Genomic DNA, 57,520 nt, shown 5'->3' with positions numbered 1-57,520 from the left:
ATGAGATTTCCCATAGCGCAAGCTAGTAAGAACCCTGAAAGATGATCAGGTTGATAGGTCAGAGGTGGAAGCGCGGTGACGTGTGGAGCTGACTGATACTAATCGTTCGAGGACTTAACCATTTATTATTTGATTGACTCGTGTTTACCAACAACTTCTTCTACATTATCTAGTTTTGAGGGAATGAAACCTCAACCAAATAGTCTGGCAGCAATGGCGAGAAGGTCACACCCGTTCCCATACCGAACACGGAAGTTAAGCTTCTCAGCGCCGATGGTAGTTGGGGCAGGCGCCCCTGTGAGAGTAGGACGCTGCCAGGCTATGCAGCCCCAATTGGGGCTATTATTTTGCGGAAATTTATTGTTGGCCCGTTGGTCAAGCGGTTAAGACACCGCCCTTTCACGGCGGTAACACGGGTTCGAATCCCGTACGGGTCACCATATGGAGGATTAGCTCAGCTGGGAGAGCATCTGCCTTACAAGCAGAGGGTCGGCGGTTCGATCCCGTCATCCTCCACCATAAGTGAATATTACATTTGGCGGTGTAGCTCAGCTGGCTAGAGCGTTCGGTTCATACCCGAAAGGTCGGGGGTTCGACTCCCTTCGCCGCTACCAAATGAATTTTAGGGATTGTTTTTTTGATAATGGAGGAATACCCAAGTCTGGCTGAAGGGATCGGTCTTGAAAACCGACAGGCGGGTCATACCGCGCGGGGGTTCGAATCCCTCTTCCTCCTCCATATATTTTTTTGTACAGTCCATGTAAACTATGAGCATGGACAAAACATAGTATTTTTTATTGTCGCGGGGTGGAGCAGTTCGGTAGCTCGTCGGGCTCATAACCCGAAGGTCGCAGGTTCAAATCCTGTCCCCGCAATATAGTCTAGTAGTTTAGTTGGTTTGAATGCCTGCCTGTCACGCAGAAGGTCGCGGGTTCGAGTCCATTTAGGCCCATAAGCTTTCCTGTCAACATCCGAAGATTTTTTAGTTTTTGACGATATATAATAAACGATAACTACAATAATCCTAGAGCACCTCTAACAAGGTGCTTTATTTATTTTTGCATATTTCATCACAAAAGCGGCGAAGAATAAGGATTGAGAAATGGATGGAAAATCAGCTGCCTCGATTTTCAAACGTTAAGAGAGTTCACTAAAAGAAAGAAGGTATGGTTCGTGGCATATAGAATTAAAGATATGATGATTTCAGAAACGGAATTAAAAAAAAGAGTGAAGAAACTAGCAGAGGAGATTGAAACTGATTTTAACAATGAACCAATCTTCCTCATCATTGTTCTTAAAGGATCTTTTGTATTTGCGGCTGATTTGATCCGCGAGATGAAGGGAGAAATTAAAGTCGATTTCATCTCAGTTTCCAGCTACAGCGACCAGACTGAAACAACTGGGAAAGTAAAGCTCTTGAAGGATCTTGATGCTAATATTACCAATCAGAATGTATTAGTGGTTGAGGATATTATAGACAGTGGACTTACCCTGCATTTCCTGCGGGATCATTTGAAAATGCATAAGCCGAAACAAATTAAAATTTGCACTCTATTAGACAAGCCTGAAAGAAGAAAAATAGCATTGCCTGTTGATTATGTTGGCTTTGTAATCCCGGACGAGTTCATTGTGGGGTACGGAATTGACTACGCACAGAAGTATAGAAATTTACCTTATATCGCTACGGTTGAAGAGTACTAGAACTCCTTTAATAATAAAACAAAGGATACTGCGCTAACACAGTATCCTTTGTTTTATTTATTTTCCTCTAATAATCTCCAAAATCTGTTAATCGCAATAAAAGTCGATTATACAAGTGAAATAAGTATTTCATCTAATCGTATTATTTTAATAATTCTCCACGTTATCGGAACTCTTAGCCTTTTGATCTGTTGCTTTAATATGCTACCAGTTCGGTTGATGCAAGATTGCTTTTTACAGTGCTTCCTTAATCACCTTTTTGTAATAGAGAACAGATAGGATTCCGAAAATCGAGTACAATCCGGTATAGATGACCATGACGATAATCATTGGTGTCCACACCTCTGTTCCGAATAAGAACCATCCTGATTGAACGGCGAAATAGCTATGGAAGAGGCCAATGACTAAAGGAATTCCGAAATTAAACACTTGCTTTGCTTGAATGCCTTTTAATAAATCCCCCTGAGTAAAACCGAGCTTTCTTAAAATCGTATAATTCGGCTTTTCCTCTTCACCCTCACCCATTTGTTTAAAATAAAGAATACATCCAGATGTAACTAGAAACGTTAATCCTAAAAATCCAACGATAAACATGATGAGGCCCATTGTTTTTTTCTGCGAATTGCTGATTTCCAAGCGTGAAGAAAATATATTGTCATCATTAACATTCATCTTTTTAAAAATATCATTTGCTTTTTCGAGATTTGCTTCATCTTTTAACGTAATCCCGATAAAGATGGAGGATTCCTTCTGAATGGCAGGATTTACGTCTTTCTTTAGACGCTCGAAAACCGTTTCATCGACAATGGCAATTGGCTCCCCGCCGTTTGTAAAGTAAGAAGAAACGACGAAATCCTTTTTTAAACCTAAGTATTTGAGGGGAATCGCTTCGTTTTGCCCTTTCATTTCTATGTTACCTGAATCCTTTAGCTTCATAAATTTCTGCAGTAAATCATTATAGCCGGTAAAAATAGTATCCCCCTCAGACACATCGATATTTTTAACAGCCTTATCACTTATAACAGGAATGGGCATAGCCTTCGGATCAAACATTAACTCTTCCAGATTTATATCCAAAATTTCCTTAAGATTCGCATTCACCTGAATAACGTCAATCTTATTTTCATTAAACGGAATGTCATTCGTAGCTAATTCCTTTTTGAATTGAGCAGCATTTTCCGTATCTATGAATGAAAAATCGCCTGCGACATTATTTTTAGCCATTTTTTCTGCTGAATAATAGGAGATATAACTTAAAGACAATAACCCAATCGCTAGGGCCGATACTGTTGTAATGATTGTTAATAATAAGGCATTCGATTTCATCCGAAACATAATCGAGGATAGTGATAATACCTGATTAATATTTAAATAACCATCCTTCTTTTTCCGAATGAGGTTAAAGATAAAACTGACTGACCCTTTATAAAAAAGATAGGTTCCGATAATGACAGACCCAAGAATAAAAATCATGGCTCCAAAAAGTTCAGTCATGGTGGTAAAATCGCCGCCAAACAGTTTCGATGAAACATAGTAGCCTGAAACAATCGAAATCAACCCAATAATCCCGATGATGATTTCAAAGACAGACATCTTTTTCACTTTACCTTCCGTTGAAGAAACTACTCTAAATAACGAAAGGATACTCTGTCTTTTAATAAACACATAATTCATCAGCATGATAAACAGATAGATGGCACAAAACACCACAACTGTTTGAATCAATGCTTGTGAAGAGAAGTTTAGGGAAGCGACTGCGTCTATACCTGTAATTTTAAACAGAATCATCAGAATTAATCTAGAAACGGAAAAACCGATAAAGGTTCCGATGACTAATGAACCAAAATAAAGGATGAAATTTTCGGCAGTCAGGATGTTGAATATCTTGCTTTTTGTCATCCCGATTAATTGAAATAGCCCAATCTCCTTACTGCGGCGTTTAATAAAAATGTTATTGGCATATAGCAGAAAGATGGAAACAATCGCGACGAGTAAGATAGATGCTGCCCGAATCGCAGCGGCCCCTTTAATGGAGTCTTTTGTTTCGTTCATCGCCGGATCATATTGCAAGGTGACAAAGGCGAAATAAAGGGCAACACTAAAGATCAGCGCAAACACATAAAGATAGTAATTTTTTAAATTCTTTTTTAGGTTGCGAAAAATGAGTTGGTTAACGCTCATTTGGGACACCGCCTAATACACTTTGGGTTTTCATGATATCTTTAAAGAACGTCTGCCTTGATTGTTCTCCTTTATTTAATTGTGTGTAAATCCGTCCATCTTTGATAAATATAACCCTGCTACTGAAGCTTGCTGCCACCGGATCATGCGTAACCATCACAATCGTTGCTTTTCGGTTTTGATTTAATTCGCTTAATTTGTTTAGCAAATCGGATGCCGATTTTGAATCGAGTGCACCGGTTGGTTCGTCAGCGAAAATAATGCTTGGTTCGTGAATAAACGCCCGTGCTGCAGAGGTACGCTGTTTTTGACCGCCGGAAATTTCATTTGGATACTTATCCTTGATGTCATGAATACCCAGTTCCGTTGCCACCGCATTAAATTTTTCATCGGCTTCTCTTTTAGATACCTTCGTAATCGATAAAGGAAGCAGGATATTTTCTTTGACTGTTAATGTATCTAGAAGGTTATAATCTTGAAAAATAAAGCCCAGGTGATGCTTGCGAAATTCAGCCAGCTGCTTTTCCTTCATCGCTGTCATTTCTTTTCCTTCAATTTTGATGGTCCCGCTGCTCACCTTATCAATCGAGGAAAGAACATTGAGCAAGGTTGTCTTCCCGGAACCCGAGGCACCCATGATGCTGACGAATTCCCCTTTTTCAACGGTAATATCAATCCCTTTTAATACTTCTTGTTTATTTAATTTATTGCCATAGCTTTTATGAAGTTTATTGGCTTCTAAAATATGCATACTGACACGCTCCTTAATTTCGATAACCTTAGTATAAATGGTAGGATGATTCCAATCCTTCGATTGGGCGAACAAATCATAAAAGCATGTGACATTGTTGTCACATGCCTGCAATATGATTGAATTCATTCCTTTTTGGAAAGGTTAATGTAAAATTAGTTCCTCTTCCAAGGTCTGAGTGTACATCAATATGGATTAATAATGCCTTGGCAATTCTTTTTGTTAAATACAATCCCATGCCTGTTGCGGCGTTGTCATGATGAGCAGTCGTCGAGGTAAAACCCTTCTCAAAAATACGCGGCAGGTCCTTAGGATCGATGCCACGTCCATAATCCTTTACTTCAAGGACTGTTTGCCCGTCTTTTTGAAAGCTTTTAATTATAATGTCGGATGATTCACTGTATTTCACCGCGTTTGTCAACAGCTGTCTGATTATAAAAGAAAGCCACTTGGCATCGGTTAAGACTGTAGGTGCCTCTAAATCAACATCAAAGCCAATGCCCTTTTGCATACACCAGGATTGTAACGTTTTAATCTCTTTAAAAAGTAACGCCTTTAAATCGGTTTTTTCAATATATAAATCATTCTCCATAAAGGGGATCCGCTTTTGGTGAAGCTGGTTATCAAGAAGCAGATGAATTCGTAACCATTCATGAGTTAATTGGGCCTTCATCCGTTCATCGTCTACGCGGTCAATCATTAGATGCATCGCTGTTAACGGTGTCTTGACTTCGTGAATCCAAGCTAATAGGTCATCCTTCTCCTGTTCTAATATCAGAAAGTTTTGCGATGCTTCCCGCTTAAGCCATTCTGTTTGCTTCACAATACTTCTTTCGATCATTTTTTCAAAGGGGCTTTCAGGATGCGCTATATTGGTTAAATCAAGATTGTTCTCCCATTCCGCTAAACTTTTGTAGAACTTTGTTTCCTTATGATAGCGGAAAATCAAAAAGATACTAAAAACGAGCATGGATAGGAAGATAATATAGAAGAATGGCATCAAGGGAAGCGCCCTATCGAGATAAGCCACAAAAAGAATGAGTACTTGAATAAATAAGAATAGAAAAATCCAGCTTCGCCTTTCAATTAAATATTTCTTAATCATAACTATTTTCCTCTTCAATCGCGATGTAACCCTGCCCAATCTTCGTTTCGATATAGCGTCCTAAACCAAGCTCGTCCAATCTTTTTCGCAAACGATTAACATTGACCGTTAAGGTGTTATCACTGACAAAGCGCTCATCCTCCCACAGGCTTTTAATCAAGTCTTCTCGGCTGACAATCTTATTTTTTTGCTCAATCAGCCTTTTTAAGATAAACGTTTCATTCTTTGTCAGTTCAACCATACCCACAGCATTACTGACCGTATTTTTCTCATAATCCACCGTGGCACCACACCATGTTTTGAGAGTAATTTGCTCGGTATTGTAATTATAGACACGGCGAAGAATTGCCTGTATTTTCGCAATCAGCACATCAAAATGGAACGGTTTTTGAATAAAATCGTCAGCACCAAGCTGCATCGACATTACCATATCTGTCGGATGGTCACGAGATGATAAAAATAGAATCGGAACATTCGAATGGGAGCGGATCATCCGGCACCAATGGAAGCCATCAAATTTCGGCAATTGAATATCAATCACAACTAAGTCAGGTTTTATCGCCGTAAATTCCTGCAGGATCTGGCTAAAATCAGTAATCCCGTACACATCATAAGACCACCCAGTTAACCGTTCTTTCATTTCATTAAATAATGTTACATCATCTTCAATTAACAAGAGTTTAAACAACGGATTCACCATACTTTTTTATCTACTTTAAAATAATTGTATAGTATATCCTATTTCTGTGCTATAGGGGAAGGCGGCTGTTTCCACTAACATATAGAATGAATCCAGGGATTTTGGAAAATGAATCCGCTTGACAAGAAAAATAAATTTTACTATCCTTTTATATTATAGACTAATCAATTTTGTTCGTATAACTCCAATGATATGGTTTGGAGGTCTCTACCAGGAACCAATAATTCCTGATTACGAAGAAAGTACATGGACTTGTATTTTCTTCGTAATCAGGAATTTTTTTTTTTTTTTAGAAAAAATTTAAGATAATTTGAGGAGGACAACTATGAATTTTTCACTATTACCTAAAATTGAACTTCACTGCCATTTAGATGGAAGTCTTAGACCTGAAACCATTATTGATATCGCAAAGCAAGAGGGTATCCGGTTACCGTCCGTGGAAATAGAAGCGTTAGAAAGAGAACTCATTGCTCCATTAAATTGTGAATCCCTTGATGAATACTTGAAAAGGTTTGCCATTCCCAATTTAGTCATGCAGTCAAAAGAAAACCTAAGAAGAATTTCCTTTGAACTTTTTGAGGATGCAGCACAGGAAAATGTGAAATATATGGAGGTAAGATTTGCTCCGTTACTGCACACTGTCAAGGGGTTATCTGTCGATGAAATCATCGAGAGCGTCATAGATGGTATGAAGGACGCAGAAGCTCAGTTCGATATAAAAGGGAATATCATTCTATCATGTATGAGAACCATGTCAGTGGAAAGTGCGTTTGAGGTTGTAGAAGATGGTAAGAAATTCCTTGGAAAAGGGGTTGTGGCCATCGACTTATGTGCATCTGAAGAGGAAGGCTTTTGCGGAAAATTTGTTGAACCGATTGCCTTAGCTAGAGAATATGGCTACCGAGTCACCATCCACGCTGGTGAAACTGGAATTGGAAAAAATGTTCTGGAAGCTGTTGAACTTCTTGGTGCTGAAAGAATCGGGCACGGCGTCTTTATTAAGGACTGTGTGGAGGCGTATGATGTCGTTAAGGAAAAACAAGTGGTGCTTGAAATGTGCCCAACAAGTAATGTTCAAACAAAAGCAGTCCCTCAATATAGTGAACATCCAATCTATCAGTTCCATAAGGATGGCATAAAAGTAACGGTTAATACAGACAACAGAACTGTATCGGATACAACGATGGCGAATGAATGTACAGTTGTTTTTAATGAATTTAATATAAATGAAGAGGATTATCAGCAAATTTATCTTACGAGTGTGGAAGCATGTTTTGCTGATGGAGAAACAAAAGAAAAGCTGAAGAAATATATATATAATGGCGAACAGTGACATCACTGTTCGCCATGCGTTGCTTTTCGAAAGTAGAAAACTAATAAACGAATATTAAAATCTATATTGAACATAGATAAATTAATATTAAGTTTCTACAACTATCTGTTTTTCTTTTTCGACTTCCATGGCTGATACAATATAGGCAAACCCATTCAATAAAAAGTAAATGACATTAGATTGTACCCGTTCGTTTTCCCCTAAATAAGTATTTATAATTATCGTAAAAGAATATAAAACCACAAAAAATAAAGCAATTTTATTAAAAAATATCATTCGATAACAACCCCCTGTATTAGGATTCTTACCTTTATCATATTTACGCTAAGCAGGTATTATGCTAGCCGTGATTTTGGATTTCTCTAATAGGCCAACCTGTAAGAGCCCGTTGAGAATCCCATCTTTAGAAGAAGAAGTAGTGATGACATCTGCAGCGGCCTTTGCTTCGGGAACCGCATTTCCCATTGCGATTCCCGTGCCAATGGACGTTAGCATTTCTAAGTCGTTCAAACCATCTCCAAATGCAAAGCTGTTCTCTATGTTAATATCCAACACCTCAAGCAGCTTGTGGATGCCGACTGCTTTGGAAGCCCCCTTTGGAAGGATATCATAAGCATAGTCATGCCATTTGATGAATCTAAGATCAGGAAACTGGTCTACATACATTTGTTTATCTTTACGGCCACAGTAGAGATGTCCTTGATAAATAGCTCTATTTTTATAAAATTCTTCGTCCACTTCAGGATAGGGCATCATCAATGAATCAAAGCTTGCCTCGATATATGGATGGTTTCTTTTGCTAACCTTAAAGTCGTGGTGGCTGCAATAAGCTAAGGCATGACCGTTGCTTGTAGTAACCGAAGTAAGAGATTGCACTATTTCAGAGTTAATCGGGTTTGAGTAAATTTCTTTTCCCTCAAACACCACGTATTGGCCATTCATCGATACATAAGAATCAATATTTAATTCCTTTTGAATCCAATAACACATCTTCGGTACTCTCCCCGTGGCAATCACGGTGTGAATTCCTTTATCCTGCAGTAAACGTACAGCTCTCTTCATGGAATCAGGAATTATTTTTTCTTCATTTAAAAGTGTTCCATCAATATCAAAAAACACAATTGTTTTTTTCATTTCCCATACCTCCAGTAAAACACAACACAGCCGTTACGCTCAGTTTCCCGGTTACGCCGACTAGGTGTTGCGTCGTCTTGCAAAACTAGCATATTTTATGAAACGCGTTTCAGGTCAAGAGATTTGATGAAAGTTTTTGGTTGGGGTAAATGACTTACTGTCGGATAGGAGGCAGTAACTGTCGGCTAAGTCCCTGTTACCCGAGGATGCAAAGAATCTAAGCCAGCAAAAAGACTTGGTGACAAATTCAGCCCCAAGTCTGGTAATCCATTCATTTTGGTGTCCAGCACCACTAAATTTCAGACTGTTTCACGTTCAATCAATGTAACGGGTATTTCTTGATAGGCAGCTTCTTTGCTAATGTTTATTCCTTGAAGAAATAATTTCCTGCCTATATCCACAAGCGGAATTTCAATAGTCGTGATATTCATCATCTTTGCGATGGGTTGATTATTGAACCCTAATAGTGCGAGGTCGCCTGGTATCGAAATATTTCGATTTTGCGCACAGGTTACTATCCCGGCAGCAACCTCATCACTTGTCACCAGCAAGGCCGATGGCGGATTAGACATTTGTTGGATTCGCTCAATTACTTGTTCCCCGTCCTCAAAATGAGTACAGTGCTCAAAAATGTATGCAGGTTCATAGGGCAAATGATAGTTTTCAACAAAATCCTTAAACGCCAATTCTCTCTGTCTACTATTAGTACCTGATTTCCGGCCAATACAATAACCAATTTTGCGATGACCCTTTTGATAAAGGTGTTCTAATGCAATCATGAAACTTTTATAGTGGTCAACAAATGTTGAGGACACCCTTTTCCCGCGCGTATCTTCACATAAAATAATCGGGCCATAAAGCAAATACGCTTCGATTGTCGACCAACTGCATTTTCTCGAACAGATAATTAAGGCATCAATTTGCTTTTGTTTTAACATTTGTAGAGCTTCTATTTCTCTAGTTTCCAAGTAGTTGGTTTGGAATAATACCAGTTTGTAGTTGTTTTCTAATGCTTCACTGGCCATCCCTTTTATTAACAAAGCAAAATAAGGATGATCAATGTAAGGAACAACCACACCCACAAGGAACGATTTCCCCGTACTTAAGTGGACGGCATTAATATTAGGCTGATAATTACTTCGATTAATAGCTTCTAAAACAGCATTTCTTTTGTCCTCACGCACATAAGGATGATTATTTAGCACACGAGAAACCGTGGTTACAGAAACACCGGCCATCTTTGCTAAATCTTTAATGTTTGTCATCCAATAACCTCTTCTCCCTTCCTTTGCTTTTACTTTACATGAACCTGTGGAATAAATGAATCAAGATTATTTAGAAGAGCTAAAAGGGGAGCACTATCTAGGTATAGATGGTGCATGTAACAGAAGAAATAGAGGGCTTTTCGCCCGTTATTTCAGGGTGAAATGTCCGTTTTATGTTTTACTGATATTTCTCATATTATTCCATGGAAACAGGCAATCTAAGAGAGACAACGTTGAATGTTTTCTACCCAACCTAGGAATTATTCTATCCGAAAAAATAGTGTTGTGACAGAGCTGGAAAAAGTAAGGGTGTGAGAAAATGTCAGAGACCGATATGTCGAAATACGAGAAGAAAATAATCATCCGTAACATCCGCCTTGAAGACATTGATGCCATTATTGCGTTAGGGAAAACTTGCTTCCCTAACATGGATCCATGGAAGCGAGAGCAATTGGTGAGTCACATTCGAATATTTCCTGAGGGTCAATTCTGTGTCGAATATGAGGACAAGATAGTAGGTTCCTGTTCAAGTCTTATCGTTAATTTTAACGAATACGACGATCAGCACACGTGGGACAGCATCACGGATAATGGCTTTATCACTAATCATGACCCCGATGGCTTCAACTTATACGGGATTGAAGTGATGGTGGATCCGGAATATCGGCGGATGAAACTAGGACATCGCCTTTACGAAGCCCGCAAGGAACTCGCCGTTCGCTTAAATCTACAAAGCATTATCATTGGCGGAAGGATCCCAAATTACCACAAGTACAAGGATGAAATGACAGCTCGCGAATATGTGGCAGCGGTTGAGAAGCACAGCATCTATGACCCCGTGTTGTCCTTCCAGCTCCTGCAGGGATTTACCATTAAACGGATCAACACAAGGTACCTTCCAGATGACTTGGCATCTGCTTCAGTGGCGACCTTAATGGAATGGAACAATGTCGATTATCGGCCCAAGAATAAGCGTATTTATCGGACAGCTTTTCCAGTTAGAATTTGCGCTGTCCAGTACATGATGAAAAAAATTGACTCATTTCAGGATTTTAAGAGACAGGTCGAGTACTATGTCGATGTCGCTGCTGATTTCGAATCGGATTTTGCCGTATTCCCGGAGATATTTACAACCCAATTGATGTCATTTCTCGAAGAAAAACGCCCCGATCGGGCCGTTCGCCGGCTTGCGACTTATACAAATCAATACGTTGAGTTGTTTACCCAACTGGCTGTCCGCTATAACATCAATATTGTCGGTGGATCCCATTTCGTCGAAGAGAATGGGGATGTATACAATGTAGGTTTTCTATTCCGCCGTGACGGCACAATTGAGCAACAAACGAAAATTCACGCAACACCCAATGAGCGCAAGTGGTGGGGGATTGCCGAGGGAAACGAAATACATGTGTTTGACACAGATTGTGGAAAGATAGCGATTCAAATTTCGTACGATATCGAATTTCCCGAACTCGCAAGGCTTGCAGTTGATAAAGGGGCAAACATTATATTTGTTCCTTTTTGTACGGAGGATCGTCAGGGCTACCTTCGTGTTCGTTATTGTGCCCAAGCACGAGCGATTGAGAACCACGTCTATACCTGTATTGCTGGAACCGTAGGCAACTTAACACATGTAGAGAATATGGATATTCAATATGCCCAGTCTGGAATTTTCTCACCTTCTGATTTTGAGTTTGCAAGGGATGGGATTGTTGGAGAATGTGATGCCAATATTGATACGGTTGTTGTAGGTGATGTTGACCTTGAAAAGTTAAGACGTTCCCGAAATTCCGGTTCATTGCGCCAATTGCACGACAGGCGGCATGATTTGTATCGAATTGAATGGAACCAGGCAATGTCGGATTAAATCAGGAAAGCTTTTCGTCTATTTTTGGAAGAGAAAAAAGGACGATTATGGTTGGCATAATCGTCCTTGCTGAAGTTATTTACTTATTCGCTTTGCTAACTTTCAATTTCTTTCCTTTGATTGGTGTATTTTCCATGGCTTGTAGGACTAGTGAACCCTTTCCATTAAGAATATCAACATAGGACAAATGATCTTGGATCGTTATAATGCCGATATCATCTGCTGTTACTCCAGGGATTTTTGCGATTGTTCCAACAAAATCCACCGCACGAATCTTCTTCTTCTTCCCGCCGCTGAAATGGAGTTTCATGATACCTTGGTTGATTCGGGCTGTTTTATTATTTCTGACTACTCGCCGGCCGCTGATTTTTTCTTCGAATGCGTCCTTTCCTTTTGCAACTTCCTGTGGCGAAGGGGCTTCTGTTTTAGGTACCTCAAAGCCAATGTACCTTTCAATTGCTTTAACGAATTTTCCTTCATAAGGTGTCGCAAACGTAATCGCTTTTCCTGTATTGCCCGCACGGCCGGTTCTTCCTGTTCGGTGGACATAGCTTTCTTTTTCCATGGGAACGTCATAGTTGATGACAACTGTCACATTATCTATATCAATTCCACGTGCCGCAACGTCGGTGGCTACTAAATAACGAAAATTCCCCATTTTGAAACCATCCATCACGGCAAACCGGTCCTGTTGTTCTAATCCACCATGGAGCCGTTCACATGAATAATTGGATGCTTCCAATTCGCTATACACGGTATCAACGTGTTCTTTTGTTCGGCAAAAAATAAGACAGCTGTCTGGATTTTCAACTACGGTTACGTCTTTAAGAAGAGATAGCTTATCTTCTTCTTTCACTTCTATTAAAGTGTGTTCAATGGTGTCTGTAGTGATCCCGGCAGAGGCAATTTCAATATTAATAGGGTTTTTCATATATTTATGACAAAGGTTTTCAACATCTTTAGGCAATGTGGCGGAAAATACCATCGTTACTCTGTTTGCAGGGAGAGCATTAATAATCGTTTCAACGTCGTCGATGAAACCCATATTCAGCATTTCATCCGCTTCATCAATAATTAGATACTTTACTCCGTCTAAAGCGAGCGTTTCTCTATCAATATGGTCGATGACTCGACCTGGTGTCCCAACAACGACATGAGTCTTTTGCTGCAGTTCTTCCTTTTGTTTTGAAAAAGGTTCTTTTCCATAAACGGCCATCGCTTTAATCCGTTTAAACCTGCCAATATTCGTGATATCCTCACGAACTTGAACAGCAAGCTCCCTGGTGGGTGTCAGTATTAATACCTGTGGTTTTTTTTCTTCCCATGTTATCAATTCGCAAACGGGGATGCCAAAAGATGCCGTCTTACCGCTGCCTGTTTGCGATTTCACGACCAAATCTTGATTTTTCAATGCAAATGGTAGGACTTGGCCCTGAACCTCTGTGGGAGTATCGTATTTTAACACAGCAAGAGCTCTCATTATTTCCGCGCTTAAATGATAATCCGCAAAATTTTTTTCATTCATGTAAGTAACCTCATTTTTTTGTATTATCCGACTCCTATATAGGATTTCTCTCAAAGAAATATCATATGCAAAATCCGAATATGGTTCATTATACAGGAAAAGCCCGACAATTCGGCTCGAATTTTTAAAAAGGAGTACATGACATTTATCATGCCCAGCACATGACACCTGCTACTAACAAGTTGATCTCCTTTCCACTATACTTTGATTAACGACACAAATTGAAGGGAAATTCAAATAAATGACAATAGAAAATACGAAAAATTTGCGAAAACAAGTGGCTCCTTTTGAAAAATCAACGACAAAAGAAAGTGTATGGCAGATTATTAACACGGTCGTGCCATTTATTATTTTATGGTCCCTTGCCTATTTCAGTCTTTCCGTTTCCTATTGGTTGGCGCTAATTCCCATTGTGATTGCTGCCGGGTTTTTGACAAGGATTTTCATCATTTTTCATGATTGTACCCATCATTCCTTTTTTAAAAGCCGCCGTGCCAATCGAATAGTTGGAACTGCTATGGGTGTGTTAACGATCTTCCCATTTGATCAATGGGGACATGAGCATTCCGTTCATCATGCAACAAGCGGTAACCTGGATAAGCGGGGTACAGGCGATATTTGGACCCTAACAGTAGATGAATATTTAGCAGCACCACTTAGACTTCGACTAGCTTATCGTTTTTATCGCAATCCATTGGTAATGTTTGGACTAGGCCCAATTTATGTTTTCCTTTTAAAAAATAGATTTAACCGTAAAGGTGCCAAGAAGAAGGAACGAAATAACACTTATTTGACGAATGTTCTAATTGTCACGTTGGTTGGATTACTCTGTTGGGCACTCGGCTGGCAGTCGTTTCTTTTAGTACAGGGCTCGATTTTCATGATTTCAGGAGCAGCAGGCATTTGGCTTTTTTATGTCCAGCATACCTTTGAAGATTCCTATTTTGAAGAAGATAAAGAGTGGGAATATGTGAAAGCAGCAGTGGAAGGGAGTTCTTTCTATAAGCTTCCAAAAGTTTTGCAATGGCTCACAGGAAATATTGGCTTCCATCATGTCCATCATCTTAGCCCTAGGGTGCCAAACTATAAACTTGAAGAGGCGCATAAAAATACGCTTCCATTAAAAAACGTTCCAACCATTACCCTTGGAACAAGCTTGCGGTCACTTCGTTTCCGTTTATGGGATGAGAAAAACAAGAATTTTGTGGGCTTTAAAGAGGTCAAAGCTATTGCTAAAAATTATATTTCACCTCAAGTTAAACCTGAGATATAAACGTCACCAAAAATAGCTGGTCCCCCTAAATTTCGGTACCAGCAAATCAAAATAATCTTGAGAACTCTTTTCTGATACGGGAAAGAGTTTTTTTTTTGTTTAATTATCGCGTCCTGTTTACTACATAAATATTTAAAACTTTGACATACTGTTAAAAATAATGTACATTACCAAATGTACGAACGTTTTTATAAAATTATTATTAAATATTCGTGTTTAGGGGTGCGATTCATGGAAAATGTGTTTGATTACGAAGATATTCAATTGATTCCAGCTAAATGTGTAGTAAATAGCCGATCTGAGTGTGATACATCTGTAACCTTAGGCGGACATGCCTTTAAGTTACCTGTAGTACCTGCCAATATGCAAACGATTATTGATGAAAAGATAGCCCTTTACTTAGCGGAAAATGGTTACTTTTATGTAATGCATCGTTTTGAACCAGAGAAGCGACTTTCTTTTATTAAAGATATGAAATCACGTGGATTATTTGCATCTATTAGTGTCGGTGTCAAAGAGGAAGAATATCATTTCATCCGACAATTAGCAGATGAACAGCTCACACCGGAATACATTACGATTGATATCGCACATGGTCATTCCAATGCCGTGATCGAGATGATCCAGCATATCAAGAAACACTTACCGCAAAGCTTTGTTATTGCCGGAAATGTTGGAACTCCAGAAGCTGTAAGAGAATTAGAACATGCTGGTGCTGATGCGACAAAAGTAGGCATTGGACCAGGAAAGGTATGTATCACGAAAATTAAAACGGGCTTTGGCACGGGTGGTTGGCAGTTAGCTGCCCTAAGATGGTGTGCAAAGGCTGCGAGTAAGCCGATTATTGCAGACGGAGGGATTCGTACACATGGTGACATCGCAAAATCTGTCAGATTTGGTGCCTCGATGGTCATGATTGGTTCGTTATTTGCCGGACATGAAGAATCTCCAGGAGAAACCACTGAGAAAGATGGAAAGCGCTATAAAGAATACTTTGGATCAGCTTCGGAATTTCAAAAAGGTGAAAAGAAAAATGTAGAAGGCAAAAAAATGTTTGTGGAGTACAGAGGTTCATTAACAGATACATTGATAGAAATGGAACAGGATCTTCAATCCTCTATTTCATATTCAGGAGGCAATAAGCTAGAAGCCATCCGTAATGTAGATTATGTCGTTGTTAAGAACTCCATCTTTAACGGTGATAAGGTCTATTAATGATTTAATTTGGAATTGTTAGATGAAGCGTTGACCAAAATGGATGGTGCGAGGCACCATCCATTGATTGTAAATATTTTTTGGCAATGTTTTTGAGGGTTCTAGAAAGTTTATCAGGAATCCTTCGTTTTCCGACAAAACAGGAAGATGGATGCTATTGTTTGCTTATTTTATTAAGAGGAGAGTTTTTAATCGTACCAATCCTCTTTATCCTTACGTCAACCTTTAACTCTACCGGTAGCTCTTTATATTGTTGATTCCAATTGCTCTTTGCCTGTTTCCAGTAATCAGGATTGGAACGATGGAGGGCTTCACCAAACCCAAATAGATCTGTTTCAAAATTTTCTTGGGTTACCTTTAAGGTTTCTCGAATCATTTTTTTAATATTATTCTCTGCTTTTGTTTCTAAATCGCTAATGGTTTCTGGTTTCATTAAATCAAGTGTCTTACACTGTACATTTCCAACATTTGCTTCTGCCTTATATTTAATAATGCCTTTCGGTCCGTCTTTTGTGACTACTGTTTTTATATCAGATTTTGTCCGTATCAATTCAATGGCAGTTTTTCCTTTCTTTGTACAGGGGACTTCTAAAATTGTACTTTTTACATTCCCTAAAGCTTCATTAAGGCCTTTACTCTCCTCTTCATTTAACCAACCAATCAATTTATCTCCCTTAAAAACACCAATGTCTTTGTATTTCAATCTTGTGTAAGGTTCCGTTCGTTGAACATTTTCTATTACTTCGCCTGTTTGTTCTTCGCCTTTTAATGTAATTCCAGTTAATTTGGCATCAATTCCAGGACTAACCAACTCCGTGATCAGTTGGTCCAATGTTATCGTGATCGTAGGTGACCACGATTTCTGTGATGCCTCCAGTGAATCATATAGTTGATTGACTGGGATTTTTTCTAAGGCCGTTAATACTCTTAAAATTTCTCCACCTTTTGCTTCTTTAGCTACAGTAATATAAAAGTCTGTTCGAAATTCTTGATCCCTTGTTAAAGCGTCTAATGTCTCACCGATTCCTTCTCGTGCTAACTCTTCACCATACACGAGAAAACGAAGATGAGAAAAATACAGTTTTCTTGGCGAAATCGTTGTAATTCTTCTAATTGCCTCAAATAAGGTATCCCCTTTGTCTTGATAAACGACAACGGGGGCTTTCCCGCTTGTTCCTTGCTTGGCAGCGATCTCCCCCGGATTTACCACTTGTACTGTTACGATAAATTGATCATCTGATTTATCAATCCCTAATCCTACCACGATGGCGAGTTCATTTAATTCTTTTCTGTTCCAACAGCCTGTGAGAAGGATGAGAAAGCTAATAGAAAGTATGACGATTATCCGTTTCATTCACTACTCCTTTTTTGCTTCTTTTATATACGTTTTATAATCCCCAAAAAGTGGCTGCATTACGCGAATAAAGTACCAAATATTGTAGAGTATAGAGGGGTAACTTCCCGTTTCATAAATCCAATCGAATTTGATCCTCCTAGAAGGTTTATATCCTATTCCTTATGGTGAATAATGGATTAGATAAGAGTGATGTAAGAAAAAGAAGGAGAAATCCAAATGTTGGGTGTTGTAGGAGTGTTAGTGGTAGCTATCATTATACTAGTGAAGGAAATCCCGTACCTTAAAAAAAAGAAGCTGAAAAGAGAAGGGTGGGCATTTTCGATTTTACTGCTATTTGCGGTAGGATTAGGCATAGCCCAAAGTTTGCATCTAAACATTCCGAACCCTCTAAACGGACTTACCTTTATTTTTAAGCCACTTAGCAAAATATTAAATGAATGGCTAAAATGAGGTGCATGGGGATGAGTTATTCTAACAAATAAGGTTTGATAGGAAGTTGGAATTAGGTGAATAATATAAAAATTAGTGCGCGTCAATTTGCAATATTTGTTATATTATTTTCTATAGGGTCGACGATATTATACATTTCCAGCAGCATGTCTCAAGAATTAAGACAAGATGCTTGGATTGGAGCTGCAATTGGCACTGGCCTAAGTTTATTACTAATGCTTCTATACATTGCAATTGGGAGAATATTCCCGAATATGACACTTGTCAAGATGAATGAAAAAGTTTTTGGCAAGTGGATCGGCAAGTTGGTTTCTCTTTCTTTTATTTTCTTTTCATTTTCTACCGCGGCATTACTGCTTTCCGATGTTGGAAATTTCCTAGCGATCCAGATGATGCCAGAGACACCAAGTGAAGTTACCCAAATTCTTTTTGCTTGCATTGTGATCATGGGAATTCGCCTTGGACTCGAAACGTTAGCTCGTTCTGCAGAGATATTATTTTCCTGTTTCATTGTGCTTTTTATTATTTTTGTGGTCTCATTATTTCCTCATGTTGAGCTTAAAAACATACAACCTATTTTTGAATCAGGGATAAAACCTTTAGTAAGGTCATCTTTGTTGTTTATGAGTTTTTTTTCCTTGCCATTAGTGGTTGTTTTAATGATTTTTCCTGCTTCTGTAAATCAGCCGAAAAATGCTGAGAAAAAATTATTTATCGGGGTCCTAATTGGTGGAACCTGTTTAACAATTTTGATTGTATTAACGATTATGGTTTTAGGCCCTGATCTAAGTGCTGCTCAGATGTACCCAAGTTATTCATTGGCTAGGAAAATAGAAGTTGGGGGTTTTTTGCAACGGGTAGAAGCCATCATGGCCGCTATGTGGTTTATCACGCTTTATTTTAAATTTGTGCTCTATTTTTATGCAGCTGTGATCGGTCTTGCCCAAACATTGAGCTTAAACGATTACCTTCCCCTTACACTGCCATTAGGGATGATCTTAGTTTTGCTTTCCTTTATGATTAATCCTAATGTAGCCTTTGAGAGTGCTTATGATAAAGAAGTTTGGATAGTATACGCTTTATCATATGGACTTGTTCTTCCTTTTCTCCTCTTAACAGGTCAGATATTACGAAAAATTATCCAGGGAAATAAAAATCAGTAAAGCTCCCCATATAGGTTAAGGTTGCTTTACTGATAGTCCATATGCCTCGCAAAAGAAGCTTCCGCTTTTCTTATGATTCTGGTTTTGGTGCAGGCGAGTCTTCACGTTTCATATTTAACTGACTAATTAAACGAGGGCGTGAAAACATGGCCCATCTGGGAAATCGGAAAATTGCGTCCTTTTGATCATCTTTAATAAAGGGGCCAAATGGAGCCATATAAGGGACTCCAAAGGAACGTAAACTGCACATATGAAGAACCATGGCAATTAACCCCACAATGATTCCAAATAATCCGAAAGAGGCAGCAAGTGCCATAAAAGGAAATCGTAATATTCTTATTGCAATTGCCAATTCATAATTATTCACGGTAAAACTTGAAATAGCGGTAATCGCCACCACAATGACCATGGCAGCAGAGGCAAATCCAGCTTCTACCGCTGCTGTTCCTATGACTAATGTTCCTACAATAGATACTGCCTGACTAATCGCTCGCGGCATTCTTAACCCAGCCTCCCGTAATATTTCAAAGGTGAGTTCCATGGCGAGCGCTTCAATAAAGGCTGGGAATGGAACACCTTCCCGTTGGGCAGCAAGTGAGATAAGTAATTGGGTTGGCAGCATTTCCTGATGGAACGTTGTAATCGCAATATATAATGATGGAGCTAGTAATGCGATAAAAAGACCAAAATATCGCAAAAACCGAAGGAGAGTAGCGATGTCTGCACGGTTATAATAATCCTCAGGTGATTGTAAAAATTGAGGAAATACGACTGGTACGGTCATCACAAAAGGTGTTCCATCAACAAGAATGGCAACACGTCCCTCTAAAAGATCGGCAGCGATGGAATCTGGTCGTTCAGAATGGAACATGGTAGGAAAAAGTGTCCAGGTTTTATCCTGAATTAATTCTTCGATGTAGCCAGATTCTAAAATACTGTCAATACTAATTCGATCAAGACGCTTTCGGACTTCTTCCACAACCTTATCATTGGCAATTCCTTTTATATGCACAATGGTTACACCGGTTTTCGTTACTTTTCCAATTTTCCTAGTTTCAAACCAAAGGTTATGATCTTTGATTCTTTTTCGAAGCAACGAGGTGTTGACGCGTAAATTTTCTGTAAATCCCTCCCTAGGCCCTCTGACCACGGATTCCGTAGCAGGTTCTTCAACGGATCGTTCTTTTCCGCCTTGCATCTCAATTGCAAAACCCTGTTGATATCCATCAAATAAAAGAATTACTTTAGCAGATAAGAGGGAATCTATCAGTACCGAAATATCCATTACATCCTGAATATCACCAACTGTTAACACCATTTCCTTTAAATAGGACAATAGTGGTAAACCGGTAGAGTCTTGTTCTGCTTGGATATCCGTCGTTCGTAAATCGATCATTAACGATTCCATAATGAAGTTTTGGTGCGCTTGGCTATCAATCAAGCCATCTGTATAAAGGAGGCAACACCTAACCTTTCCTTCTTTTCCAATCCGGATTTCTCTTGTTATAATATCGTCACTGTTTCCAACCATTTCTTTTATCTTGTTAATGTTTTCATTTAAACTTACTTCGATCGCATCGTTTTTTGCTTGGGTTTGGCTATTTTGACTATTTTTTTTATTTGCGTTTTTTTGTAAATCCTCCCACTTTTTTTTAATTGTCTGTTTATTTTTACCTTTAAAAAAGCTCAAACTAGGATCCCTCTTATTCCTTATTATTTACGGTTATTATTTCCACTTTAATAGAGTATATTCCCAGAATTATTAGTTGCTAGAAGTCAGTAAATGGTCCTAATAGAAATTACAGATAGGAGTGTTAACAAGGCATTTTATCTTGAAAAGGGTGGATTGGGTTTAAGGTAGGAGATAAATGTTAAAAATAGTTAATATGGAAATCGTTGTACGAGCAGGAAGGGTATCTAAGCAAATGGAAAAAACAAAGATCGATCAAAAGCAAATGTTTTCTCTGATGTTTTTATTTATTTTAAGTTCCATTGTTACTGATTTGGCATCGAATGCTAAACAAGATGCATGGATATCCATTTTCATCGGTATGTTGGGTAGTCTTGCTTTATATTTCTTTGTTTATTGCCAGATTTTCAACCACTATCCTACTCTTCCTTTTACAGGAATTTTAGCAAAAGCATTTAGTAAATATATCGGTGTGCCATTGTCCCTTGTGTATATTGGCTATTTTTTCTATCTTACCTCCAACGCTACACGTCATTTAGGGGATACGATTACCACCCATATTTTATCGGAAACACCAATACCCGTTGTTAATTTTATCGTGCTGTTACTTATTTCTTATGGCTGCTATTTAGGAATTGAAGTATTGGGAAGAACGGCTGAAATTTTACTTATTTGGATGTTTATTTTTGGATTAATCGGAAATTTAACAGTTGTAGCTTCAGGAATCATTAAAATAAATAATCTTCAGCCAATTTTAGAAAAAGGCTGGCTGCCTGTTCTAAAACAAGCTATCCCATTATCTTTCTCCTACCCTTTTGGAGAAATTTTTCTTTTCTTAATGTTCCTTCCATATTTAAATAGACCTGAATTGGCAAAAAAGACAGGTTCAATTTCTATTTTATTCAGTGGGTTTAGTCTTACTTGGACGTTTCTACTTATCATTACGGTTCTTGGACCCTTAGGGGCAGAAATTACCGATATTCCGTTGCTGAGTATGGTTGGGAAAATTAATGTCGGCCATATTATTCAGCGAATGGATTCGATAGTTGTTGGAACGTTTGTTGTCGGTTTTTTTATAAAAATTAGCCTTTATTTTTATGCTGTTGTTATTGGGTTAACCAATGTTTTTAAATTGAAAAGGTATCAGAGCTTTATTATCCCTGCAGCATCTCTTATCTTTATTTCTACCTTTTTTATAGGGAAAAATAATGTTGAATATTCGAGATTTAGATTAGAAAAGCTTCCATATATGGTTGAGCTGCCACTTCTTATCGGAATACCACTCATAGTACTTTTTACCTTATGGGTACGTAAAGGTTTAAGGAAATCGTAGTCTAAAAACGAATGTATAAAAGGAAAGATTGATTATAGTTATAAATTGGTTCATGTTAATGGCAGCATCATTGTTGGGGTCGATATTGACTTGTATATGTCTTCTGTTATTTGCCCGTCCCATGATCAAAAGATTTGTTGCGACATTTACAAATATATTAATGAAGGATCCTTATGCGGAAAACATTTGGGAAATGGTCACCGCTATAACTCGTATAAATCCCAGAATGGTCATAGGAAATAATTTGCTCCGGTCAATGAGAGAAGTTCTTAATGCCCGAGAAAGGTAAAAATGCGGCAGCGCGGTCAATAAGAGATTTACATAAAGCCCGAAAAAGGGGAAAAGAGTACCCTCACGGTAAATGAAAGAGAGTTTCATTTACCGAAAAGAGAAAAAGGCACCTGCTCGCTCGATAACTAAAGGAGGTTCCTACTACTCCTATAGTTCAATCGCCGCTAAAAAGGCACGCTGCACTTTTTTACCATTACTACGCTTTAATGAGAATGAACACTAGTTTCTTCCATCCAATATGCCTCTCTAATATTAATCTGCTTACGAATTTTACGGATCACTTCGATCGTGATTTCTCCTTCTTCGTACAAATTCTGGACTTCATCCCGTTCTGCTTGGAATGCTTTAATACGAAGCTCCCGTTGCATATGTGTGTAATGAATAGGATCAGCGCCTTTTTTCGCTAGCTTAAACTTCATGACCATCTCATTGTATTCCCCAATTAATAATAAATATATATCTTCATTTTCAGGAGTCATATGATCGTTCAAATACCGAATCGCGGCTTTGGCCATGCTGACTTTTAGTTGAATGATTTTTTTAGTTTTTACCTGGTGATGTTTATGCCGATCCTGGTTTTTCGGCACGAACAGGTGAAATAGTTTGTATACACTTCTTTTAAAGATGGTCCAAAAGAACAATCTTCGATACTGTATACGATTTGTTACGGCTAGCCTCATCCGATGAATATGTTCTTCCATCAAATAAGTCGTTTCTCGATCAACTTGTCCCTCTTTTTTCAATCTTTCAATGTTGTGGGCTTCCTCATCTAAGGCCTTCATGCGAATGTCAGTTTCCGCTAATTTTTGGAGTTCCCAGTGTTCATCACTTACATTCTTCAGGCGATTGCGAATTTGATTGTAAGTCGAGATGACTGATACTGCAGCTCCACGGTTGTCGTCATTCATCAATTCGCGGATCGAGCTGATGGCAGCATCAATCGTCCGGATTGTAGCAATCCTTACCATTTCCTCTCTCAATTCTTCCGTTTTCCCTTTTTCCGACCTTGCAAGTATCGGCAAGAAGAGGCTCGCAACAAGTAGTGTGACCAAGATAACCCCAGCCGCAATAAAGATGATTAATGAGCGTTCGGGAAAGGGACTTCCATCTGCAAGAACATATGGAATGGTAAAGGCACCGGCCAGTGTGACAGCCCCTCTTACACCCGAAATGGTCGTAATGCAGATAGATTTCATAGAAGGCTTTTGGAATTGCTGCTTTTTGAGCTGCCATCCGCCCCACCATGATGCACAAATCCATAAGAAGCGAAGAAGTATAAGGGCAGCTGTAATGATGACAATATATTTGCTCACTTCAAAATTGTTAAATAACGGATTTTTAAAAATTTCATTCGTTACATTGGGGATTTGCAAGCCTAACAGCACAAACACCAAACCGTTCAAAATATAAATAAGTACTGTCCATGTACTTTGAGATACCACTCGTAGCTGCATCGCAGGTGCTTGATCACGATCCCGATAAATAGCATGGACAATGCCGGCAGCTACAACTGATAAAATGCCGGAGAGATGAAAATGCTCAACTATGTAAAAAATGACGAAAGGAGTGAGGAGCTGGATGAGCATGTGAATGGTTACATCCTCCATACCTAGCCGTCGAATGAAAATTTTCAGCCGAATAATAAGGTATGCAAGAATGGCTCCTCCTGCCAGACCGCCAATCGAAATGACTAAAAAGCTCCAGCTTGCTTCTGCCAATGAAAAAACACCGGTGACTGTTGCTGCTACGGCAAATTTAAAGGCAACTAGACCAGAAGCATCATTCATTAGTCCTTCCCCTTCAAGAATGTGCATAATCGTTTTTGGTATCTTCACCCTACTTGAAATAGCGCCCACGGCTACAACATCTGTAGGAGATAGAATGGCTGCCAACGCAAAAGATGCAGGCAATGGAATCGACGGGATAAGCCAATGAATTAAGTATCCAATAGCAAATACAGTGACAAACACAAGACCGAGAGCAAGAAATAAAATCGGTTTTCGTAATTTCCATAAAGCCTGCCGTGAAACATTTTTTCCATCATGAAAAAGTAAAGGGGCAATAAATAGAACGAAAAACAATTCCGGCTCCATTGGAATTTGTATTCCTAGCGGAAGTGAAGCAAGCAAAACCCCTAAGGCAATTTGAATAAGTGGCACCGGTATGAATGGCGTAAAATGATTGACGAAATTAGACAGCCCGATGAGCGCAAGTAATAAAAGTATGATTAGAAATAATTCCATAGCATGTCTCCTCTTTTATATGTAGTGTGAAAGAACCGTATCAGTTGGGTAACAAAGGATTCCTGTATCCGTTTTCTCCATTACATTAAGATTCACCATATTGAACAAAGTAATAAGTCCCCTTTTTTGAAACAAAAGAATTTTTTTGTAATAAAAGAAATTTTAACATAAGAACAGCAAGGAAAAAAAAGTTAGAAATTAAGACATCGTGCCTGACCCAAATCATTAACACAAGGGGTTTAGGTACCAATTTCCTCATATATTGTAAAAAAATAATTGATGTAGGAACAATAATAGTGTATCATACATAGTATAAGATATAGTGTATGATGCATAGTATAAAACAAATGAGGTGAATAGATGAGTTCTTTATTGAATTCTTTGACGACGGAGTTAAGAAGGGGGACATTGACATTAGCTGTGTTAAGTCAGCTTAGAACTCCTCAATATGGATATTCACTTGTCCAGTTATTGGAAAAGAGTGGTATCACGATTGAACAGAGTACGTTATATCCTTTGCTTCGTCGTTTAGAAAAACAAGAGTTAGTGACGAGTAGTTGGGATACATCTGAAAGCAGGCCGCGAAGATATTATGTATTAAGCGAATTCGGCACAGAGATTTTTCAACAATTAAAGAATGAGTGGGAAAAGACGTCCCAGGAACTTTACACTCTATTGAAAGGAGAGGGAGAAGATGAAGTTGATTGAGCTTTATATACAGGAGGTAACGAGAAGGCTGCCAGAAAAAAACAGGGAGGACATTGCTCTTGAGCTAAAGTCAACCATTGAGGATATGCTGCCAGATGAATACTCGGAGGAGGACGTTAAGTCGATCCTTGAACAACTTGGTAACCCCGCGATCCTTGCAAGTGGGTATCGAGATCGACCGATGCATCTAATTGGCCCCCGTTACTTTGATCTCTATATCCAGCTGTTAAAAATGATTTTACCAATAGCTGCAGCGATTTCACTGTTTTCATTGGCTGCTAATAATATTTTGTCCTATGGTGGAGAGGGAGCAGTGCTAAATCTTATTCTACATGTTCTTGGTGAGGGTATTAGGGGCATTCTAAGTACGGGTATGCAAGTGTTTTTCTGGCTAACCTTGGTATTTGCCATTCTCGAACGCACGGATCATGCAAAAGCTCCAATTCCATTAACACAAAGCTGTAAAGAATGGTCACCAGATGACTTGAAGAATATACCCTATATCCCCAAGGAAAAGGTGATTTCCAAGGTCGAAGTGTTTGGTAGCTTACTTTGGACGGCGATCTGGGCAACCGGTTATTTTTACGCTGCTAATCTACTTGGTGTGTATGAAAAAGGGAGAGAAGGCCTTGAATTTGTAGCACCTACATTCAATCAGGAAGTTTTACATTCCTATTGGCCCTTAGTGGTGATGGTGATCGGCCTGGAGGTTGCAACTGCCATCTACAAATGGATAACAGCGCAATGGACAAAAAAAGTAGCTAGTCTAAATATGATTCTCCAGTTGATATCTTCAATTGTATTTATTGTTATTTTCAGTAATCCCCATTTATTCAACATAGCATTCGTCCAGTATCTAACTGATTTATTCAGTTTTAGCCATAATCCAAAAAACTCAATTTATTGGGGAGCAATGATCATATTCGTTATATTTGCAGCCATCGACTCCTACAAAGGCTTTCGAAAAGCTAATATTCGTAAAGGACCTGCGAAATCACAGTCCATTTAAAGTGACTGGGATAGGTATGACTCAAACAAAAAAGGGGGGATAATCATTATTCCCCCTTTTTCTTACTATTTATAATGGTTTCTTACCTTAATGGTTTTAAGGCACCGCTCCAAGCGATTACTTCGTCAAGCATGGCATTAACATTAGTTAGATGCAATTCAGCTGGTTTGAAGACACTTGCATTTTCAAAGTCTGTAAATAGTGACAAGGTTGGATGTACATGAACGTCGGCAACTTTTAATTCTCCCAAGATTCCACGTAAATGTTCAGCAGCACGAGCGCCACCTGTTGAACCATAGCTGACAATTCCAGCGGCCTTGTTGTTCCATGCTTCACGTGCTGAATCAAGAGCATTTTTTAATGCCCCAGTGATGCTGTGGTTGTATTCTTGAACAATGAATACGAATCCATCTAAGCTAGCTAGTTTTTCATTCCAAGCTTGTAGTCCTGGTTCTGCACCAGTACCTTCTCCTAAAAATGGCAATTTGAAATCAGCAATATCCACGATTTCATAATTGGCATCTCCGCGTTGGTTGGCAATTCCTTTTACCCATTCTCCTACTTGTGGACTTACACGTCCTTGACGTGTGCTTCCTAAGATAATTCCTATTGTTAATTTTTCCTTTGTCATTGTCTCGTCCTCCTTCGTTGAACTGCTAAATAAATTGTTGAAAAAGCCCATTTTATTACCACCTCTATGATGTAAATTCTACTATTTATTCAATTTATTTATCTTGAATTAAAATATTATTAATTCAAGATAAATAATAATATACTGGATTTATTTTGTCAAGGATAAAGAATGATTTTGGAAAGTTCATATTCAATTCATATATTCTTTGTATAATCTTGAATGTAATATGATGAAAGAAATGGTTTGAAAGGGATGAGGAGCAATGGCGAAATTATTAATTGTTGATGATGATGTCAATATTCGAGAACTTGTTCTCTTATTTCTAAAAAAGGAGGGGTTCGATCTTTATGAGGCGTCAGATGGAATAATGGCATTAAGCTTAATGGAAAAAGTGAAGATGGACCTTGTCATCATTGATATCATGATGCCGAACATGGATGGTTGGGAGTTATGCCGCGAGCTTCGAGAATTCAGTGATATCCCTATTTTAATGTTAACAGCCAAAGGAGAGACAGCACAAAAGGTAAAGGGATTTGAACTAGGAGCTGACGATTATCTAGTCAAACCATTTGACCCGATTGAATTAGTGGCAAGGGTCAAAGCTTTGCTAAAAAGGTATAACATTACGGCCTCACAATCCATTGAGATGGGGGAATTTAAGTTAAATCGCAAAACACATGAAATTTCTTTTAAAGGGCGGGAAATCACGATTCCATTGAAAGAATTCGAGCTGTTGTTCAAATTGGCCAGTTATCCGGGAAAAACATTTTCTAGAGAACAGCTAATTGACGATATATGGGGCTATGATTATGAAGGGGACGAACGCACGGTGGATGTTCACATAAAAAGGCTGAGAGAGCGATTTCCGGAATCAGAGTTCCCTTTCCGTATTCAAACAATATGGGGACTAGGTTACCGTCTTGAGGTGAAACCATGAAAAGAAGAAAGTTTTTTCGACATATATTTGGTTTTTTCATCTTTTTAGTGATGATTACTGTTAGTTTTTCAGCGGCTTACTTTATTGTGTCCCATATTTTTCACTTGTTTCGTTTTCATCCATCAGATTATCTTCAGCATTTAATTACAACCATTCTTGGCTTTTTTATCTTTGGTGGTGTTGGGTTTTGTATTTCTTTAATCATCCGTTCCAAGCAGCGTAATCTTTTTCAAGAAGTCATTGATGCACTAAGAAGAATTGCAAGTGGAGACTTTAATGTGCAGTTGGAAACGCTGAAAAAAGATGATCACTTTACAACACTTATTGATCATTTCAATCATATGGCAAAACAATTAAAGGAAATGGAAGACATGCGCCAAGAGTTTATTTCAAATGTATCACATGAAATCCAGTCACCACTAACATCCATCAGCGGATTCGCACGTGCTCTGCAAAATGATCATCTTAGTCAGGAAGAGAGAACCCACTTTCTCAATATCATTGAAACAGAAAGTAAGAGGTTGTCAAAATTAAGTGATAACCTCCTGAAATTAACCTCACTTGAATCAAGTAATCATCCTTTTGAACAAAAAAGCTATCGTCTAGACAAGCAAATAAGAAATATTATTTTAGCCTGTGAAGTGCAATGGGTAGACAAGGGAATTGAAATGGATGTTTCGCTAGAGAAGGTAGTGTTGGTTGGAGATGAAGATTTAATGAGTCAAGTGTGGACAAATATGATTCATAATAGTATTAAATTTACTCCCAACCAAGGGAGGATTGGAATTCATCTTCAGCAGGTCGAGAACAAAGCCATCATAAAAATCTCTGATACGGGAATTGGTATTTCGAAAAATGACCAAATACATGTATTTGAACGCTTCTATAAAGCAGATAAGGCTAGAGAACGTTCAAAAGGCGGCAGTGGTTTAGGGCTCTCTATCGTGAAAAAAATCATTGATATGCACGATGGGGCCATTTTTGTTGAAAGCGAAGAAGGGGAAGGCACCACTTTTACAATATCAATCCCGCTATGAATCTCTCAAATAAAGAATAAACAAAAGCATAAACTCCCAGTTAACGTACCAAGGATTCCGCCAGCAATGACATCCGAAGGATAGTGAAGACCTAAGTAAATCCTAGATAGTCCTACACAAAGTCCTAGTGGGATTAGCACATAAGCAAGTTGTGGCAAAAATAAAATATATGGAGTCACAACGGAAAATATCGCAGTTGTATGCCCCGAAGGGAATGAATGATCCTTTATGGGATTCTCATGAGTTCTTGTTTTTTCTATCTTCAAATAGGGCCTTTTTCGGGGAAACAGTTGCTTAACAAAATGGACAGGTATATGACTTGCTGCCAAAGCGAGTGCGCTGGCGATAGCGGTCAATCTGACCTCACCAGTCGATACGAAAATGAGGATAAAAGTGGCAGCGATGGTGATGTCTGCGCCTCCTAAGTATGTGATTGAGCGGAAAAAAAGATTTAAAAGCTTACTATCAAAATGGCGATTTACCTTCTGAAATAAACGACATTCGAAGCCGTAAAACACATGCAGCATCCTGATCATTCTCAGCTCTCCTTTATTAATGAATTATTTTCAACTCATCGTTCCGTCAATCTAAAGATTCCACGTATCCTGCACAGCAACGGTAATTTTCAACCATTTCCTACAATAGGTAGGTTACTACTATTGTAATAGAAAAATAAGGAGCCTTTCTTAACCTAGTGTAAAAAGAGTGTAAAGAGTTCATTAAAGTTCAGAAAATAAGCGAACAGTGCATGCACTGTTCGCCTTCATTCGGTATCTCTTCGTTAGTAATCTTTAATAATCTGTTACAGTGAGATTTCTATCCAAAAAGGATTCAATTAATTCACTAACTTGAAAAGAAACCTGTGGGGAATCAAAATTTTCAAATACGTGTTCACAGCTGTTTTTATAGCTTAAGATCTCATCATAATGGGCCATATGGCGTTGGATTACTTCTTCATTATCTTGACGCTCCTGTTGTCTTTGGATAACCGTATCACGATCGGAATAAATAAAAATTCTTACGACACCATCACCATACATCCTTTTCAACTTTTCAGTACCTTCGGGATTTAACGTCAAATAGACGAAATCATGGTTTTGAAATGCTTCAACGATATCTTGTTCACGAATTCCATAATGAATTCCATCAATTTCAACACTTTCTAGAAATTCCTGTTGAGTTTGCATGTGTTTGAAAGTTTCTTCATTAACAAAGTGGTAGTCTTCACCATTTTTTTCATAGTGGCGGGGGGAACGGGTAGTGTAAGAGAGAACAGTTTCCATATCAAATGCGGTAGCAACCATTTTCGCAATGGTTTTTCTTCCAGAGCCATCAGGACCTGTGTAAACGAAAATCTTTTCATTTCCTTTGATTTGATACATATAGAGCCTCCTTTTAGTTTTGATAAAGAATAATCCTTTTATCGTGGGGACTGTTATTGGGAATGAAGAAGGGTTACTATCATTATATCAAAACGACAACATAATAGAAATATATGGTTTCTCAGGGGGGGTTGTCATGTTTTTGTTTGGTGCTAATTGTGTCAGGCACCTTTTTCCATTCAATTTCACTTTGATAGAAGCAGTAATTTGCTTTCTTTTTCCCAATCATATTTAATAAAAGCGTATTGCAAAAATGAATATAGAATGAGGTTATGCATTTGAAAGCTCTTGTGTTCAATACATTCGGAGGGCCGGAAGTACTGGAGTATACGGAAATCGCAACTCCTGTTATCGGTCCAGGTGAAATACTAGTTAGAATGAAAGTAATTGGCTTGAACTTTGCTGATATTTATAGAAGAAAAGGAAACTATCATCTTGCGGGAAATCCCCCATATATTTTAGGGTACGAAGGGGCAGGAGTTGTAGAAAAGACGGGAGTCAACATCCAAGGTATCAATGTTGGCGACCGGATTGCATTTGCTGATGTACCGTATGCAAATGCTGAGTTAGTTGCTGTTCCATTTGAAAAAGCAATACCTATTCCGGAAACCATTTCATTTGCTGATGCTGCGTCCGTATTGCTGCAAGGGTTGACCGCACATTATTTAACCCGGGATAGTTATGCAGTGAAACTGAATGATGTTGTTCTTGTTCATGCGGCGGCTGGTGGTGTCGGGCAGCTCCTCGTACAAATGGTAAATTTGCTCGGCGGCAAGGCGATTGGCTTAACTTCTTCCAAGGAAAAAGCCGCCGCAGCGAAAAGAGCAGGAGCAGCTAACGTTTTCTTGTACACGGATGATTGGAAGAGACAAGTGCTCGAGGAGACGAACGGCAAAGGTGCTGATGTGGTTTATGAATCAGTAGGCTCGACACTTCAAGACAGCTTTGCTGCCACACGTGTCGGTGGAACGGTTGTATTTTACGGAATGGCAGGGGGAGACCCAGCTCCTGTTGACCCAAGAATGTTAATGGATACGTCAAAAACCCTGACTGGAGGAGATCTATGGAATGTGCTTACTTCCCGCGAGGAACGAGTAGCACGCTCAAATGAGCTGTTCCGATGGATGGAAGAGGGAAAAGTAAAGGTATCTGAGCAGGCGAAATTTGCGCTACGCGATGGCCAAAAAGCACACCAATATCTCGAAAGCCGCAAGAGCACAGGCAAAATTTTATTAATTCCTTAGAGAAAAGGAGAAGCTATGATCCAATTTCAAAATGAGTACCTAACCGTGTTTCAGAGTGCACTATATCAGACTACATGTACTGTAGTAAATACAAAGGATTTCGTTCTCGTTGTCGACCCAAACTGGCTTCCACATGAAATAGAGGAAATAGAGCAGCATGTAGCCCGGATACAAGGGGAAAAGCAGCTGTATCTTCTGTTTACCCACGGAGATTTCGACCATATCATCGGCTATCATGCCTTCCCAGGTGCGAAGGTCATCGGAAGCAAGGGACTGCAGGAGCATACAAATAAAGTGGGAAAAGTTGAGATGATTCATCAGTTTTACAATGATTATTATATTCATTGTCCCTATTCGATTGCCTTTCCGGAAGTGGATCTTGTTATAAAAGAAGACGGGCAGCAGCTTGTGCTTGGAGAAACAACGATTACCTTCTACCTATCGCCGGGACATACTCATGATGGATTATTTACAATCATTGAACCGCTTGGGGTATGGATTGCTGGGGATTATCTATCCGATTTTGAACTGCCGTTTGTCTACGACAGTGCTAAGGCATATTTGGATACACTTCGAAAAACAGAACGAATTCTCGATACGCATGCGGTTTCGGTATTAGTTCCAGGTCATGGGCAAACATCGACAAGTCAGGTGGAGATCAAGCGCAGAATTCAATTGTCGCAAGATTATCTTGAACGACTAATTGCTGCTGTTATAAAAGAAGATCCAGAGGCACTGACTGCATTGGAAAAGGAAATGCCGTTTCCATCAAAGTTTACAAACCATTGCCATGGGGAAAATATCGCTATCATTCGCCGAGAATACACCAAAAGGACGTGATCCAAGTCCAGTTTTTCTCGGCAATTTTTTTAATAATGGATGGGCCCTGCTAACTGGTCTATTGATTTGCGCTCCGGGCACTCGCGGAAAGCGAAGCGCCTGGAGCGCAAATCAACAGACATGTTGCATGAATAATACTATAACAAATTAACGCAGTGAAATGTTAAAGTGACATAAAGAACTATCATGAGCCTCACCTCCCAACCTTACCATGGAAATAAATTTAGAGAACAAGCCGTAGTCACCTAATAAAGGCGGTGAGAGCAGAGCTAGACTTCACATCTTTCGTCTAGTGAAATGGGTATTTCACTTTAACTGGTTAAAGTGATTCATTTTTGCGGCGCTCCGCCCCTTTTCCACAGAAAATAAAGACTGTCGAAGGTTTTTCGATAGCCTGAGAAACCATAAGTTTCATAGATTCTCCTTTTTTCAAATGTAATAACATTGTTTAGTCCCCTATAATAGATTTGAAAAAGAAAAAGGTGGGGAGTCTGCTATGAAAACAAAACTTTATTTATTCCTCGTTACAATTTTAACGGTTTCGATAATTTTTTTAACGTTTATAAGCAATGATAACAAGACTCCAGTAAAGATAGGCGTGGTTATGATTGGAGATGGCCGGCATGAAAAGCTTACTGGTTTGAAAAAAGGGATGCAGGAGCTAGGATATCATGAGGGTGATGTAAAGTATGTGGTAAAGAGTGCACATGATGATGAGGAGGTACTCGATACCAAAATAAATGAATTGATTAAGGGGAAACCAGCTCTGATTGTCACTCTAGGAGGTATAGAAACATTAAAGATCAAGGAAAAAATGGAGCAGCAACATATTAAAATTCCTGTTGTTTTTGCAGGAGTAGCTGCTCCGAAGGAAATAGGAATTATAAAGGATTATCGTTTACCAGGCGGGCTGTTTACTGGTATTAATAATTACCATACGAACCTATCAGGAAAAAGATTGGAGCTTTTTCATGATTTAGTGCCTTCCATTCAAAGATTTCATATTCTTTATGACGAAAATATTGAAGTAAGTAAGCTGAGCTTGGAGAATACGAAGCAGGCTGCTGAAAAGCTCTCTCTTAAAATACTACCGTGTAATGTGAGCGATCCTTCTTTTAAAAGCAAGCTAAAAGGGAGCTTGCAGAAAAATGATGCATTATTAATCTTGCCTGGTTTTAGGATGGAAAGTCTGACAAAGGAGATGGCACAATTCTCTAGAGATAATAAAGTTCCGGCTATGGGGATTTATGAGCAGGAAGCGGGGGTTCTTGCTAGCTATGGTGCTAGCTTCTTCGATCAAGGCTATCAGGCTGCAAGGTTTGTCAGCTTAATCATTCAAGGTAATTCACCTGCGGAAATTCCAGTGGAACTTCCCGACAGATTCCGCTTTATTGTCAATCAGGACGTGAAAAATGAGCTTGGAATAGAACTTAATAAAAATCTCATACATATCCCTGATTTTATTATCTCTGAGGAAGGGGAGGTGAGCCCTTAATGTTTAATAAGATCATTCAAAGGCTTCACGCTCAGCCAATTCGGATTAAGGTGCTGGTTTTTGGTCTCATTATGTCAACGTTGCCGCTTTTGTTAATCAGCTCTTATTACTATTACCATGTGAAAATGGATCTTAAAGAAAGGATTCTTGATAAACAGGAATTAATGCTGGATAACTTATCAGGTGAAATTGAACTTGAATTCAATCAGATGTTTCAGCGGGTTCAAATGTTTGCGGCATTAACGGAACAGGACAAAGAAAAAGGTGTTTTTTATGAACTGCTTCAACAAAATGAATCAATAGAGGAAGCTGTAATCACAAACGAGAAGGGGTACGTTGAACAAAGGGTATCCCGTTATCGTTTAAACATACCCGATGAAAATGAACAATGGTTTTCGGAAGAAATGTGGTCTGCTTTTCAATTAAAGGAGCGCATATATGGGAAAGTCGAATTTAATCAGTTTGGCCAGCCGGTTATGAAGCTTGCCATACCCTATATGGAAAATGGCAAAAGAAAAGCAGTCGGTGCTACAATCCAGCTACAAAAGATTATTGGAAAGATTTCTTCTTTAAGACAAGATCATTTTTCCTACTTGTATTTATTGGACCGAAATGGGAAGGTGATTGCCCATCAGGACAACAGCAAACTCCATCAAAATAAGCTTGTGGATGATAACCGCGATGTGCTGGGTGTAAGGACTGAAATAAAGGATTTAGGGTGGACAATGGTGATGGAGCAGTCAAAATCTACCGCGTATGCACCCATTAATGAAATGGTCCGAAACGGGCTAATGGTTGTGGCGATCGTCACGTTGATTGTCAGCATAATTAGCATTTATGCAGGCTTTTATTTTACAGCACCTATTGTTCTCCTTGATAAGGGGATGAAAAACTTGAAGGCGGGGTGCCAGGCTGCCCCAATAAAATTGAACAGAGATGATGAATTCGGCAAACTGTCACAATCGTTTAATGAAATGAGTGAAAAGCTCCAGGAAAAAACCCAGCGTCTGAAGCAGGAGAAAGAGCAGTTGAATGTTATCGTAAATGGCATTGGTGCCGGACTGGCACTCGTCACAAAGGATTATAAAGTGACGTGGATGAATCCGGTGCTCGAAAATTGGTTTAATAACGAAGAAGTCGAATTGCCGTGCTACACGCTTATTGGTGGAACAAGCCAGCCTTGTGAAAATTGTCCAATTACATGTCCAGGCCTTACAGGCAGTGCTGATATGATCATGAGGATGAAAAATAAGCAAAATGTAGAAAGGCTCTTCAGGCACAGGGTGTTCCCACTTAATCATGCGATTGAAGGAGAAGGCGAATATCTGGTTATGATTGAAGATATTACCGAGCAAAAGGAAATGGAAGAAAAAATTATTCAAACAGATAAGCTTAGTGCACTCGGTTTAATGGCATCGGGCTTTGCCCATGAGGTGAATAATCCACTTGCAACGATCAATGTGTATGCAGAGGATTTAATCGATCGACTGGAACAGAATGATAAAGATTTGGACGAAGTGGAAATGGCTTATTATTTAAGCAAAATAAAAGAAAATACAGAGCGCTGCAAAAGAATAACAGGAAATCTATTAAACTTTTCAAGGAAATCCAATTGGACATTATCGCAAATTAATATAAAAGAAACCATTCAAAGTAGCATTGGTCTTGTAGAACATTTATTAAAAAAGAAAGGAATTATTTTTTTAGCTTCCATAGAAGAAGAGCTGCCAATTCTTATTGGAGACAGCTTAAAGCTCATGCAGGTGCTTGTGAATCTTATTAATAATGCGATTGATGCTGTAGAAAACGAAGGGAAAATAAACATCTCAGCAAAAAAGGATAAGGATTCGGTTATGTTCAGTGTGAGCGATAATGGCTGCGGAATTCCTAAAAAGGCTTTACCAAGACTATTCGATCCTTTTTATACAACTAAGCCTGTCGGAAAAGGCACTGGCTTAGGACTATCTGTATGCTATGGGATTGTGGAGGAATTTGGCGGATCCATTCATGTGGAAAGCAATGAAGGATCCGGAACAACGGTACAAGTCAGCATACCGGCAGAAAAACGGGTCAGAGAGGAAAAGCCGTATAATCTTTCAGAGAAAGAATCCTAAGTGAGAGAATGAAAGGGACTAAGATAAGATCATCCCTGTCAATACGTCATAGCTACGACATTTTGGCAGGGTGAAAAAGCAGTGAAGGGATAACATCCTTTTGCTGCTTTTTATTTTTTAGTAAGACGAACATCCAAATTGATTGAGCTATCAATAGTTTAAAAGTTTTTTTTAGCAAAATAAGTGTAAGTGATTTTTTGGCACAATAATTGCATGGTTAAAGAGTAGAAAATACTTATAGAGGAAGTGGCAAAATGTTTTCTAATATTGGAGTTCCAGGCCTAATATTAATCCTTGTGTTAGCACTTATTATCTTTGGACCGAGGAAGCTTCCGGAAGTTGGGAGAGCTGTAGGTCAGACATTGAAGGAATTTAAAAAGTCAGCGCGTGAGCTGACAAACGATGTAACAGATGATGTAAAAAATGAGATTAAAGAAGTGAAAGAAACATTATCAAAATAGGAGGGAGTTTTTCATCATGGTCCTAAAAGCGAAAGGGAGTTTAGAGCCCCAAGATTATGATATGCTAGCCAATAATTTTGTCTCAGATGCAGAAAAAGTGCTTGAAAAAAGTCCCTATGACACAAAGCTTGGGATAAATATGGCTAGGGATGCGAGAAACGTTTTAAGTGGAAAATTAAAAATTGAAGATTTCCATACAGTTTACTCCGCTTCTCTTCTCAAGGAATTCGGTGATCAATATGCAAGTGGTCCTGAAGAACCAAAATCGAAGAAAGAAAAAGGTCCAAAATGGGGCATGGTCATTGACTTAAAAAAATGTGTGGGCTGTGATACATGTACGGTTTCTTGTAAAGCAGAAAATAGAACACCACCAGGAATGTCCTATAATGTTGTACTCGAGACACTATCGGGTGATTTTCCTAATATTTCATTAGTGAACCTGCCAAGACCTTGTATGCATTGTGATAAACCGCCATGTGTTCAGGTATGTCCGACAAGAGCAACCTTTAAGCTTGAGAATGGTATTGTGGCTATTGATAACGATCGATGCATAGGCTGTCGTTATTGTATGGTCGCTTGTCCATATGGGGCAAGGTCCTACGATTTTGGTGATGGGTATGACCAGGAAATGACGGGTTATAACGATGTCACAAGTCCGGAATATGGGATCGAGCGGGGTGAAAGGAAAAAGGGTAAGATTCCTGAAGAAACTGTTCGTAAATGCAGCTTCTGCTATCATCGTCTGCAGCGGGGGGAAGAACCAGCGTGTGTTGAAACCTGTATTGGCGATGCACGCTACTTTGGTGATATGAGTGATCCGAACAGTGTCGTCTCCAAGCTTGCTGCAAGTCCAAGAGCTTTTTATTTGAAAGAAGAATTAGGAACAAAGCCCCGAGTGGTTTATTTGCGCTAAAGGAATTGTAATTTGGAAAGCTTTCTGAAAAGGAGTGGTTTACATGATAACGAAAGCAAATATCGATAAAAGAATGCTTCCCTCTCAAGAAATGAGTAGGTTAGGGAAGATTGAAAAAATTTGGTGGTCATTTTTAATCGTCTTATTTTGTGTTGGCTTATACTCTATTATTAGCGGATATTTCTTACAAGGAATGTCTTCCACTTATTTATCAAATATTGTCCCATGGGGTGGATGGGTTGCGTTTTACATTTATTTTATTGGAATGAGTGCAGGTTCCTTCTTACTATCTACGCTCATTTACGGCTTCGGGATGGAGAAGTTTGAGAGAATTGGCAGGTCGGCGTTATTATCAGCCATTGTCTGTATGATCACTGCGGTTACATTTATTTTCTTCGACATCGGTCGTCCAGACCATATTATGAACTCTGTGATTTACTGGAACGTAATGAGTACGATGTCATGGGAAATTCATTTTTATATTGTCTACATTGCGTTATTAGTTACGGAGCTGTATTTTTCGATGAGGAAAGATCTGATTAAACTAGCAAAAGGTGACAACTTTAAAGCAAAGCTATACCGTTTGCTTGTGGGAAATAAGCAGGAGTTCACAGAGGCAGATCATGCTCGAGATCGTAAGAGGCTTAAGGTGATGGGGATGATTGGAATTCCACTAGCCATTTTCGGTGTTCATGGTGGGACTGGATCCATCTTTGCAGTAGCGAAGGCACAGCCTTTCTTAAATTCTGCGTTATTCCCACTAATTTTCATCTTATCCGCGTTAGTTTCCGGTACGGCATTATCGATTGCCATTTACGTTATTAAATGTAAAGTAAAAAGACAAGAATTGGATGTTCCGATGGTTCGTTCACTGGGCAGTATGCTTGCCTTATTTTTAGGAATTGAATTTATCATGGTTTGGTATGAATATCTTGTTGGCATATACGGCTTAGGGCATGAGGAGCTTGGAACGATAAAGCTTTTAACAGGAAGCGCCTGGTGGTGGAGCTTCTGGATTTTCCAAATGGGATTGGCGATGTTTTTCCCATTAATCATACTGTTTATTAAAAAGACAAGGGAATCAGTTAATTGGATTTTGGCCGCTTCTATTATGACAATCATTGGGGTGGTTGGGGTTCGTTTTAATATGGTTGTCCCGACATTAATTATGCCTAAATTAGATGGGATGCCTGCTGGGAATTATTATCCAAACCTGTCGGAGTGGCTGACATCATTCGGTCTTATTGCAATGTGTCTAATCATCTATACCATTGGCGAGAAGCTATTCCCAATTGAGGAAAGTGACTCTCATGAAAATGGAGTGAATGTATATGAGTAAAGATAAAATGAATCGAAGAGGTTTTCTAAAAGCACTAGGTGCATTTGGTGCCGTGGCCATCGTGGGTCCAGCGTTTGTCGGTCCCGTAAAGCAAGTGATAAACGGGGTATGGACAGATGATGGACATGGGATTGGGACAGATTATCAGGATTATACAGCAGAAGACATTCTGTTTACGTCATGTCAGCAATGTAATGCGAGTTGTACAATCAAAACATATATTGTCGCCGGAAATGCGAACAGTCCCTATTCTTCGATCGTCCGTAAAATAGCTGGTAACCAATACAGCCCAATTGGGATGGTTCCTTTTGGTCATATTGATTATAATACCCCACTTGAAGCCGCCATAAAGGGAACGGGTGATGTAGCTAAATCAGGGCGTTCGCATCGAGGAGCGAGAACATGTTTGAAGGGGCAAGCCGGTATCCAAACTGCCTATGATGCTTATCGTGTCCAAAAACCGCTAAAGCGCGTTGGAGAGAGGGGCAGCGGTGTATGGAAATCGATTAGCTGGGAAGAGGCATACAAGGAAATTCTTGACGGTAGCAAAGATCTCGGAACACCAGGCCTAAAGGAGATTTGGGCATTTGCACCTGAGGCAGCAGTCATGGCGGATTGGGAAAAACTTAAAACTGATAAAATGAAAAAAGCTGAATTTGATGCGAAATACAAGGATGTCCTAATTAATACCGATCATCCTGATTTTGGTCCGAAATCAAACCAGATTGTGGTCATGTCCGGCCAACATCGAGAATTTATTGAAAGACTTGCCAACGGCAGTCTTGGAACAGCGAATTATTACGACCATGGCGGTTATTGCGGAATTACAAGTGTAATGGGAAATGTCCGCTCACATGATACGACAAAACAAAAGCAACGGATGATCCCTGATTATGAAAATGCTGAATTTGTCCTTGTCTGGGGTGCGAACCCATTAACAGCCAATCGTGGTCCAACAACCTTTGCACCACAAATAACCAATGCGATTGACCGGGGGATGAAGATGGTCGTCATTGACCCTCGCTTTAGCAAAACAGCTGAAAAAGCTCACATGTGGGTTCCAGTCAAACCGGGTGGAGACGGTGCACTTGCCCTAGCTATGTGCCGTTGGATTATTGAAAATAATCGCTATGATGAGCAATATTTACGAAATCCAAATGGGATGGAAGCTAAATTGGATGATGAAGCGACATGGAGCGATGCGACTTATTTAGTCAATGTTGGCGATAAAAAACGCCCTTTCTTACGAGCACGTGATTTAGGTATGGGTGAAGAAGAATTTGTTGTATTAGAAAATGGCAAGCCAGTGTTGCATACAAATGCTCATCAAGGAGATTTAGAGGTTGATACAGAAATTAACGGAATCAAGGTAAAATCAGTATTTACCATTTTTAAAAAGAAGGTAATGGAAAAATCACTAGAGAATTACGCAATGCAATGTGACATACCAGTGGAACAAATAAACCAAATCGCGAAGGAATTTACGTCACATGGTAAAAAAGTAGGGATTCATTCATACCGTGGCCCTGCCATGCATACCAATGGCTACTATAGTGTTCGTGCTATTAATATGTTAAACCATCTAGTTGGAAATCATGACTGGAAGGGTGGAGACACTGCCTTGGGTGCAAAATTCAATGCGACTGAAGGCCGCTATAATTTAAGTGCTGTGCCAAATGCAAACACTTCATGGGGAATACCCGTTACGCGGCATAAGGTACCATATGAAAAGACATCCTTATTTAAAAAAGACGGTTATCCAGCAAAGCGTCCATGGTATCCAATTGGCAATAAATTAATTCATGATGTGCTTCCAAGTGCAGCTGAAGGGTATCCTTACAAAATACGTGCCATTATCGTCAATCGAACTTCACCGATTATGTCAGGGCCACGTTCAGATATGCAACTGAAATTCATTCGTGATCCAAAAGTGGTTGAGCTTGTTGTTTCATCTGACATTGTCATTGGAGAAACAACAAAGTATGCTGATTTCATCTTGCCTGATTTATCCTATCTTGAAAGCTGGAATGCAGAAGAAATTTTCCCAATCCTAAAATATAAATTTGCTGGTCTTATCCAGCCGGTTACGCGCATCGTACCGGATGCACGGTCAACGGAGCAAGTGTATATTGATTTATTAAAAGGAATGGGGCTTCCAGGAGTAGGTGACGGTGCATTTAAAGATGGTTCCAATCTTCATTGTCCGGAAGATTACTATGTTCGACGTGTTGCAAATATAGCCTTTGATGGCAAGAAACCGGTCCAAGATGCGAGTGCAGAAGAGCTTGCCATTTTTGAAAAAGCAAGAAAAAAAGCACTCGGAAAGTATTTTGATATCAATGTCTTGAAAAGTACGGTGAAGCCGGAAGAGTGGAAAAAGGTTGTGTATGTATTAAACCGTGGAGGAAGATATGAGCCGCAAGGTGATGAATATGTCGGAAACCATATTAAATATCAATTTAATAATCTCGTACACTTTTATGATGAAAAGGTAGCGGGCTTTAAGAGTGCATACACAGGTAAAACCTTTGAAGGTGTACCAATCGCTGACGAAATTAGGCAATATAATGGAGAAATCTATCAGCCATCTAAGCCTTACCAATTTATCAATTGGAAGTCTAGAAATGTGGGAACACATCGAACGGAAAGCAATGCATGGTTAAGAGAAATTCGCCCGGAAAACTATTTGTGGATTAATCCACTTGATGCAAAAAAGAAAGGCATAAAAACAGGAGACACGGTTTTAATTACTTCTACTAGTGCAAAAGTAAAAGGAACAGCATTGGTTACACCAGGAATTAAACCAGGTGTGCTTGGCGCAAACTACAGCTTTGGTCATTTCGCAAATGGTGTAAAGGATGAAAAGATTGACGGAAAAATAATGAAGAAAACTGAGAATTATGGACATTTACCGTTTGAAACTAATGTTCCCCTTCATGAAGAAAGCGGCTATGCAAAGGCTCGTGGGAATGGATTTTCTGTTAATGCTTTAGCCGATAAAGATTCAAGTTATTTTGAAGGCTTTCTAGCAGATCTAATTGCAGGTGGTCCTGCCCAGCAAAATGTTTATATCGATATTAAAAAGGTATGATAAAAGGAGAGGGAAATGGTTATGCAAACAGTAGAAGAACTTCATGGCAGCATGGTGCTAGCGAATATAATGTCTGTGATTTGGCTTGGAGATTGGGATCGTTATGAGACGATCTTTGCCGAAATACCGGCTGAAGTAAGTAATCAGTTCCCATTCCATCAACATTATCAGCGTGAAAAAGTAGAAGTTTGGCATGAAAATCACTTTTGTATTCCCGGTGAATTTTTCATCTCTCCTTATTTTTCCTCTTATTCTGGCAATGGCGGAAAAAATGCTGAGGAAAGCAGGAAAAGCTTACTTTGTTTAATTGGCCTTTATGAAAAACTAGGCTTTTATTACCCGCTTGAAAACAATCTTTACCCCGATCATCTGGGCTGTTTAATGGTGTTTGTTCGTTCATTAATACAAGAACAAATAAAAGCAAAACAAGATTCAGATGTTGAGCTATATAATAAATTAGTTGATCTTGAGGTTGAAATTTTATCCAATTACATTCAGCCGATGCTTAAGCCTCTGCAGAAAAATGCATCTAACCATGTACAGCATCCTTTTATTAAAGAGTTTTTAGAGTGTTTTTGCCAGTCTCTTGACAAGGAAGAATTCCTGTCATTATCTTAAATACGATCCACAGGCAATACTCGAATTTTGTTTAATAGTGGATAGAGAAGTGTAGATGGACGCGAACAAGATAAGTTGTTTAGTGATAAAGTAGGAAAGAAATTTGGATGCCTGCCTCTAGATGTGTTAACACATCTGGAGGCAGGCATCCTTTTGCAGGTTCTCTTAAACTTAGAAGCGCCCCAGTCCATACGTCGGTTAACAGCCGCTCGTACTTTTCTAAAACCCGAGGCGTGACCTTAGGTTCGGTACAAATACAATCCGAATCCTAGAGTATCCCTGCCCCATTTCAAATAAGTTCGTCTCCAAGTACGAATTCTCTGTAGCATCGCATCATGATCTGGATCATTTGGATTCTCAAGACAATAATTCTCGATAGATGAGGAATAGAGCCATTCATAATCATCCCAATCATCTTCGTTCGCTACATAAGACCAAAGCGGGACTAGCCCCAATTCCTCACCTGCCTTTACAGTCTCAGCATGGCTTTTACAATCGGACTCGTCAGCTCCTCCAAGCGCCTCTAAATACTCAGCACATGGAGTTTGTTTCCAATAGCCTTCACCAATCAGAATGTATCCATTTTTCTTTACGAGGCTCTTAAGCGTCTGTAGTGTAGCTTCTAGCCCACCCAATGCGTGGGTCGAACCGATACAAATTCCTAATTCATATCCCGCTTGCTCACATCTTTCGACTGCCGCGGTTGCATCATCCACGATAAATTCAATACTGCCCTCAGGAATTCTGCTGCTTGCATGCCTTTTCCCTTTCTCGATGGCACCGCCATACAATTCGATAGCAGTAGCTGTTACCTGGTAGTTTTCCACCAAACGAATCAACAGTTCACATTTTCCTGCGCCAATATCAATCACCTTATCTTGCGGTTTAGGAGATACGATTCCTATCATTTTCATGAGCTTTTCTTCACTGATAGGATTATAAAATGTGTGATCGCGGTGGGCAATAGCTGAAAATTTGTTTCTATCCATATGTTTGTCTCCTTTTCTCCTTTAAGGAAGATCTGGTTCTAATAGGGCAAAACCCTATAATAAGTCTAATTAAAACTGTAACATATTTTTTATGTCTAATAGACATTAATTTTGCGGTTATTTATTTGCCTTGCTGTTCGATTGGGGAGAACGAAATCATCGTAATAGTGTTAGAAAAATTCTATTTTAGTACAGGCAATCGTGGTTCCATGGTGGTTACGTTTGATAACGGTCTCAAAATGAATGGTTTAAATAAGGTATATTCCTAGAAGTCTTTCCCGTGTGAAACATTATTATGTGTAGTCTACTTATATAAAACGATGCAAAAAGGTTGCTCTAGACCCACCCATATTTTTATTGATATCATAGGGAAGTACTTTGGTGGGAGGAAAGAAAGATGGAAAATCAAAAATATAAGGATCTTAAATTAGGCGAACGTGGCGCAATCATTAGTATGATTGCTTATATTTGTCTTTCCATCATAAAGGTAGTTATTGGATATATGAGTGACTCTGCTGCTTTGAAAGCAGATGGTCTAAACAATACAACCGATATCATTGCATCTATTGCTGTACTTATTGGGCTGAAGCTTTCACAAAGGCCGCCTGATAAAGATCATGGTTATGGTCATTGGAAAAGTGAAACGATAGCATCAATGGTTGCTTCTTTTATTATGATAGCCGTTGGTATACAAGTATTGATAGATGCTATTACCTCTATGTTTCAGGGGGGGAAAGAGTCACCTGACATTATAGCTGCATATGTAGGTATGGTTTCAGCAATAGCCATGTATTTTGTTTATCGGTACAATAAAAAATTAGCTGGTAAAATTAATAGTAAAGCTGTGATGGCAGCTGCAAAAGATAACCTTTCCGATGCTTGGGTAAGTATAGGAACAGCTGTAGGTATATGTGGTTCTCAATTAAATATGCCTTGGCTAGACACAGTAACTGCAATTATCGTAGGACTATTAATATGTAAAACAGCTTGGGATATCTTTAAGCAAGCTTCTCATGAACTATCAGATGGATTTGATGAAAATAAAATTCAACTTTATCAGGAAGTCATTACAAAAGTAGACGGAGTAAAAGGAATAAAGGAAATTAAAGGGAGAAACTACGGCAATAATGAAGTGATCGATGTCGTGATTCTTGTTCATTCTACGTTAGATATTAGAGAAGCACATGACATAGCTACCCATGTTGAAAAAGTCATGATAACAAATTATGGAGTATACGATGTTCATGTCCATGTAGAGCCAAATTAATTTATTCAAAAAAGCAAATGAATATAGAGGAATGATCGCCCGTTCTACATATTCCCCGGGAATACACAAAACAATAAACTTAGAAAATATCCTATTAGAGTTGGGTATTTTTTTTAATGATCCTTGCGACTTTCAATTTTTATATAAACGTTTGGATTAGTTAATGAATGAGTACTATTGACCTTAAAAACTATAATGAAAAGGTTTATAATGTAATAGTGATTTTTAGTTGAAGAATAAAGAATATAAGGTGTGAAGAAATGAAGTTAGTTCTTAATTTAGTAGTATCTGGATTTCTTTTATTAGGATTGACGGCCTGCAATCAAGGAAGTGCTGAAAAAACCTCAAGTACAGCAGAGCAAACATCTGAAAAAGTGGAATCTGTAAAGGAACAAAAAACGGATACAGTAGGGAAGAGTCAGGTTAACCAATCGGAAAATAGCAAGGAACAACCCCAGACCAAGGAGGACAGCAATCAGGTTCCGGTTACTCTAGTAGAAGCAGTGGATGGCGACACGATTAAAGTAACTTATAATGGAGAAAAAGAGACGGTGCGATACTTGTTGGTTGATACTCCGGAAGAGAAAAAGCCAAATACTTGTGTCCAGCCCTTTGCCGTAGAAGCGTATAAAAGAAACAACCAATTATTGAACAGCGGTCAAATAACTCTTGAATTTGATCATGGAAACAAAAGAGATAAATACGGTCGCCTGTTGGCCTATGTGTTTGTAAACGGGGCTTCCGTGCAAGAAACCTTGCTAAAAGAAGGCTATGCCCGCATCGCCTATGTATACCAACCTCCATATAAATATTTGGACCAATTTCAAGCCGATGAAAATCAAGCAAAAAATAAAAAGCTGAATATCTGGTCACAGCCAGGCTTTGCTACTGATCGTGGATTTAATGGCTGTGTAAATTCAGCTGCTAAACCAACCAATCAGCCTGGTTCAACTAGCTCTAGTTCGAAAACCACTACCCAATCAAGCAATACGCCTAATAGTAGTGGGACCGAGTTTTTTGCCAATTGTACTGAACTTCGAAAAAAATACCCAGATGGTGTTTCAAAAGGACACCCTGCTTATCAAGCGAAAATGGATCGTGATAATGATGGGTATGCCTGCGATAGATAATAAAAGAACAGTGGAAAGAGCTGCCTCCAAAAGGGACGATCAACGACCTTTGGGAGGCAGCTCTTTTTTCTTTTTCGGTCGTCAAATGATCTTCACTCAATAAAAGCAAACCATTTCTTAGAAAAGAGCCTAATTATAACTAGTTCCTTGTTCTCTAAAAGAAGTATCCGCCAGACGTTCAACTTCAAAATTTCCGTCCAAGTAGCTGACCACGGAAACGCTGCAATTATCATGGTGCAGATATTTGTTAATTTTCATTAATTGCATTAAGTAGTTTCCAATCGTTACTCCGTGAGAGAATACGAGAATATTTCCGCCTTCTTTTTCATGTTTTTTAATAATCTCTTTAATAGCTACATTTGTCCGCGAAAAAAGTTGAACATAAGATTCACCTTCCGGAGCAGATAAATGTAAATCTTTAAGACTAAATAAAGTCTCAAGTAAAATCCCATATTGAGCATTAATATCAGTGAATAATAAAGATTCTAGAACACCGAAGTTCATTTCCTTAAGACGTGCATCGGTCGATAGAGGTATTGCCCTAACTCCAAGAGCATGATTTGCAGTATCGACTACCCGCTGACTCTCGCTGGCGTATGCCGCTTTGAATTCAATGTCTGATAATCCTCTTCCTACTGCTTTGGCCTGTGCGATTCCCTTTTCGGTAAGAGGGGAATCACAAAATCCTTGCATCCGTCTTTCAACATTAAATTGAGTTTCACCATGACGGACAAAATAAAGCGTTACTTTTTTTGGTTCAGTCAACCTTAAACACCTACTTTTTTCATGATTATAACTAGGATTTTATCACACAATTGAGTGATACTGTCGCTGCTTTTAGCAGAAGTGATGTTATGTTTACCAATTCAGGTATCAGGCGACCTACACCTGTCTGTGGAAAAGGGGCAGTAATATCGAATCATGAAATTCAATAAGTACAGGAAGGTAGAGGAAAATATAGTTTTAGAAGAGGAGTCAATGATAACTTCTCTTTTTTGTTTCAATAGACTATAAGAGCAAGAATGAGGACGAAGTGAATGTAGATTCCTTATTAAAATGGTTCCAACAAACATAAGGGGGAACTTATTATGACAAAAATTCAGGAATTCAATGAGCTACATTCGTCACAGGAAATATTATTTTTAGGAAATGCTTGGGATCTCCTATCTGCCTTAACTCTCGAAAAAGTAGGATTTAAAGCGATTGGTACGACAAGCTGGGGAATTGCTAATTCACTTGGATTTGCAGATGGTGAATTAATTGATTTTGACAGACATTTAGGTATCATTAAAACGATTACAACAGTGACTGGTGCTTTTTTGCATGCTAGGATATTAGGATGACATCACCTGCCCACCGTTAACATGAAGTGTTTGCCCAGTCATGAAACGAGAATCATCGGAGGCGAGATATACAAAAGTCGGAGCAAGTTCAAAGGGTTGACCTTGACGTTTCATAGGATTGTTTACAAGTGGAACTTGGTCAGCTGAGAAGCTTGATGGGATAAGGGGAGTCCAAATGCGTCCAGGAGCGACTGCATTTACCCTGATTCCTTTTTCAATTAAATTATTGGCTAATGCCCGGGTGAATCCAACGTTAGCAGCTTTCGTCGCCGTATAATCAATCAATTGCTCATTCCCATAAAATGCAACAACAGAAGCTGTATTAATGATGGAGCTGCCTGCTTTTAAGTAGGGCAGGGCTGCCCTGGTTGTGTAAAAATGAGAGTAGATGTTTACTTTAAACGTATCATCGAACTGCTCATCCGTAATATCAAGCAAGCTTACTTGTTGAAACTGGATACCAACATGGTTACAAAGCACATCGAGCTGTCCAAAGGATTGGATCGTTTTTTCCACAATATCGATACACTGCTGTTTTTCTCTTAGGTCACCAGGTAATAATAAACAACGTTGTCCGAGTTCTTCAATTCTTGTCTTCGTTCGGTTTGCATCCTCATGTTCATCCAAATACGCAATGGCAACGTCCGCACCTTCTTTAGCGAATGCGATAGCAGCAGCTGCCCCCATCCCACTGTCACCACCAGTGATCAGCGCGACCTTCCCTGCTAGTTTCCCGCTTCCTTGATAATTCGGATTTTCAATGATCGGCCTTGGAACCATCAATTTTTCAACACCCGGCTGTCGAAACTGACGTTGTTCTGGAACAGTAATTGGAATGTCTTCATAGCGCGTTATTTTTCCGTAATGGGGATACAACGGATAATCTTGATTCGGTGGCTTCTGTTGATTATCGTGGGCCATGAAAATCCTCCTAGAAAAAACATTTTCCTGCACTGTATGACATCTGGGCTAACAGTGTGCCTATCGTGATGAAAAAACAATAGGCGGGACGGGCTCATTACGATCGAAGGTTGAATAAGTTGATGGAAAATGAAATGCATCAAGGAGGTTATGAGTAGTGCACTATTATCAATTTAGCCGCGAAGTAAGTTTATTATTAGTAGCTCAATCTGAGGGAAAGGAAGAGATTTTATATAATTCTAATCCGTATACTTGGCAAATGCCTCAAATAGGGCCGAGACCACCCTATTATTGTAATCCAAGATATGAACAGTACTATCCTGTTATCTAGAAAGGAGGCAAATAATCTTTCGCTAGTCCAAAAATTTTAAAAAAAGATGCCTTTCGTTATGATTAGGCATCTTTTTGTATATGTGGACGAACCAATTGTAAGCAATTGCTGATGAATTTAATATTCTTAGCCTTTGACCCGACCCAATTAGTCGGGCTGCTAGTTGGACTAGGATTCTTGCTGATTTGTTATCTTTTCCACACGTTATCCCCGTTGCCGTATTCTGGGGCTTCATTTTGTTCGAAGGTTGTGACAATGATAGTTAATATTTTTTCCTTGGACTGTTGATAACTAGAAAAACTATGGAAAGGTAATGGTGTATTTATCTATTTTCCTGTTCAAGGTTCTCATGCTGACACCTAACTCCTGAGCAACTTGCTTTTTTCCATCATGATCATAACCATAAAGATGGAGTTTTTGAATGATGAGCGCTTTTTCCACTTCTTTTAATCCTCCGTGCTCTTTATGAGGATCATGGACCATCGTTTTCGATTCCCTTACTAAAAAATCGGGTAGTGACGATTCGGTCAATTGAGTACTTTTTTCCATACTCATGCAGTACTCTATGACATTCTCCAACTCGCGGATATTCCCTGGCCAATGATATTCCTTTATTCTTTTCAAAAATCCTTTACTATAGGTTTGAATGAACTTTCCAGTCCGAATTTGTAATTTTTCCAATAAGAAGGAGAGTAACTCCTCGATATCCTCTTTTCTTTCCCTTAATGGTGTTAAATGGAGCGGAATGACATTTAGCCTGTAATAGAGGTCTGAACGGAACTGTTTTAATGCCATTAGCTTTTCTAAAGATTGATTAGCTGCAGCAATAATTCGAACATTTATCTGTTTGGGCAATGTTCCACCAATTCTCTGTACCAAACCATCCTGCAATACTTTTAGAAGTTTTGGTTGGAGATGTATAGGGAGGTCTGCGATCTCATCTAAAAAAAGTGTTCCTCTATCTGCCATTTCGAAATATCCTGGTTTTCCTCTTTTTCTTGCGCCTGTAAATGCTCCTTCTTCGTAACCAAACAATTCGCTTTCAAATAAAGATTCTGGAATACTAGCACAATTAATTTCAACAAAGTCTCCCTTTTGAATCATGCTCTGTTCATGGATGAGCTTTGCTAATAAGCTTTTTCCTGTACCCGTTTCACCTGTAATAACGATGGAAGATGTGCTGTTTTTTAGATTTTTTATAAGCTCTCTTATTTTTTGCATTGATAAACTGTTTCCAAGAATATAGTCAGTTTTTTCACGTTTCTTCTTCATTCTTGGCACCCCTTCTTTTTCGTGAAGGATGCTTGAAATAATTTCCGTTAATTTTAATATCCAGTAGTTATACTCTTTTTGACGGGTAATTAATTTTTCTTGACCATCTTGGGTAAAACTCACGAATGAAAGATATCCGTAATTGTTTCCGTTTACTGATATATTTTGAACAATTTCTGCTGTGGAGGGACATTTATTTTGGAAATGACAGCCTTGACACATATTCATATGGCCGGGCTTATGGACAAATTTAACGGGGTGCTCATAAGGTAGTTTTTGGAAAAATGCAAGATGCACACGATTCCCTTTCTTCTTCATATACTCTTCAGTTGTGGCAGTCAAAATTCCCTCATGATTAAAAAAAGCAATTTCAATCTCTAAAAGTTCTGCAAATGTATGAATAACCTTGGTGATAGACATGATTGAAGGCAAAATAATCCCTCCCATAGTTTTTTTACTTATAGAAGTTTTTGGTCACTAATAGAAAAAAGACTCGGTTGAAAGTCTACAAGGTTGTTACACATGTCAGAAATCTATGCAAAAACAACTTGTTACTAATTGTACAACATTTTTTGAATAATTGCTAAATTGTCCATATTCGGTCAATTTTGGCAAGTAGAAATGAATACGTTAATAAAGTTCATTGATTTTCCTAGCTTTTTAAGTTGGCACGTTTTTTGCATCCTAGTTTAATGACAACTCTTTAAAGGAAAATGGACAACAAAAAGGAGGTCTTGGTATGACAAAAAAGATACGTCCTGATATACAAAAAATAGAAAATGAAATGATAATGGAAATTAGCGCTGAATCATGTATCGAATTGAAGTTATGCTCCCAGGAAGAACTTCATTCTTTAGGCGAATGGGGCCCATCGAAACCCCAAATAGAATATGAAATACCCGATTATATGGAGGAACCGCTAAATAAAAATGTTAACGCTGTTAAGTATTTTAACGTTTTTGACGTTGTCTGCTGTCAGAATAATATACCGCCTATTTATGATGAAGGGAATCAAAGATCAAAATTCTTAACGTTTCATGGTGGTGAGGGGCGATTTCAGGGATTGGTTGAATATCAAAGTTTAATAGCTGAGCTATTAGATATGGATGTGGTGAAAATATCTACGTTTGATTGGGGCAAAGCAGCAGCACTTTCGATTAGAATGGCTTCACGTATAACCGGTAGAAAGAAGATCCTTGCGGCAAAAGTAGTTTCACCGGATAGATTTAAAATCATTAGCTATTATGGCTCTCCTGAACTAGACTTTGCTTTTGTTGATTATGACAAAGATACGGGTCTTCTAGATTTAGAAGATTTAAAGAAAAAAATATCAAATGAAACAGCAGCTGTCTATTTTGAAAATCCCGCCTATCTAGGATTTATTGAATCGCAGGGTAGTGAAGTAGCTGAAATCATTAAGGAACATGAGGTGTTGCTTGTTGTAAACGTTGATCCTATTTCTTTAGGTTTACTTGCACCTCCCAGTTGTTACGGTGCAGATATTGTTTGTGGAGAACTCCATCGGTTTGGAATGAACAGAAACCAGAGTGGTGGTCAAGTGGGATTTATTGCAGTAAGGGATGAAGAGAAATTTATCAATGAGTTTCCCCCCCACTTAGTCAATACCGTTCCAACAGAATGGCTCAGTCAGAATGGAATGTACGAGATTGGACAAACCATAATGCAAAATTGCCAATATGCAGTTATGGAATTAAATAAAATTTCCGGAGTAAAAGGTTCGAGATTCAGTTCACCTTTTTTTGAAAAATTCATTGTGGACTTTAATGGAACAGGCCTATCTATTGAATTGATTAATGAAAGATTGCTAGAGAAAAAGATTCTCGGGGGCAAGGATCTTTCAAAGGAGTTTCCAGAGTTTGGTCAATCGGCACTTTATAGTGTAACAGAAATTCAAACCAGAGATGATATTGCCTCTTTAATTAAAGCTCTTAGTGTAATTATAAGCAGCGGAGAAAGGTGATTTAACCCATGAAGGAAATTCAAATAGGCATCAAAGTCCTTCATTTCTACCAGATCTATGGGATTGAACCCCTAGGTAAAATGCGGATACGTGGACCATGAAGCAAAGCCAGTGAATGGATAGATTGTTAAGGGCAACAGAAAATAACATTTGGGCGAAACTCTTTACCTAACTCAGTTTTTTATAAGCAAAGTTCTTTAAGACAAATAACTAATTATATGAGGTGAATTTAAATGAAGAAGATGTCCTTAGTTTTACTTGTTAGTTTGCTGTTCCTCTTTGTTTTTAGTGGCTGTGGTTCTAATAAATCTAATGGATCAGAAAAAACAGACGGAAAGACCAAGAAAATGGATTTAGTAAGTAAGGGTAAATTAACGTTCGGTATGAGTGGCTTGCTTAAGCCGCTAAATTATAAAGACCAAGGCAAACTCGTAGGGTTTGATGTTGAAATCGGCGAGGAAATTTCGAAAAGGATTGGCTTGGAGCCCAATCCAGTGACTAACCCATGGGAAACGATTATTCAAGGTTTAAAAGGAAAGAAATATGACGCAATCATCGGCAGTATGACAGCAACCGAGGAACGTGCGAAACAAGTCGATTTTACAAGCCCTTACTATATTTCTGGCGCACAAATCTTTGTAGGTGAATCCAATGAAACGGTGAAATCAAAAGAAGACTTGAAGGATAAAAGAATAGGTGTTGTTCAAGCAAGTACGTATAAGAAGGTTGCTGAGGAATATACGAAAGACATAAAAAGTTATCCAAGTGATGTGTATGCTCTACAAGACCTTGGACCTGGCCGTGTTGATGCAGTCATCACAGATAAAATCGTTGGGATATCCGCAATGAAAGAATCGGGGCTGAAAATTAAGGATGTTGGCGGGATTCTCCAAGAAGAAAAAATTGCGATTGCAGTTAATAAGGACAATCCAGTGCTTCTGAAAAAAATAAATGAAGCGATTAAGTCTATGGTTGAAGATGGAACGTACGAAAAGATAAGTGTTAAATGGTTCGGAAAAAATCTCCTAGAAAAATAATAGTAACTGTTTTGAAGGTGGATTTTCCTAAGGGGGTTCAATAACCATGAATTTTGTAGAAAGTATTATATCTATTTTTCAAACCCATGGGATCGCATTTCTAAAAGCGACCGTGATTACCGTGGAGCTAACAGCTGTCTCTTTGGTGATTGCTATGATTATCGGTTTGATTTTTGCCTTTTTCAAAGTTTCAAACATTACCATTCTAAAAAAGATAGCCGATTTATATATTTTCCTCGTCCGAGGGCTTCCTTTGATTGTCCAGCTTATGTTTTTGTATTATGGCATATCAAGTGTGTTCGTGTTAAGCGATTTTACCGCAGGAGCGCTTGCTCTGGGTATTCACTCGGGTGCCTATATAGCTGAAATTTTCCGGGGAGCAATTCAATCGATTGACCGCGGACAAATGGAAGCCGCCCGCTCCTTAGGGATGCCATATTCTCTCTCAATGCGCCGTATCATTCTTCCTCAGGCATTTAAAAGGGCAATTCCAGCATTGGGGAACCAATTTATTATTGGATTAAAAGACTCCTCCCTTGTTGCATACATTGCTGTTACAGAATTGTTTAACAATGCTCTCTCAGCCCAGGCTGAGAACTATATGCCGTTTGAGACCTATTTTGTAGTTGGGATATACTATCTATTCCTTGTGCTTATTTTCACACTAATTGTTCATAAAATTGAGAAGAAATTAGACGTAGGGAAGAGTAAAGGAGGAAAACGGTTTGATCAAGGTGAAAAACTTATTCAAAGCGTTTGACGGATTGCAGGTTTTAAAAAATATTTCATTAGAAATTAAGAAATCTGAGGTAGTAGTACTGATCGGGGCCAGTGGTTCAGGGAAGAGCACCTTACTAAGATGCATTAATTTTCTAGAGATTAAAAATAGCGGAGAAATCGAAATCAACGGTCAGGTAATTGACACACAAAAAACGGATCTTAACAAAGTACGTGAAAATATGGGGATGGTATTTCAGCATTTTAATCTATTCCCGCATATGACAGTGCTGGCAAATGTGATTGAGGCACCAGTTCATGTTAAGAAGGTAAGCAAGCAGGAGGCAATGGAAAAGGCGATGCAGATTTTGGAAAAAGTAGGGCTGCTAGATAAAGCACATCAATACCCCGACCAATTATCCGGAGGTCAAAAGCAAAGAGTAGCGATTGCCAGAGCACTGGCAATGGAGCCAGATGTCATGTTATTTGATGAACCGACCTCAGCATTAGATCCAGAACTTGTTGGTGAAGTGCTTGAGACGATGAAGAATTTGGCAAGAGATGGAATGACCATGGTTATTGTGACACATGAAATGGGATTTGCACGCGAAGTCGCAGACCGTGTGATCATGCTGGCAGATGGACAAATGGTTGAGGAAGGGCATCCTTCCGTATTCTTTACGAAACCAGAGCATGAGCGGACACGTCGATTTTTACAACAAGTTTTATAGAGTAAGAATGTAAGAGACCTTTTTCAATTCGAATTAAGTCCAAAAAATAGAAAGAAAGCCTTTCTTAAATATTGTTGAAGGAGCGATTCATAGAATGTTTTCCAGTCGCGAAGAAGTATTAAGACTAACGAATGAATTAGTTGAAATTGAAAGTGTGGTAAATACAATTGGCGAGATTGATATTGCCAACAGTTTATATAAAATCATAGAATCTTACCCTTATTTTCAAAATAATCCTTCCTATCTTATTAAAACGAAAACAGAAAATGATGAAATAGAGCGGTATAATGTACTTGCATTAGTGAAAGGAACGAAGGAGAAGAGTAATAAAACAGTCATTCTAATGGGGCATATTGATACCGTAGGAATTGAGGATTACGGAAAATTAAAGGACAAAGCATGCTGTCCATACGAGCTGATGAAAGCGCTATCTATTGAATCTTTGCCGAACCTTGTAAAGGAGCACTTAGATTCAGGCCAGTGGCATTTTGGCCGAGGCGTTTTAGATATGAAAAGTGGTGTAGCAAGTCATCTTTTTCTACTAAAATACTACTCCGAGTATCCTGAGGAATTATCAGGGAATCTCGTTTTGTTAGCAGAGTGTGATGAAGAAGATAGTTCTCATGGTGTGTTATCAGCACTAGGAGATTTAAAGCGGTGGAGAGATGAGCAGCAATTGGCGTATATCGCCCTGATCAATTCCGATTTCGTCGCACCAAGGTTTGAAGGGGATAAAAACCGTTATATCTATAAGGGGACGGTCGGGAAACTCCTTCCTTCCTTCTTCATTACGGGTTCTGAAACACATGCAGGTTCCTGCTTTGAAGGATTGGATCCGAACTATATAGCGGCGGAGCTTACAAGACAGATTAGCTACAATCCTGATTTATGTGATGAATCCTTAGGAGAAACCACAGTCCCGCCAGTTTCCTTAAAGCAAACGGATTTTAAGCCAACATATACGATACAAACAGCATTGTCTGCCTATGTTTATTTTAACTTCTTTATACATTCTTGGTCGCCAAAAGATGTCCTGATTAAGCTTAAGGACCAAGCGGAACTGGCGTTTAATCATGCGTTAAGTAACCTAGAAAAGAGACATCGAAAATATTGTGAGGTTAGTGGACAGCGCTATTCCGAATTGCCGTGGAAAACGAGGGTTATTATTTACGAGGACATGCAGAAGCTTCTTGTTGAAAAGCATGGTGAGGCATTTTTGAAGCATATGGAAATATTTAAATCAAAGCTGCTTCTAGATAAATCGCTGGATACGAGAATGTTTGCAGCAAGGGTCGTGGAAGAAGAATGGAACTGGATGATTGATAAGAGTCCGGCGATCATTTTGTTTTATTCCTCACTCTATTCACCTCGTATTGAGATGACAGGAAAAAATGAACGGGAACAAAATTTGTTGGAAGCACTGAACCACGCTGTTGAAACTGTTCAGGCACACTACCCGCATCCAATTGTGACTAGAAACTACTTCCCATATGTTTGCGATATGAGTTGTGTTGCTTTAAGTGATGACGCGGAAGGGATTCGTGCAGTGAGTGAAAACAACCCAGGCTGGAGTACAAAACATTACGTGAATTATGAAGCAATAAGAGAGATTAATGTACCGGTAATCAATATTGGTCCATATGGGTACGATGCCCATAACCGCTACGAGCGAATGGAAATACAGTACTCTACCGAAATGGTACCGAATCTTACAAATGAAATTATCTGCAGGTTATTGGGGATGAATTTAAGGCAAACGATCGAAGATGCAGCAGACGAAACCGTTGCAAAAGGGTAAGATTGGAAAACCAAAATTAGAGGGTGTCTAAAAGCTATCGGGACACCCTCTTTCTGTTCAGAACAATCCTCTGAAAAAGTGGATTCTGTAAGGGAACAAAAACCGGATACAGCAGCGAAAAGTGGAGATCCCCTTCTCATTCCTAAGTGTTGGACAACCTCATATTCTATTCATTTCTAGCTTTTTAGGTGCCTGGCACCATTACCTCATTACCTCAAACAGGACGGCGATGCCGATTCCTCCGCCGCTTCCGATGGCTGCGAGGACGCACTTTACCTCTTTTCGCCGTTGAACTTCGTAGAAAAGTCTTGTGACTAGGATAGCACCGGATGCTCCGTATGGGTGGCCGATAGTTAAGGCACCGCCGCTAACGTTTAGCTTTTCATAGGGAATCGAAAGTTCCCTAGCACAGGCGACGATTTTTGAGGCAAAGGCTTCATTGATTTCAATCAAATCAATGTCTTCCATTGTCAGCGCGTTCCTTTCTAATAAGGCTTTGATAGCTGGAATGGGTGCGGCTCCTGGATAGAAGGGATGGACTCCGGCAACCTCACTGTCAACAAAGCGAAGAACTGGCTGAAAGCCAAGAAGATGAGCAGTTTCCTCCTCCATCACCAGCGCAGCTGCGGCGGCGTCATGAATGCGGCAGCTGTTGGCCGCTGTAACGGTGCCGTTTTCTATAGAAACAATTGGCTTTGCGCGCTTTATTAATGCTTCCATGTTTCTCTTTTTAAAAAGCTCTTCATCCTTGTCCCAATTAGAAACAGGAATGATCTCTTCAGCATATAACCCTTTTTCAAACGCATCCCAGCTTCGTTCATAGCTAAGAAGTGCAAATTCATCTTGTTGCCATTTACTGATTCCGTATGTTTGGGCGACATATTCAGCTGCCTCCAGCATATCCGGATCACCGATGCTGTCTGGAGAAAAGCGGGCTCGCTTTTGAAAAGGCGAGGTGCTTGTACTTTCGACCCCGCCTGCAATGTAGCACAGTCCCGCACCACCCTGAATGAAATAGCATGCCAAACGGATCGCTTCGAGGCCGGCGCTGCATTGGCGATCGAGCATCAATCCGGGTACAGAAAGAGGCAGCCCTGCCTCTAAAGCGGATAACCGTCCGATGTTTCCGCCCGGTCCCGTCACATTTCCTAGGATAACATCTGCCACTTTTTCTTCGATTTCGACTGCCAGCTGGCGGAGAACAGGAGCGGCTAGTTCATGGGGCTGTAGTGTTTGCAGCATGCCATTCTTTTTGCCAATCGGCGTTCGTTTCGCTTCGACGATTACGGCTCTTTTAATGGTTCGTCACCTTGCTTTCAATATATTCTTTCACTTGTGGCCGGGCAATTTTACCGCTTGTTGTATACGGCATCTCCTTGATGAAAAACCAATGGCGGGGGATTTTATAGGATGATAAATGCTGCCTGCAAAATCGTTTTAGCTCCATTTTAGAAGCGGTTCCTTTCACGACCGCCGCGGCAACCTGGCCCCAGTAAGGATCGTCAATGCCGATGACTACTACTTCTTCGACATAAGGGTGGGCACTGATGACTTTTTCAATTTCTTCAGGAAAAATATTGATTGCTCCGTATAAAATCATATTT

The 57,520-nt window shown here is 39.2% G+C and carries 51 protein-coding genes, 5 tRNA genes, 2 rRNA genes and 1 riboswitch (1 of these 59 running past the window's edge); of the genes, 37 read left to right on the top strand and 21 right to left on the bottom strand.

Annotated features, from left to right (window positions below; genetic code table 11):
- The 8 genes from M5A78_RS11235 to hpt all read left to right on the top strand — a co-directional run.
- Positions 1-122: ribosomal RNA gene (locus M5A78_RS11235) — 23S ribosomal RNA — on the top strand; the annotation flags it as partial.
- 81 nt (positions 123-203) lie between these two features.
- A 5S ribosomal RNA gene (gene rrf / locus M5A78_RS11230) occupies positions 204-320 on the top strand.
- A 45-nt stretch (positions 321-365) separates the two neighbouring features.
- Positions 366-440 (top strand) — tRNA-Glu (locus M5A78_RS11225).
- Between the two features lie 3 nt (positions 441-443).
- Positions 444-519: transfer RNA gene (locus M5A78_RS11220), tRNA-Val, on the top strand.
- An 18-nt stretch (positions 520-537) separates the two neighbouring features.
- Positions 538-614: transfer RNA gene (locus M5A78_RS11215), tRNA-Met, on the top strand.
- Positions 615-645: 31 nt separating this feature from the next.
- A tRNA-Ser gene (locus M5A78_RS11210) sits at positions 646-738 on the top strand.
- Between the two features lie 63 nt (positions 739-801).
- A tRNA-Met gene (locus M5A78_RS11205) sits at positions 802-875 on the top strand.
- Between the two features lie 298 nt (positions 876-1,173).
- Positions 1,174-1,701, top strand: coding sequence for a hypoxanthine phosphoribosyltransferase (hpt, locus tag M5A78_RS11200; RefSeq protein ID WP_248735362.1), 528 nt, complete (start codon positions 1,174-1,176; stop codon positions 1,699-1,701).
- Positions 1,702-1,935: 234 nt separating this feature from the next.
- On the opposite strand, the gene M5A78_RS11195 is transcribed toward hpt, so the two are convergent.
- From M5A78_RS11195 to M5A78_RS11180, 4 genes are all read right to left on the bottom strand, one after another.
- Positions 1,936-3,882 (bottom strand): FtsX-like permease family protein, encoded by a 1,947-nt coding sequence (locus tag M5A78_RS11195; RefSeq protein ID WP_248735361.1) that lies wholly within the window; start codon positions 3,880-3,882, stop codon positions 1,936-1,938.
- A complete protein-coding gene (locus M5A78_RS11190; RefSeq protein WP_248735360.1) occupies positions 3,872-4,633 on the bottom strand; it encodes an ABC transporter ATP-binding protein in 762 nt (253 codons plus the stop codon). Before M5A78_RS11190 ends, M5A78_RS11195 begins: the two co-directional genes overlap by 11 nt.
- A 100-nt stretch (positions 4,634-4,733) precedes the next feature.
- Complete coding sequence (locus M5A78_RS11185; RefSeq protein WP_248735359.1) at positions 4,734-5,738, bottom strand: sensor histidine kinase; 1,005 nt, start codon at positions 5,736-5,738, stop codon at positions 4,734-4,736.
- Complete coding sequence (locus tag M5A78_RS11180) at positions 5,731-6,426, bottom strand: response regulator transcription factor (protein WP_248735358.1); 696 nt, start codon at positions 6,424-6,426, stop codon at positions 5,731-5,733. The genes M5A78_RS11185 and M5A78_RS11180 overlap by 8 nt, the downstream gene beginning before the upstream one ends.
- A gap of 166 nt (positions 6,427-6,592) precedes the next feature.
- Positions 6,593-6,692: riboswitch (purine riboswitch) on the top strand.
- Between the two features lie 71 nt (positions 6,693-6,763).
- Between M5A78_RS11180 and add the strand changes: the two genes are divergently transcribed.
- The gene (gene add / locus M5A78_RS11175) at positions 6,764-7,771 is read left to right on the top strand and encodes an adenosine deaminase (protein WP_248735357.1); all 1,008 of its coding nucleotides are present in this window, start codon (positions 6,764-6,766) and stop codon (positions 7,769-7,771) included.
- Between the two features lie 87 nt (positions 7,772-7,858).
- Here add and M5A78_RS11170 read toward each other — a convergent pair whose 3' ends face one another.
- The 3 genes from M5A78_RS11170 to M5A78_RS11160 all read right to left on the bottom strand — a co-directional run bounded on the left by M5A78_RS11170 (position 7,859) and on the right by M5A78_RS11160 (position 10,170).
- The gene (locus M5A78_RS11170) at positions 7,859-8,047 is read right to left on the bottom strand and encodes a hypothetical protein (RefSeq protein ID WP_248735356.1); all 189 of its coding nucleotides are present in this window, start codon (positions 8,045-8,047) and stop codon (positions 7,859-7,861) included.
- 48 nt (positions 8,048-8,095) lie between these two features.
- Positions 8,096-8,905, bottom strand: a complete 810-nt coding sequence (locus M5A78_RS11165) for a Cof-type HAD-IIB family hydrolase (RefSeq protein ID WP_248735355.1) — start codon at positions 8,903-8,905, stop codon at positions 8,096-8,098.
- 299 nt (positions 8,906-9,204) lie between these two features.
- Entirely contained in the window at positions 9,205-10,170 is a 966-nt protein-coding gene (locus M5A78_RS11160; protein WP_248735354.1) for a LacI family DNA-binding transcriptional regulator, read from the bottom strand.
- 319 nt (positions 10,171-10,489) lie between these two features.
- Between M5A78_RS11160 and M5A78_RS11155 the strand changes: the two genes are divergently transcribed.
- On the top strand, positions 10,490-12,037 hold the full coding sequence (locus M5A78_RS11155; RefSeq protein WP_248735353.1) for a bifunctional GNAT family N-acetyltransferase/carbon-nitrogen hydrolase family protein: 1,548 nt from the start codon (positions 10,490-10,492) through the stop codon (positions 12,035-12,037).
- 79 nt (positions 12,038-12,116) lie between these two features.
- Here the strand turns inward: M5A78_RS11155 and M5A78_RS11150 are convergent, their stop codons facing one another.
- The gene (locus M5A78_RS11150) at positions 12,117-13,562 is read right to left on the bottom strand and encodes a DEAD/DEAH box helicase (RefSeq protein WP_248735352.1); all 1,446 of its coding nucleotides are present in this window, start codon (positions 13,560-13,562) and stop codon (positions 12,117-12,119) included.
- Positions 13,563-13,803: 241 nt separating this feature from the next.
- Between M5A78_RS11150 and M5A78_RS11145 the strand changes: the two genes are divergently transcribed.
- Complete coding sequence (locus M5A78_RS11145) at positions 13,804-14,835, top strand: fatty acid desaturase (protein WP_248735351.1); 1,032 nt, start codon at positions 13,804-13,806, stop codon at positions 14,833-14,835.
- Positions 14,836-15,066: 231 nt separating this feature from the next.
- Positions 15,067-16,050 (top strand): GMP reductase, encoded by a 984-nt coding sequence (guaC, locus tag M5A78_RS11140; protein WP_248735350.1) that lies wholly within the window; start codon positions 15,067-15,069, stop codon positions 16,048-16,050.
- A gap of 154 nt (positions 16,051-16,204) precedes the next feature.
- Here the strand turns inward: guaC and M5A78_RS11135 are convergent, their stop codons facing one another.
- Complete coding sequence (locus M5A78_RS11135; RefSeq protein WP_248735349.1) at positions 16,205-17,404, bottom strand: Ger(x)C family spore germination protein; 1,200 nt, start codon at positions 17,402-17,404, stop codon at positions 16,205-16,207.
- A 219-nt stretch (positions 17,405-17,623) separates the two neighbouring features.
- Between M5A78_RS11135 and M5A78_RS11130 the strand changes: the two genes are divergently transcribed.
- Both M5A78_RS11130 and M5A78_RS11125 read left to right on the top strand, forming a co-directional pair.
- Positions 17,624-17,857, top strand: a complete 234-nt coding sequence (locus tag M5A78_RS11130) for a hypothetical protein (protein WP_248735348.1) — start codon at positions 17,624-17,626, stop codon at positions 17,855-17,857.
- Between the two features lie 56 nt (positions 17,858-17,913).
- The gene (locus M5A78_RS11125) at positions 17,914-19,020 is read left to right on the top strand and encodes a GerAB/ArcD/ProY family transporter (RefSeq protein ID WP_248735347.1); all 1,107 of its coding nucleotides are present in this window, start codon (positions 17,914-17,916) and stop codon (positions 19,018-19,020) included.
- A 70-nt stretch (positions 19,021-19,090) separates the two neighbouring features.
- Here M5A78_RS11125 and M5A78_RS11120 read toward each other — a convergent pair whose 3' ends face one another.
- Entirely contained in the window at positions 19,091-20,677 is a 1,587-nt protein-coding gene (locus M5A78_RS11120; protein ID WP_406603689.1) for a spore germination protein, read from the bottom strand.
- Positions 20,678-20,888: 211 nt separating this feature from the next.
- Here M5A78_RS11120 and M5A78_RS11115 point away from each other — a divergent pair, with 211 nt between their 5' ends.
- Positions 20,889-22,043, top strand: a complete 1,155-nt coding sequence (locus M5A78_RS11115) for a GerAB/ArcD/ProY family transporter (RefSeq protein ID WP_248735345.1) — start codon at positions 20,889-20,891, stop codon at positions 22,041-22,043.
- Positions 22,044-22,537: 494 nt separating this feature from the next.
- Here the strand turns inward: M5A78_RS11115 and M5A78_RS11110 are convergent, their stop codons facing one another.
- A complete protein-coding gene (locus M5A78_RS11110) occupies positions 22,538-24,577 on the bottom strand; it encodes a Na+/H+ antiporter (protein WP_248735344.1) in 2,040 nt (679 codons plus the stop codon).
- 360 nt (positions 24,578-24,937) lie between these two features.
- Between M5A78_RS11110 and M5A78_RS11105 the strand changes: the two genes are divergently transcribed.
- Both M5A78_RS11105 and M5A78_RS11100 read left to right on the top strand, forming a co-directional pair.
- Positions 24,938-25,285, top strand: coding sequence for a PadR family transcriptional regulator (locus M5A78_RS11105; protein ID WP_248735343.1), 348 nt, complete (start codon positions 24,938-24,940; stop codon positions 25,283-25,285).
- Positions 25,272-26,294 (top strand): HAAS signaling domain-containing protein, encoded by a 1,023-nt coding sequence (locus M5A78_RS11100; RefSeq protein WP_248735342.1) that lies wholly within the window; start codon positions 25,272-25,274, stop codon positions 26,292-26,294. The genes M5A78_RS11105 and M5A78_RS11100 overlap by 14 nt, the downstream gene beginning before the upstream one ends.
- Before the next feature lie 82 nt (positions 26,295-26,376).
- Here the strand turns inward: M5A78_RS11100 and M5A78_RS11095 are convergent, their stop codons facing one another.
- Positions 26,377-26,976 (bottom strand): NADPH-dependent FMN reductase, encoded by a 600-nt coding sequence (locus M5A78_RS11095; RefSeq protein WP_248735341.1) that lies wholly within the window; start codon positions 26,974-26,976, stop codon positions 26,377-26,379.
- A gap of 214 nt (positions 26,977-27,190) precedes the next feature.
- On the opposite strand from M5A78_RS11095, the gene M5A78_RS11090 reads away from it, so the two are divergent.
- Together M5A78_RS11090 and M5A78_RS11085 are read left to right on the top strand one after the other, a co-directional pair.
- Entirely contained in the window at positions 27,191-27,865 is a 675-nt protein-coding gene (locus tag M5A78_RS11090; protein WP_248735340.1) for a response regulator transcription factor, read from the top strand.
- Positions 27,862-28,902, top strand: coding sequence for a sensor histidine kinase (locus M5A78_RS11085; protein ID WP_248735339.1), 1,041 nt, complete (start codon positions 27,862-27,864; stop codon positions 28,900-28,902). The genes M5A78_RS11090 and M5A78_RS11085 overlap by 4 nt, the downstream gene beginning before the upstream one ends.
- Positions 28,903-28,907: 5 nt before the next feature.
- Here the strand turns inward: M5A78_RS11085 and M5A78_RS11080 are convergent, their stop codons facing one another.
- Both M5A78_RS11080 and M5A78_RS11075 read right to left on the bottom strand, forming a co-directional pair.
- Positions 28,908-29,438 (bottom strand): phosphatase PAP2 family protein, encoded by a 531-nt coding sequence (locus M5A78_RS11080; protein WP_248735338.1) that lies wholly within the window; start codon positions 29,436-29,438, stop codon positions 28,908-28,910.
- 255 nt (positions 29,439-29,693) lie between these two features.
- Positions 29,694-30,284: a guanylate kinase gene (locus M5A78_RS11075; protein WP_248735337.1), complete on the bottom strand. Its 591-nt coding sequence runs from the start codon at positions 30,282-30,284 to the stop codon at positions 29,694-29,696.
- Positions 30,285-30,562: 278 nt separating this feature from the next.
- On the opposite strand from M5A78_RS11075, the gene M5A78_RS11070 reads away from it, so the two are divergent.
- Entirely contained in the window at positions 30,563-31,528 is a 966-nt protein-coding gene (locus tag M5A78_RS11070; protein ID WP_248735336.1) for a quinone oxidoreductase family protein, read from the top strand.
- A gap of 15 nt (positions 31,529-31,543) precedes the next feature.
- Positions 31,544-32,368 carry an MBL fold metallo-hydrolase gene (locus M5A78_RS11065; protein WP_248735335.1) on the top strand — a complete coding sequence of 275 codons (825 nt, stop codon included), beginning with the start codon at positions 31,544-31,546 and terminating at the stop codon, positions 32,366-32,368.
- A 319-nt stretch (positions 32,369-32,687) separates the two neighbouring features.
- Here M5A78_RS11065 and M5A78_RS24715 read toward each other — a convergent pair whose 3' ends face one another.
- On the bottom strand, positions 32,688-32,813 hold the full coding sequence (locus M5A78_RS24715; protein ID WP_264760453.1) for a hypothetical protein: 126 nt from the start codon (positions 32,811-32,813) through the stop codon (positions 32,688-32,690).
- Between the two features lie 51 nt (positions 32,814-32,864).
- Here M5A78_RS24715 and M5A78_RS11060 point away from each other — a divergent pair, with 51 nt between their 5' ends.
- From M5A78_RS11060 to M5A78_RS11030, 7 genes are all read left to right on the top strand, one after another.
- Positions 32,865-33,863, top strand: coding sequence for an ABC transporter substrate-binding protein (locus M5A78_RS11060; RefSeq protein WP_248735334.1), 999 nt, complete (start codon positions 32,865-32,867; stop codon positions 33,861-33,863).
- Positions 33,863-35,977 (top strand): ATP-binding protein, encoded by a 2,115-nt coding sequence (locus M5A78_RS11055; RefSeq protein WP_248735333.1) that lies wholly within the window; start codon positions 33,863-33,865, stop codon positions 35,975-35,977. The genes M5A78_RS11060 and M5A78_RS11055 overlap by 1 nt, the downstream gene beginning before the upstream one ends.
- A 254-nt stretch (positions 35,978-36,231) precedes the next feature.
- Complete coding sequence (gene tatA / locus M5A78_RS11050; protein ID WP_248735332.1) at positions 36,232-36,438, top strand: twin-arginine translocase TatA/TatE family subunit; 207 nt, start codon at positions 36,232-36,234, stop codon at positions 36,436-36,438.
- Positions 36,439-36,454: 16 nt separating this feature from the next.
- Positions 36,455-37,351, top strand: coding sequence for a 4Fe-4S dicluster domain-containing protein (locus M5A78_RS11045; RefSeq protein ID WP_248735331.1), 897 nt, complete (start codon positions 36,455-36,457; stop codon positions 37,349-37,351).
- A gap of 43 nt (positions 37,352-37,394) precedes the next feature.
- On the top strand, positions 37,395-38,690 hold the full coding sequence (nrfD, locus tag M5A78_RS11040) for an NrfD/PsrC family molybdoenzyme membrane anchor subunit (protein WP_248735330.1): 1,296 nt from the start codon (positions 37,395-37,397) through the stop codon (positions 38,688-38,690).
- Complete coding sequence (locus tag M5A78_RS11035) at positions 38,683-41,781, top strand: molybdopterin-dependent oxidoreductase (protein ID WP_248735329.1); 3,099 nt, start codon at positions 38,683-38,685, stop codon at positions 41,779-41,781. The genes nrfD and M5A78_RS11035 overlap by 8 nt, the downstream gene beginning before the upstream one ends.
- Before the next feature lie 15 nt (positions 41,782-41,796).
- A complete protein-coding gene (locus M5A78_RS11030) occupies positions 41,797-42,399 on the top strand; it encodes a molecular chaperone TorD family protein (RefSeq protein ID WP_248735328.1) in 603 nt (200 codons plus the stop codon).
- Between the two features lie 239 nt (positions 42,400-42,638).
- On the opposite strand, the gene M5A78_RS11025 is transcribed toward M5A78_RS11030, so the two are convergent.
- Positions 42,639-43,388, bottom strand: a complete 750-nt coding sequence (locus M5A78_RS11025) for an SAM-dependent methyltransferase (RefSeq protein WP_248735327.1) — start codon at positions 43,386-43,388, stop codon at positions 42,639-42,641.
- A gap of 397 nt (positions 43,389-43,785) precedes the next feature.
- On the opposite strand from M5A78_RS11025, the gene M5A78_RS11020 reads away from it, so the two are divergent.
- Positions 43,786-44,655, top strand: coding sequence for a cation diffusion facilitator family transporter (locus M5A78_RS11020; protein ID WP_248735326.1), 870 nt, complete (start codon positions 43,786-43,788; stop codon positions 44,653-44,655).
- A gap of 260 nt (positions 44,656-44,915) precedes the next feature.
- A complete protein-coding gene (locus M5A78_RS11015) occupies positions 44,916-45,785 on the top strand; it encodes a thermonuclease family protein (RefSeq protein WP_248735325.1) in 870 nt (289 codons plus the stop codon).
- A gap of 129 nt (positions 45,786-45,914) precedes the next feature.
- On the opposite strand, the gene M5A78_RS11010 is transcribed toward M5A78_RS11015, so the two are convergent.
- Positions 45,915-46,550, bottom strand: coding sequence for a histidine phosphatase family protein (locus M5A78_RS11010; protein ID WP_248735324.1), 636 nt, complete (start codon positions 46,548-46,550; stop codon positions 45,915-45,917).
- A gap of 323 nt (positions 46,551-46,873) precedes the next feature.
- Here M5A78_RS11010 and M5A78_RS11005 point away from each other — a divergent pair, with 323 nt between their 5' ends.
- Positions 46,874-47,128, top strand: coding sequence for an isocitrate lyase/phosphoenolpyruvate mutase family protein (locus tag M5A78_RS11005; protein ID WP_406603688.1), 255 nt, complete (start codon positions 46,874-46,876; stop codon positions 47,126-47,128).
- Here the strand turns inward: M5A78_RS11005 and M5A78_RS11000 are convergent.
- Entirely contained in the window at positions 47,120-48,049 is a 930-nt protein-coding gene (locus M5A78_RS11000) for an SDR family oxidoreductase (protein ID WP_248735323.1), read from the bottom strand. The two genes, M5A78_RS11005 and M5A78_RS11000, sit on opposite strands and share 9 nt — an antisense overlap.
- Before the next feature lie 157 nt (positions 48,050-48,206).
- Here M5A78_RS11000 and M5A78_RS10995 point away from each other — a divergent pair, with 157 nt between their 5' ends.
- Positions 48,207-48,380, top strand: coding sequence for a hypothetical protein (locus M5A78_RS10995; protein ID WP_248735322.1), 174 nt, complete (start codon positions 48,207-48,209; stop codon positions 48,378-48,380).
- Positions 48,381-48,680: 300 nt separating this feature from the next.
- Here the strand turns inward: M5A78_RS10995 and M5A78_RS10990 are convergent, their stop codons facing one another.
- Positions 48,681-50,084, bottom strand: coding sequence for a sigma-54 interaction domain-containing protein (locus M5A78_RS10990; RefSeq protein WP_248735321.1), 1,404 nt, complete (start codon positions 50,082-50,084; stop codon positions 48,681-48,683).
- Positions 50,085-50,391: 307 nt separating this feature from the next.
- On the opposite strand from M5A78_RS10990, the gene M5A78_RS10985 reads away from it, so the two are divergent.
- The 5 genes from M5A78_RS10985 to M5A78_RS10965 all read left to right on the top strand — a co-directional run bounded on the left by M5A78_RS10985 (position 50,392) and on the right by M5A78_RS10965 (position 55,916).
- Entirely contained in the window at positions 50,392-51,633 is a 1,242-nt protein-coding gene (locus M5A78_RS10985) for a PLP-dependent aminotransferase family protein (RefSeq protein WP_248735320.1), read from the top strand.
- A 233-nt stretch (positions 51,634-51,866) separates the two neighbouring features.
- Complete coding sequence (locus tag M5A78_RS10980; protein WP_248735319.1) at positions 51,867-52,670, top strand: ABC transporter substrate-binding protein; 804 nt, start codon at positions 51,867-51,869, stop codon at positions 52,668-52,670.
- A 46-nt stretch (positions 52,671-52,716) separates the two neighbouring features.
- Entirely contained in the window at positions 52,717-53,430 is a 714-nt protein-coding gene (locus M5A78_RS10975; RefSeq protein ID WP_248735318.1) for an amino acid ABC transporter permease, read from the top strand.
- A complete protein-coding gene (locus tag M5A78_RS10970; protein WP_248735317.1) occupies positions 53,396-54,118 on the top strand; it encodes an amino acid ABC transporter ATP-binding protein in 723 nt (240 codons plus the stop codon). The genes M5A78_RS10975 and M5A78_RS10970 overlap by 35 nt, the downstream gene beginning before the upstream one ends.
- 94 nt (positions 54,119-54,212) lie before the next feature.
- Positions 54,213-55,916, top strand: a complete 1,704-nt coding sequence (locus M5A78_RS10965; RefSeq protein WP_248735316.1) for a M20/M25/M40 family metallo-hydrolase — start codon at positions 54,213-54,215, stop codon at positions 55,914-55,916.
- A 201-nt stretch (positions 55,917-56,117) separates the two neighbouring features.
- Here M5A78_RS10965 and M5A78_RS10960 read toward each other — a convergent pair whose 3' ends face one another.
- Complete coding sequence (locus tag M5A78_RS10960) at positions 56,118-57,215, bottom strand: acetyl-CoA C-acyltransferase (RefSeq protein WP_264760454.1); 1,098 nt, start codon at positions 57,213-57,215, stop codon at positions 56,118-56,120.
- Positions 57,211-57,520: the 3' end of an AMP-binding protein gene (locus tag M5A78_RS10955; protein ID WP_248735314.1), read on the bottom strand. The gene runs 1,178 nt beyond the window's last position; the window shows 310 of its 1,488 coding nt (coding positions 1,179-1,488); its start codon lies beyond the right edge, outside the window; it ends in the stop codon at positions 57,211-57,213. Before M5A78_RS10955 ends, M5A78_RS10960 begins: the two co-directional genes overlap by 5 nt.

The organism is Neobacillus rhizosphaerae (assembly GCF_937468385.1).
Classification (GTDB): Bacteria; Bacillota; Bacilli; order Bacillales; family Cytobacillaceae; genus Neobacillus; species Neobacillus rhizosphaerae.
This window is presented reverse-complemented; position numbering and strand designations above follow the sequence as displayed.

Bases quoted from the DNA above. Each gene is read 5' to 3' on its own strand.
- M5A78_RS11190 (WP_248735360.1), bottom strand. From the start codon at position 4,633: ATGCATATTTTAGAAGCCAATAAACTTCATAAAAGCTATGGCAATAAA.
- M5A78_RS10975 (WP_248735318.1), top strand. From the start codon at position 52,717: ATGAATTTTGTAGAAAGTATTATATCTATTTTTCAAACCCATGGGATC.
- M5A78_RS10965 (WP_248735316.1), top strand. From the start codon at position 54,213: ATGTTTTCCAGTCGCGAAGAAGTATTAAGACTAACGAATGAATTAGTT.
- M5A78_RS11165 (WP_248735355.1), bottom strand. From the start codon at position 8,905: ATGAAAAAAACAATTGTGTTTTTTGATATTGATGGAACACTTTTAAAT.
- M5A78_RS11045 (WP_248735331.1), top strand. From the start codon at position 36,455: ATGGTCCTAAAAGCGAAAGGGAGTTTAGAGCCCCAAGATTATGATATG.
- M5A78_RS11105 (WP_248735343.1), top strand. From the start codon at position 24,938: ATGAGTTCTTTATTGAATTCTTTGACGACGGAGTTAAGAAGGGGGACA.
- nrfD (WP_248735330.1), top strand. From the start codon at position 37,395: ATGATAACGAAAGCAAATATCGATAAAAGAATGCTTCCCTCTCAAGAA.
- M5A78_RS11020 (WP_248735326.1), top strand. From the start codon at position 43,786: ATGGAAAATCAAAAATATAAGGATCTTAAATTAGGCGAACGTGGCGCA.
- M5A78_RS24715 (WP_264760453.1), bottom strand. From the start codon at position 32,813: ATGTTATTACATTTGAAAAAAGGAGAATCTATGAAACTTATGGTTTCT.
- M5A78_RS11130 (WP_248735348.1), top strand. From the start codon at position 17,624: ATGTTGGGTGTTGTAGGAGTGTTAGTGGTAGCTATCATTATACTAGTG.
- M5A78_RS11035 (WP_248735329.1), top strand. From the start codon at position 38,683: ATGAGTAAAGATAAAATGAATCGAAGAGGTTTTCTAAAAGCACTAGGT.
- M5A78_RS11000 (WP_248735323.1), bottom strand. From the start codon at position 48,049: ATGGCCCACGATAATCAACAGAAGCCACCGAATCAAGATTATCCGTTG.
- M5A78_RS11085 (WP_248735339.1), top strand. From the start codon at position 27,862: ATGAAAAGAAGAAAGTTTTTTCGACATATATTTGGTTTTTTCATCTTT.
- M5A78_RS11005 (WP_406603688.1), top strand. From the start codon at position 46,874: ATGACAAAAATTCAGGAATTCAATGAGCTACATTCGTCACAGGAAATA.
- M5A78_RS11015 (WP_248735325.1), top strand. From the start codon at position 44,916: ATGAAGTTAGTTCTTAATTTAGTAGTATCTGGATTTCTTTTATTAGGA.
- M5A78_RS10985 (WP_248735320.1), top strand. From the start codon at position 50,392: ATGACAAAAAAGATACGTCCTGATATACAAAAAATAGAAAATGAAATG.
- M5A78_RS11030 (WP_248735328.1), top strand. From the start codon at position 41,797: ATGGTTATGCAAACAGTAGAAGAACTTCATGGCAGCATGGTGCTAGCG.
- M5A78_RS11135 (WP_248735349.1), bottom strand. From the start codon at position 17,404: ATGAAACGGATAATCGTCATACTTTCTATTAGCTTTCTCATCCTTCTC.
- M5A78_RS11060 (WP_248735334.1), top strand. From the start codon at position 32,865: ATGAAAACAAAACTTTATTTATTCCTCGTTACAATTTTAACGGTTTCG.
- M5A78_RS10980 (WP_248735319.1), top strand. From the start codon at position 51,867: ATGAAGAAGATGTCCTTAGTTTTACTTGTTAGTTTGCTGTTCCTCTTT.
- tatA (WP_248735332.1), top strand. From the start codon at position 36,232: ATGTTTTCTAATATTGGAGTTCCAGGCCTAATATTAATCCTTGTGTTA.
- M5A78_RS11115 (WP_248735345.1), top strand. From the start codon at position 20,889: ATGTTAAAAATAGTTAATATGGAAATCGTTGTACGAGCAGGAAGGGTA.
- M5A78_RS11080 (WP_248735338.1), bottom strand. From the start codon at position 29,438: ATGATCAGGATGCTGCATGTGTTTTACGGCTTCGAATGTCGTTTATTT.
- add (WP_248735357.1), top strand. From the start codon at position 6,764: ATGAATTTTTCACTATTACCTAAAATTGAACTTCACTGCCATTTAGAT.
- M5A78_RS11025 (WP_248735327.1), bottom strand. From the start codon at position 43,388: ATGGATAGAAACAAATTTTCAGCTATTGCCCACCGCGATCACACATTT.
- M5A78_RS11055 (WP_248735333.1), top strand. From the start codon at position 33,863: ATGTTTAATAAGATCATTCAAAGGCTTCACGCTCAGCCAATTCGGATT.
- M5A78_RS11170 (WP_248735356.1), bottom strand. From the start codon at position 8,047: ATGATATTTTTTAATAAAATTGCTTTATTTTTTGTGGTTTTATATTCT.
- M5A78_RS11100 (WP_248735342.1), top strand. From the start codon at position 25,272: ATGAAGTTGATTGAGCTTTATATACAGGAGGTAACGAGAAGGCTGCCA.
- M5A78_RS11145 (WP_248735351.1), top strand. From the start codon at position 13,804: ATGACAATAGAAAATACGAAAAATTTGCGAAAACAAGTGGCTCCTTTT.
- M5A78_RS11155 (WP_248735353.1), top strand. From the start codon at position 10,490: ATGTCAGAGACCGATATGTCGAAATACGAGAAGAAAATAATCATCCGT.
- guaC (WP_248735350.1), top strand. From the start codon at position 15,067: ATGGAAAATGTGTTTGATTACGAAGATATTCAATTGATTCCAGCTAAA.
- M5A78_RS11090 (WP_248735340.1), top strand. From the start codon at position 27,191: ATGGCGAAATTATTAATTGTTGATGATGATGTCAATATTCGAGAACTT.
- M5A78_RS11185 (WP_248735359.1), bottom strand. From the start codon at position 5,738: ATGATTAAGAAATATTTAATTGAAAGGCGAAGCTGGATTTTTCTATTC.
- M5A78_RS11110 (WP_248735344.1), bottom strand. From the start codon at position 24,577: ATGGAATTATTTCTAATCATACTTTTATTACTTGCGCTCATCGGGCTG.
- M5A78_RS11195 (WP_248735361.1), bottom strand. From the start codon at position 3,882: ATGAGCGTTAACCAACTCATTTTTCGCAACCTAAAAAAGAATTTAAAA.
- M5A78_RS11065 (WP_248735335.1), top strand. From the start codon at position 31,544: ATGATCCAATTTCAAAATGAGTACCTAACCGTGTTTCAGAGTGCACTA.
- M5A78_RS11095 (WP_248735341.1), bottom strand. From the start codon at position 26,976: ATGGGCTTTTTCAACAATTTATTTAGCAGTTCAACGAAGGAGGACGAG.
- M5A78_RS11160 (WP_248735354.1), bottom strand. From the start codon at position 10,170: ATGACAAACATTAAAGATTTAGCAAAGATGGCCGGTGTTTCTGTAACC.
- M5A78_RS11075 (WP_248735337.1), bottom strand. From the start codon at position 30,284: ATGTATCAAATCAAAGGAAATGAAAAGATTTTCGTTTACACAGGTCCT.
- M5A78_RS11150 (WP_248735352.1), bottom strand. From the start codon at position 13,562: ATGAATGAAAAAAATTTTGCGGATTATCATTTAAGCGCGGAAATAATG.